The following is a 55,040-nucleotide window of genomic DNA, read 5'->3' on the forward strand; positions in this document are numbered from 1 at the left end:
AGGCGCATCCGCCAGGATGCGCCTTCGCCACGTCTCGGTCGGTTCCCGTTCGCGTCCCGCGCCTCAGAGATCGGCGAGCAGCGAGATCGGACGCTCGATGCAGCCCGCGACGAACGTGAGGAACGCGGCCGCTTCGGCGCCGTCGCACACCCGGTGGTCGAACGAGATCGTGAGCTCGGTCACCGTTCGCACGACGATCGCGCCGTCGACCACCCACGGCCGCTCGACCAGTCGTCCGATGCCGAGCATCGCGGCCTCGGGGTGGTTGATGATCGCGGCGGAGCCGTCGACGCCGAGCGTTCCGTAGTTGTTGAGCGTGAACGTGCCACCGGTGAGCGCGTCGGGCGGGAAGGCGCCCGTCGTCGCCTGGTCCGTGCGCGCCTGGATCGCGTCGCGCAGGTCGCGGAGCGACATCCGCTCGACGCCGTGCACGACGGGCACGAGGAGGCCCCGCGGGGTCTGCGCGGCGAGCCCGAGGTTGATCCCGGAGTGCAGGACGAGCTCGTTCCGATCGGCGTCGAAGCTGGCGTTCAACGACGGATGCCGCCGGAGCCCGGCGATCACGAACCGGGCGACGAGCGCGGTGATCCCGAACTTCTCGCCCGTCGCCGCGTTCAGCTGGCGCCGCGCGGCGAGGAGCTCGGTCGCGTCGACGTCCATCCAGACCGTGGCCTCGGGGATCTCGCGCCGAGAGCGCGTGAAGTGCGCGGCGGCGGCCCGCTGCATGCGGTCGAGCGGAACGCGCTGCTCGCCCGCGCGGGGCGCCGACGGCGTCGCGACGGCGTCGGGCAGGGACGGCATCGCGGTCGGCGTTCCGCGACCGGCTCGCGCCTCGTCGAGCTCGGTGATGAACGCCTCGACGTCCGCCCGCACCACGAGGCCGTCCGGTCCGGTGCCGAGCAGCTCGCTCGCGTCGAAGCCGTGCTCGCGGGCGAGCCGGCGGACGATGGGGGAGATGACGGGGGAGTGTCGCCCGTGTTCGAGCGTGTGCGCGGCATGCGCCTCGGCGAGGGCGGCCTCGTCGATGTCCTCCGGCGCGCCGGCTGACGGCGAGCCGGCCGCGCCGGCGGAGCCAGCGTCGGGCGCGGCCGACGTCTCCTGCGCGGCAGGCGCCTCGGGTGCGCGGTCGGCGTCGCGACGACGTCCGAATCGCGACGGTGCGGATGCCGATCGCGCGGTGGCCGCGCTCGCGCGCGTGCCGTAGCCGATGAGGACGGCCCCGGACTCCTCGGACGCCGTCTCGGTGGGCACCGCGATGCCGGGCTCCGCCGCGACCGGACCCGAGTCCGTCGAGACGATCTCGGCGGGCGCGCGCGCGCCTTCGGCCGAAGACGCAGCCTCTGCGGCATCCGTCGTCGCCTCGGACTGAACGTCGGCCCCGACCGGCGCGAGCCGCATGAGCACCTCGCCGGCGTGCAGCACCTGGCCGACCTCGCCGCCGAGGGACTCGACCACGCCGGCGAACGGCGTCGGCAGCTGCACGACCGACTTCGCCGACTCGAGCTCCACGACGGGCTGGTCGACGCTCACCTCGTCGCCGGGGGCGACGAGCCACGCGACGACCTCGGCCTCGGTCAGGCCCTCGCCGAGGTCGGGGAGGATGAACTCGCGGGCGCTCATGCGAGGTCCCATTCCCACGAGGCGATCGCTTCGAGCACGCGGTCGGGCGTCGGCAGGTAGTGCTCCTCGAGCTTCGGCGACGGGTACGGGATGTCGTAGCCGGTGATCCGGAGGATGGGTGCGGCGAGGTGGAAGAAGTTGCGCTCGGTCAGGCGTGCGGCGACCTCGGCGCCGTATCCGCCGAACTGGGCGGCCTCGTGGATGACGGCCGCGCGCGAGGTCTTGCGGAGCGAGGCCCCGACCGTCTCGTCGTCGAACGGCGAGAGGCTCCGGAGGTCGACGACCTCGATCGAGAGCCCTTCCGCCTCGGCAGCGGCCGCGGCATCCAGCGCCGTGCGCACCGTCGGCCCGTAGCCGATCAGGGTGACGTCGGTGCCCTCGCGGACGACCTCGGCCCGGTTCATGGGCGCGGTGCGCACGGGGAGCGCCAGCTCGGCCTTCGACCAGTAGCGGCTCTTCGGCTCCATGAAGACGACGGGGTCGTCGCTGTCGATGGCCTCGCGCAGCATCGAGTACGCGTCGGCCGGGTTCGAGGGCATCACGACGGTGAGGCCCGGCGTCGCGGCCCAGTACGCCTCCGAGGAGTCGGAGTGGTGCTCGACGCCGCCGATCGCGCCGGCGCACGGGATGCGGATGACCATCGGGAGGCTCACGCGGCCCTTGGTGCGGTTCCGCATCTTCGCGACGTGCGAGACGATCTGCTCGAAGGCTGGATAGCTGAACGCGTCGAACTGCATCTCGACGACCGGGCGGAGTCCGTACATCGCCATGCCGACGGCCGTGCCGACGATGCCCGACTCGGCGAGCGGGGAATCCCACACGCGATCCTCGCCGAACGCGGCCTGGAGGCCGTCGGTGACGCGGAAGACGCCGCCGAGCGGTCCGACGTCCTCGCCGTAGACGACCACGCGGTCGTCCTCGGCCATCGCGTCGCGGAGGGCGGCGTTCAGCGCGCCCGCCATGGTCAGGGGCTGGGGGGCGGATGCCGCGGCATCCGTCGCGGGTTCGGTGACGGGCGTGCTCATCGGGCGGCCACCTCCTCGCGGGCGTGCTCCGAGTGGGCGGCGAGTTCCGCCTCGAGTGCGGCGCGCTGCTCGGCGAGCGCCGTCCGCGGGGTCGCGTAGACGTGGTCGAACAGCTCGAGCGGGTCGAGCCGCGGCGACTCGCTCATCGCCTCGCGCGTGCGGGCGGCGAGCGCCTCGCCGGCCTCGGCGATCTCCGTGCGGACCTCATCGGAGAGTGCGCCCTCCGATACGAGGTACTTCTCGAGTCGCTCGATCGGGTCGCGCCGCTTCCAGTGCTCCACGTCGCGGGCGGCGCGGTAGCGGGTGGGGTCGTCGGAGTTCGTGTGCGACTCGATGCGGTACGTGAGTCCCTCGATCAGGGTGGGCCCGCCGCCGGAGCGCGCCCGGTCGACCGCGGCGGTCGCGACGGCGAACATGGCCGCGACGTCGTTGCCGTCGACGTGGTACCCGGGCATCCCGTAGCCGACGGCCTTGTCGGCGAGGGTCGTGGCATGCGTCTGGCGGGCGACCGGCGTGCTGATCGCGAACTGGTTGTTCTGCACGAGGAAGACGGTCGGGGTCTGCCACACGGCGGCGAAGTTGAACGCCTCGTGCGCGTCGCCCTCGCTGGTCGCGCCGTCGCCGAGGTAGGCGAGCGTCACGATCGGGTCGTTGCGGAGGCGGGCGGCGTGCGCCAGCCCGACGGCGTGCAGGGCCTGCGTGGCGAGCGGCGTGGCCATCGCGGCGGTGCGGTGCTCGTGCTGGTCCCAGCCGTTGTGCCAGTCGCCGCGGAACGACTGGAGGATCTCACCGGGCTCCAGGCCGCGGGTGAGCAGCGCGATGCTGTCGCGATACGTCGGGAAGAGCCAGTCGTCGGCGGAGATCGCCGACACGACGCCGATCTCGCAGGCCTCCTGGCCGAAGGCCGACGGGTAGGTCGCGAGCCGGCCCTGCTTGGTGAGCGCGGTCACCTGCACATCGAAGCGGCGCGCGACGACCATGCGCCGGTACAGGTCGAGCAGACGTTCGACGGGCGGCAGTTCGAACCCGCCGGTCTCACGACCGTGCAGTGCGTGCCCCGCATTGTCGAGGAGTCGGATCGGCTTCTCGGAGGGGAGGACGCGTGGCTCGTGATGCTCGACGTTGAGGCTCATGTGGCCATGGTGCGACAGTCTGCACGGCCCCCGCTCGGGGTACGAGACAACGGTGAACGATCGGCACGCGAACGGCCGAACTCGAACCGATCGTCCCGAACGAGGAGCGTCAGGCGCGCCAGATGTCCAGCGACTGCGCGGGCGGTCGACCGTCGATCTCCTCGAGGATCAGGTGCGAGCGCGTGGAGACCACGCCGGGCATGTCGTGGATGTCGCGCAGGATCGCCTGGCTGAGCTGCTCGTGGTCGGGCGCGCTCACGGTGAGGATGATGTCGATGTCACCCGAGACGGCCTGCACCTTCTCGACGAACGGCAGCGTGGCGAGCTTCGCGGCGATGGACTCCCACGACACGTCGCCGATCCGGACGACGACGAGCGCCGAGATGTTCAGGCCGATCGACTTGCGGTCGATCTGCGCGCCGAACCCGGTGATCACGCCGCGCTGCTGCAGTGCGAGGACGCGGTTGTGGGCTGCGGTGCGCGAGATGTGCACGCGTTCGGCGAGCGTGCGCACCGAGAGTCGGCCGTCGCGGCTGAGTTCCGCGACGATCCGACGGTCGATCGCGTCGAGCGGCTCGTCGTGGTGCGGTGCGTGCTGGGTCATCCTCGTCCTCGCAGGTCACCCTCAGCGTACCGGCTGCGACGTCGCAGCCGACGGAGCGATGCCCTCGTCGGGATGGCGCGGATGCCCGCCGGAACGAGGCGGCGGAGCACGGCGAGCGCGGTGAGCCATCCGTTCGCCGCCCGCTGCACCCGCGGGGTCCAGCTCATCCCGTACGCGGCGCGGAGGCTCGGCGGGAGCAGCGCCGCGGTGACCAGCCGGACCGGGGCCATGAGCGGGACGAGCAGCGCCGGAAGCCCCGTCCCCGCGAGGAGGTCGCGTGCCACCGAGCGCGCGTCGTCGCCGACCCCGAGGGTCGCGAGCCGGGAATCCCACCACGCCTCGAACTCGTCCCGCGTCGCGGGCCAGCCGGCCGGCCCGCCCTGGAGGCGAGCCGCGATGGGTGCGTATCCGCGGACGAGGGCGTTCGCGGTCGCCTCGTCGAGGCGCGACCCGGCCAGCCGCTCCTCGAGGTCGAGCGCCACGGCCAGGAGCGTCGCGGCCACCCAGCGCTGGGCGTCGGCATCGCGCGCATCGTAGGCGGGACGACCTGCCCGGGCGCCGTCGCCGCGGACCCGCGAGTGGCGCGCGTCGACGATCCGGGCGACATGGCGGATGTCGCGGTCGTCGCCGAACACGAGCGCGGTGAGGTACGCGTGCGTGCCGACGAGTCGGTCGAGCGGTCGGTCGCGGAATCGGCTGTGCCGCGCGACGCCCGCGGCCACCCGGGCGTCGGCGAGCTGCAGCAGGATGGCCGCCGCACCGCCCGCCATCAGCGTCGCATCGGCCGCGTGTCGACGGAGGACGACGAGTTCGGCGCATGGACCACGCTCGTCGCTCATCCCACCAGTCTCCACCGCACGGCGGTGCGATGCGCTCAGCCGTGCCGCGTAGACTCCCCGGGTGCGTCGGAATGCGGGTTCGCTGTCGGTCGCCGCGATCGTCCTCGGCGCGGCGGTCCTCGCGGGCTGCGCGGCGCCGGGCGCGTCGACGGCTCCCACGACGAGCGCCGCGGCGCCCTCCTCGTCGCCCACGCCCACGCCGACACCGCCCACTCCGGCCGAGTGGGCGACCGCGCGCGTGGCCGACATGACCGACCAGGAGCGTGCGGCATCCCTGCTCATGCTGCACGCGCCCGGCACGGATCCGACCGCGATGCGCGCCCTCGTCGACCAGGGCATCGCGGGCGTCATCCTGATGGGTGACAACATGCCGGGCTCCGAGGCCGAGCTCGCCGCACTGACGGGCGCCCTCCAGGCCGATCCGGATGCGGCGACCCTGATCGGCATCGACCAGGAGGGCGGCATCGTGAGCCGGATCGCCTGGGATCCCGCGCCGGCGCCGTACGAGCTCCGCGACCAGCCCGCGGCGGCGACGCGCGACGCGTTCGCCGCGCGTGCGGCCGCGCTCGAGGCATCCGGCGTGAACATCAACTTCGGCATCGTGGCGGATGTCACGGACGACCCGGCCTCGTTCATCTACGACCGCATCCTGGGGACGTCCCCGCAGGCCTCGGCCGAGCACGTCGCCGCGGCCGTCGAGGGCGAGCGCGGCACGGTCGCGAGCACCGTCAAGCACTTCCCCGGGCACGGCGCGGCCCCCGGGGACTCGCACGTGTCGGTGCCGTCCGCCCCGCTGACGCTCGAGCAGTGGCAGGCGGGCCCCGCCGTGCCGTTCGAGGCGGCCATCGACGCCGACGTCGAACTCGTGATGACGGGTCACCTGAGCTACCCGGCGGTCGACGCCGCGCCGGCCTCGCTCTCCCCGGAGTGGCACCGGATCCTGCGGGACGAACTCGGGTTCGAGGGCGTGCTCGTCACGGACGACATGCTGATGCTGCAGCACAACGGGCTTCCGGAGTACGCGGACCCGGGGGAGAACGCCATCCGCGCCGTCGCCGCCGGCAGCGACCTCCTCCTCTACGTGCTCCCGTCCGACCCGTCCGAGTTCGGGATCAGCGTCGACGGGCTCGCCGCCTCGATCGCCGGTGCGGTGGCCGACGGGCGGATCCCGCCCGAACGCCTGGAGGAGGCCGCGATCCGCGTCATGGAGCTCCGACGCGAACTCGTTTCGGGAACCGGGGAATAGATCGCTTCTGTCTATGCGTTTGCATCCTTCGTGGCCAACCGGCCCGTGAACGCAACGACTGGGAGAGACCCCGAATGACGACGACCGCGACGACCCTCGAGATCCCCGGCTACCGCGCCGGCACCTGGACGATCGACCCGACGCACAGCGAGGTGGGCTTCAGCATCCGCCACCTCATGATCAGCAAGGTCAAGGGCAAGTTCGAGCGCTTCGACGCCACGTTCATCACCGCCGAGGACCCGCTGGAGTCGCGCGTGACCGCGTCGGCCGAGGTCGCCTCGATCACCACCAACGAGCCCAACCGCGACGCACACCTCCGCACCGGCGACTTCTTCGCCGCGGAGCAGTACCCGACCATCGACTTCGTCTCGACCGGCGTCCGCGTCGAGGGCGGCGAGTTCAAGGTCGACGGCGAGCTCACCATGCGCGGCGTCACCAAGCCCGTCACGTTCGACTTCGACTTCGGCGGCTTCGGCGGCGACCCGTACGGCAACGTCAAGGGCGGCGCGACCGCGAAGGCCGTCATCAACCGCGAGGACTTCGGCCTCAGCTACAACGCGGCCCTCGAGACCGGCGGCGTGCTCCTCGGCGAGCAGGTCACGATCACGCTCGAGCTGCAGGCGGCGCTCGTCCAGGAGTGATCGCACCCGCCCGTCCGCGCAGCGCGGCCGGGCGAACACGACGCGAGGGGTCGTGCCGGCGGATGCCGGTGCGGCCCCTCGACCGCTTCCGCGCGGGCCGGCCAGGTCAGGGCGCCGTGGAGTCGATCCCCTGGAGGTCGACGCCCTGGAACCTCGCCCACGCGCGGACCGGCCGCTCGAAGCGCGCCGCGGCGTCGGCGGAACCCGACTCGAACCAGCGCAGCTCCACGCGCGGCTTCGCCGCCGTGCCCGTGCGCTTCCACGTGCCGACGACCCGGCCGTCGAGCACGAGCGTCGGCTGGAACACGCCGTTGCCGCCGGGGATGACGAGGTCGCCGAACCGCGGATCGCACACGGGGGAGCGGTCGGCGTAGCCGAGGTAGTACTCGTCGAACCCCGCGAGCGCGAGCGCGCCGCTCGGGCGGGATGCCGCGGCATCCGTCGCACCGGACTCGACGTACCGGTCGGGCCCGTCATCGGAAGGACGATCGGCGAACCGCTCGACCCGGTCGCCGGCGCCGTCCAGCGCGATGCGGGTGTCGCGCATCGTCAGCCCGCTCCACCAGGCGAAGTCGGCGAGCGTCACGGGGCCGTGACCGCGGACGTAGGCGCTGAAGAGCTCGGCGAGCGTCTGCTCGGGGGAGTCGGGCTCGTCGGCACCGGGCGGCGCCCATTCGTCGAGCAGTGCGAAGTGCTGCACCCGGCCGTCGACGGGTCCGCCGCACAGCACGCCGTCGAGCGCCAGCCACCAGATCAGGTGGTAGGTCCTCGGGCCGTTCGCCTCGATCCCCGCCGTGCTCCAGAGCGTCGACAGTTCGTCGCGCGTGGCCGTGGCGCCCCCGGCGAGCTCGTGCTCGACCGCATCGCGCGCCGACCGGTACTCGGCCTCGCCGAGCTCGAGCGCCTCGTGTCGCCGCCGAGCGTTGGCGAGGACGCGCGGCGACGTGAGCCTCAGCGTGGGTCGGAGCATCCGCGTCGGCAGGATGTGCAGCGTGCCGCGCATCGGCCAGGAGCGCACGACCCGACGGTCGGCGAGCGCCGCGTCGATCGCGCCGGGAGTCGGCCGCGCCATCCGCGACCCGATGACCCACTTCGCGGCGCCCAGGTCCTGCGCCTGGACCGCCCCCAGTCGCTCGACGACGCTCGCGGCGTCGTCGGCCGGGGTGCGGAATCCGTGCGAGTGGAGGCGCACCGCACGCGCGAGCTGGGAGGAACCGGTCGGCATGCGGCCAGTCTGCCGCGCACCGCCGACACGCGGCATCCGTCGCCCGAGGCTAGACTGGAGGGCTGTGCCGCTCGGCACGCCAACCCAACCCGCTCCCGGCCCCGGAGGTCACCGTGCTCGCCGTCCACGACCTCGAGATCCGCGTCGGTGCGCGCCTGCTCATGGAGGACGTCAGCTTCCGCGTCTCCTCGGGGGACAAGATCGGCCTCGTGGGCCGCAACGGCGCCGGCAAGACGACGCTCACCAAGACGCTCGCGGGCGAGACGCTGCCCACCGGCGGCCGCATCGACCGGTCGGGCGAGATCGGATACCTCCCGCAGGACCCGCGCTCGGGCGACCCCGAGATGCTCGCCCGCACGCGGATCCTCGACGCCCGCGGGCTCGGCTCGCTCGTCGTCGGCATGCGCGAGGCGTCCGAGCGGATGGGGTCGACCGACCCCGTCGTCGCCGAGAAGGCCATGAAGCGCTTCGGGACACTGACCGACCGGTTCACCGCGCTCGGCGGATACGCCGCCGAGGCCGAGGCGGCATCGATCGCGTCCAACCTGAACCTGCCCGACCGGATCCTCGACCAGCCGCTGAAGACGCTCTCGGGCGGCCAGCGGCGGCGCATCGAACTCGCGCGCATCCTGTTCTCCGACGCCGACACGATGATCCTCGACGAGCCGACGAACCACCTCGACGCCGACTCCGTCGTCTGGCTCCGCGAGTTCCTGAAGAACTACAAGGGTGGCGTCATCGTCATCAGCCACGACGTCGAACTCGTCGGCGAGGTCGTGAACCGCGTGTTCTACCTCGACGCGAACCGCTCGATCATCGACGTCTACAACATGGGCTGGAAGCACTACCTGCGCCAGCGGGCCGCCGACGAGGAACGCCGCAAGAAGGAGCGCGCGAACGCCGAGAAGAAGGCGTCCGCGCTGCAGCAGCAGGCCGCGCGATTCGGCGCGAAGGCGTCGAAGGCCGCGGCCGCCCACCAGATGGTCGCCCGCGCGGAGAAGCTCCTCTCCGGGCTCGAGGAGGTCCGCAGCGTCGACCGCGTCGCGAAGCTGCGATTCCCGACGCCCGCGCCCTGCGGGCGCACCCCGCTGACCGCCGCCGACCTCTCGAAGAGCTACGGCTCGCTCGAGATCTTCACGGCCGTCGACCTCGCGATCGACCGGGGCTCGAAGGTGGTCATCATCGGCCTGAACGGCGCCGGCAAGACCACGCTGCTCCGCATCCTCGCGGGCGTCGACCGCCCCGACACCGGCGTCGTCGAGGCCGGGCACGGACTGCGCATCGGCTACTACGCGCAGGAGCACGAGACGCTCGACGTCTCGCGGACCGTGCTGCAGAACATGGTGAGCGCCTCGCCGAACCTCACCGAGACCGAGGCGCGCAAGGTCCTCGGCTCGTTCCTGTTCACCGGCGACGACGTGCACAAGCCCGCAGGCGTGCTCTCCGGCGGCGAGAAGACCCGACTCGCCCTGGCCACGATCGTCGTCTCGGGCGCGAACGTCCTGCTCCTCGACGAGCCCACGAACAACCTCGACCCCGCCAGCCGTGAGGAGATCCTCGACGCGCTCGCGCACTTCGAGGGCGCCGTCGTCCTCGTCTCCCACGACCCCGGCGCGGTCGAGTCGCTGAACCCCGAGCGCGTGCTCATCATGCCCGACGGCGTCGAGGACCACTGGAGCCGGGAGTACCAGGAGCTCATCGAGCTGGCATAGCGGGTCGACGCCGCAGACGCACCGGCCACGTTCCGCTCCGGGTCAGTCGGAGATGGCGTAGGCGGTGACCGGGTCCCGCTTCCCCTTGATGCGCAGGTCCGTCAGCGCCCTCGCGGGCAGGTCCCGGCGTCCGTCGAGCGCCCGATAGGTCTCGGCGCTCATGAGGATGGGGGCGCCGGCATCCTTGGTCCTGTCCTCCAGTCGAGCGGCGAGATTGACGGCATCGCCCATGACGGTGTACTCGATCCGCTCTCTGCCGCCGATGTTGCCGGCGATGACGGGCCCGCTCGCGATGCCGATGCCCGCCTCGAGGTTCGGGAGCCCGTCGACGGTCGCGTCCCGGTTGAAGGCCGCCAGCGCCCGACGCATCCCGAGCGCCGTCCTCACCGCGCGGTCCGCGTGATCGCCCATGGGATTCAACGGGGTGCCGAAGACCGCCATGATGGAGTCTCCTCCGAAGCGCGTGACCACGCCCCCGTGATCGACGACGACCGACACCATGGCCGTCATGTACCGGTTGATCACGTCGACCAGTCGCGCGGGCGGCATCCGCTCGCTGAGCGTCGTGAAGTCACGGATGTCCGAGAAGACCACCGAGCAGTCGACGAGCGTGCCACCGAGCCCGGTCCCCGTCTCCACGGCGGCCTGAGCGACCTCGGCACTGACGTAGAGGCCGAACAGCTCCCGGAGGCGCTCGCCCTGCCGCAACCCGTCCGTCATGAAGTTGAATCGCTCGCCGAGGTATCCGAGCTCGTCGTTGGTGGTCACCGCGACCGTCGTGTCGAGCTCGTTGTCCTCCACGCGACCCATCGCCGTCTCCAGGGCCTCCAGCGGCCCCACGATGGCGCGCGCGACGAGGACCGCGGTGATCAGGCCGGCGGCCAACCCGACCACGAGGATGAACAGCTGCACGACGATGAGGTTGTCCAGGATCGCCTGCGGATTCCCGGCCTCGAGCACGGCTCGCGTGCGCACCTGCGACAGGACCACGAGCAGCGTCGGCGTGAGCCCGCCGATCAGGATGAAGGCCAGGAGCAGGCGCCTCCGCACCAGGAGCCGGAACGCGGGGATGCTGCTCAGGTCCCCATCGGGGAAGAAGGTCGGAACCTGTTGCCGCCAGATCAGGTCGGTGCCGAAGTAGACGATGGTCGTCGCGACGGCGCCGCCGATGGCGATGCCGACGAAGTTCCCCGGATCGTCGTAGAGGATCGCGAAGAACACGGCCACGAGCAGGCTGCTGACGGCGACCAGCGAGGCTCCGATCAGCGGCCACGTCAGCACCAGGCGCGCGACCTTCGGCGGCATCTCGGATGCGGGCGTGCCGGCCTCGATCAGGCCCAGCCACTTCCGGATCGGTCGCCCGAGCCAGATGACCATCGCGAGCGCACCGCCGAGGATGACCAGCCCGACCACCGCGAAGGTCACGATGCCCTCGGTCTGGAGCGAGCGCACCGCGTCGTCGTCGACCGGCATCGGATCGATCAGCGCGAAGTAGAGGAAGACGATCAGCGCACCGACCACGCTCGCGCCCGTGAAGAGCAGCGCGACCCTGCGGGAGATCTCCCCTGACGACGGTCCCGACGTTCGCATCGACGGGTCGACCTCTCGCACGCGCTTCAGTCCCCGGCCGCAGCGGACGCGTCGACGCAGACGACCCCGGTGTTGCCGTCCTGGTCGGCGATCACGGTGAGCGACGGCGCGTCGCTGTCGTCGACGATGGTCCCACCCGCGGCGACGGCGGCGGCGATCCGCTGCTCGGCCACCTCCGGCGCGACGTAGACCTCGACGTGGAACCGCTGACGCGAGGTCGCGTGCCCGTCGGCGTCCCCGAACCACAGGTTCGGCACCCGCCCCGTGGCGTCCCGGATCTCGTCGCTGGGGGAGCCATGGCCCTGCGCCGCCGCGTCTCCCGTCAACAGCACGGCCCACACCGGGGCGATGGTCGCGGAGCGCGCCGTGTCGAGTCCGAGTTCGATGACGCTGACCGAGGTCGGGTCGGCGGCGATCCCGTGGTCGGCGGCGATCTCGGTGATCCGCCGCGCGAGGTCGACGTCCAGCCGGGTCACCCATTCGACGACGTGTTCGGTGCCCTCGTCGTCGCGGTAGACGGCGTCCGCGCTCACCAGCTTGAGATCGACGTGCCCACTGCCGATCGACACGCTCGGATGGTGCCCGAGCGCGTCTCCCGCCTCGCCGACCGCCTGGACGAACCGCACGCCGGCGCCGAAGTCGTCGACCAGGTAGCGGGCGTGGAGCCCCTGGGCGAGCTTGCGCCACTCGGTCAGGTCGGCCTCGGCGATCTGGTCGCCCTTCAACATGTCCATGCCCGCAGTCCCCTCCGAACTCCTGCGCACAGCCTCCTCCCGTCGATGTCCGGAACGGACGCGGCCCGCGTCGTGGTGCGAGATCAGTCTCCGAGTGCTGCGGATGGGCCGCAACCCACGGCGGCCACCTCGGTGGTCAGTCGTCCGGCGGGCGCCGCAGTCGCTTGACGTCGGTGCGCCGCTTCTTCGCCTTCAGGCGCCGCTCCTCGGAACCGCGACTCGGACGGGTCGGTCGCCGCGACGGTGACGGCGGCCGCAGGGCCTCGGCCACCACGGCGGCCAGCCGAGCGCGGGCGGCGTTCCTGTTGTGCAGTTGCGCGCGGTGCTCGGAGGCCGTGACGGTCAGCACGCCGTCGACGACGCGGCCGCTCAGACGCTCCAGGAGTCGCTCCCGCTGCACGGGGGTGAGGGCGCCCGAGCCGGCCACGTCCCACACGAGTTCCGCCCGGGAGTCGGTGGTGTTCACGCCCTGCCCACCGGGACCGGACGACCGCGAGAAGCGCCACGTCAGCTCGGCCTCGGGGATCGTCAGCCGTGAGTCGACCCGAAGGCCGGGGCGGTGGGCAGCGGGCATGGACCCATCATCCCCGTTCCGTGCCGGGAGGGGGAGTGACGCGCGGCCGACCTCCTCCGCGTAGGCTCGAGGGAGGGTGACTTCGATCGGAGGACGCGTGGCCGGACATCGGATCTTCGGGATGAGCTTCGGCAGCATCCACCCGCTCTACGTGCAGAAGGTCGAGCGGAAGGGCCGGTCCCGGGCGGAGCTCGATCAGGTCATCACCTGGCTCACGGGGTACGACGACGCGGGCCTCGCCGAGGCGATCGCGGACGGGCGCACCCTCGAGGCGTTCTTCGCGGATGCCCCCGCCCTCAACCCGAACGCCGCGCTCATCACGGGCGTGATCTGCGGCGTCCGCGTCGAGGAGATCGAGGACCCGCTCATGCAGAAGATCCGCTACATGGACAAGCTGGTGGACGAGGTCGCCCGCGGGAAGACGATGACGTCGATCCTGCGCGGCGCCCGAGCGGCCGACGCCCGGGCATAGCCCGGGTGCGTGCCCGAACGGTCGACGTCGCCCTCGTCACAGCGGAGCTGCGCTCAGCGCCTCGTCTCGTATCTGGTCAGGACCACGCCGCCGGGGAACGTCCGCGTCTCGACCAGGTCCAGGTTCACCCGGTCGTCGAGCGCGGTGAAGAACGGCGTGCCGCCGCCCAGCAGGACCGGATGGGTGACGATGGCATACTCGTCGATCAGGCCCGACCGCATCGTCGCCGCGGCGATCCCTGCGCCGCCGACCCTCATCGGCCCACCGTCCTCGCCCTTGAGCCGGGCGATCTCCGCGACCGCGTCGCCGGTCACCAGGCGGGCGTTGCCGTCGACCTCGGCGATCGTCGAGGAGAACACGAGCTTCGGCGTGTCCCGCCAGTTCCGCGCGAATTCGATCTCCGCCGGAGTCGCGCCCGGCTGCTGATCGCCGGTGGGCCAGTAGCCGTTCATGGTCTCCCACAGGCGGCGCCCGTACAGGAACAGGCTGATCGCCTTCTCCTCGTCGAGCCACCACTGGAACAGCTCGTCGCTCGGCTCGCTCCAGTCGTGGTCTCCGCCGGGCGTGGCGATGTAGCCGTCCAGGGAGACGTTCATGCCGTAGTGCAGTCGTCGCATCGAGCCCGTCCTCCGTCGGTGTGCCGAGCATGCCTAGGCTCGCACACGAGACCGGCGTCCGTCACCGAGGTCGGTCGCGCCGTGCACGAAGAGCGTCCGGATGCCTCCCGGAGGTGCCCTAGCGGCGATCGAGGATCTCGTCCTCGACGTCGGAGTCCGACCGTCGTCGATCCGCCTTCGCCGGGCGCGACCGCCGCTCGACCGGTTGACTCGACCGGCCGGTCCGTGGGGCGGCGGAGGATGGCCGATCGTGGGCCACGCGACCGCCGTCCGGAGGCGACGAATCGCCGCCCGCGGCATCCGACTCGAGCACCTTGCGCTCCTGGTTCGCGAACCAGGCCAGCGCGATGAACGCGAGCAGCGCGAACACGAACCACTGCAGCGCGTACGACAGGTGCGGGCCCTCGTCGCGGACCGGGCGGGGGAGCGCCACCGGCGGCTCGCCCGCAGTGGCGCCGGACTGGATGAGGATGCCGTAGGCGCCCGTGTAGGCGGGAGCGTCGACCCGTTCGGCGAGCTCGTCGAGGTCGATCGTCGCCAGTTCGGCGCCCGACGACGTCCGGCCGGCGATCCGCCCCTCGCCGGCCTTGAGGCGCGCGGTGATCTCCACCTCGCCCGCGGGCGGTGGCGCGACGACCGACGGCCGGCCGTCGGAGTCCTGCGGGATCCAGCCGCGATCGACCATGAACACCGTGCCGTCCGTGAGCAGGAACGGCGTGATCACCTCGAAGCCGGTGCTGCCGCCGAAGGGTCGGTTGCGGACCACGACCTCCTCGGACGCGAGGTACTCGCCCGTGGCGGCGACGACCTGCCACCGCTGGTCGATGTCGAAGTCGTCGCGCCCGGGGAGCGCCTCGGCGAGCGGCACCGGCTGGGCGTCGTAGTTCGCGTCGATGCGCGCGACCTCGGCGAGCGCCTCGGCGCGACGGTTGAGCTGCCAGGTGCCGAGTGCCGAGCAGGCGATCGCGAACACGATGACGAGCGCGAGGTAGCCCGCCCAGCGGGGCGATGCGAGGAACCGCCAGCGGCTCACGCGCCCTCACCGCCCGGGACGGCGTCACGGCGGAGCGGCGCCGCGGGCGCGGCATCCGTCGCCTCGAACGCCTCGACCCGCACGGGGAACGAGCGCGACGCGAGGAACTCGCGCAGGTACTCGACGTGCTCGTCGCACGCGAGCCACGTCTTCACGCGGTCCTCGGCGTGGATCTTCGGGTTGCGCCAGTCGATGCGCCATGTCGCAGGCTCGCGGCACCCCGCGCGGGAGCAGCCGCCCTGCGGGGCGGCCGAGGAGAGGCCGATCACCGGTCGCCCTCCCGATCGTCGCCGGGGTGGTCGGTGGCGGCGTCGGCCGCGGGAGCGGCGTCATCACCGGCGGCGGGCCCGGGAGCGTCCGCGGCGTCCGTCGTCGTCCAGTCGGTACCGCCGTCGGCACGGGGCAACGGCACGAGCCCGCCCGGGCTCTCGACGTCGGAGCGCCGCGTCGTCGCCACGTTCGCGACGACGACCGCGAAGTACGGCAGGAACACCGCGCCGAGCGCGAAGACGAGCAGCCACCAGCCCTGGACGAAGAGCAGCGCGATGATGCAGACGACACGGATCGACATCATGACCGTGTACTTGATCATGCGCGAACGGCGTTCCTCCTCAGGCGACGGAGGCAGCGACGTGATCGACTGCAGGGGTGGGTGCTTCATGGTGGTCGCCGTGGACTGCGGCGCTCCTCACCTCAAGCCTACGTCCGCTCCGGTCGACGGATGCCGCGTACTCGGCAAGCTCTATGCTGGGACGGGTCGCGCGGCCCCCGTCGCGGACCCATCGGCCCACCCGCGTCGGATTCGGCGCGCTCGCCCGCACAACCCCCGAGAGAGACGGAGTCCCGCCATGACCACGAGCCGCACGGTGCTGGTGACCGGAGGCAACCGGGGGATCGGCTACGCGATCGCCGAGGAGTTCGTGGCGCAGGGTCACCGCGTCGCCGTGACCGCCCGCTCCGGAGAGGGCCCCGCGGGCACGCTCACGGTCCGCGCCGACGTGACCGACGCCGAGTCGATCGACCGGGCCTTCGGTGAGATCGAGGCCGAGCTCGGCGCGGTCGACGTCGTGGTCGCGAACGCGGGCATCACGCGCGACACGCTCCTCATGCGCATGAGCGAGGAGGAGTTCACGAGCGTCGTCGACACGAACCTGACGGGGGCGTTCCGCGTCGTCAAGCGCGCGTCGAAGGGCATGCTGAAGGCCCGCTTCGGCCGCATCGTGCTCATCTCGAGCGTCGTCGGGCTCTACGGCGGCGCCGGGCAGGTCAACTACTCGTCGTCCAAGGCCGCGCTGGTCGGCATGGCGCGTTCGATCACGCGCGAGCTCGGCGCGCGGGGAATCACCGCGAACGTCGTGGCGCCGGGCTTCATCGAGACCGACATGACCGACGCGCTCCCGGAGGCGCAGCAGGCCGAGTACCGCAAGAGCATCCCGGCCGGCCGGTTCGCGACCCCGTCCGAGGTCGCGAAGGTCGTCGCATGGGTCGCGGGCGACGACGCCGGCTACATCTCCGGCGCCGTCATCCCGGTCGACGGCGGCCTCGGCATGGGGCACTGAGCGAGGCGGATGCCACGTCCCCGGCGCCGATCGCGCCGTGACCGTCAGCGATCGATCCGGATCGCGTCGTAGGTGGTCGTCGGCGTCGGCGGCGTGCCGAACCGCGCGTTGGGCAGGTAGAGGCCGTTCCCGAACGAGTCCACTGTCGTGGGCACGTCGAAGTCGGTGCTCGTGAGCGTGTCGACCACCTCCCCGGCGGTGCCGGACGGGTCGAGCCGGATCTCCGCCACCTGGTTGAGCTGGTTCTGCACCACGTAGAGCGTGCGGCCCATCACGAGCATCCCGTCGCCGTTGGGCAGGCTCGCCCCGCCCAGGTCGACGGCGGTCGCGTCTCCGGTCGCCGGGTCCACCTGGTAGAGCGTCGCGGTCGAGCTCTGGATCACGAGCAGCGCCTTCCCGTCGGGCGCGGCGACGATGCCGTTGGCGTTGAAGAAGCCCTGCTGCACCCACTCGCCACCGAGCGGAACGGTCTCGACCTCGGAGGGCTCCGGCAGCGCTCCGCCGGGGCCGAGCGGGAGCCGGTAGAGCTCAGCGGCGAAACTGTTGGTGAACCACGCGGCATCCCGGGTCACGATGACGTCGTTGATGAATCCCGAGCCGTCTGCGAGCTGGTAGGACGCGAGCACCGCGCCGGTGGCCGGGTCGATCACGCGCGCATCGCCGGCATCGCCGCCAGAGACGAAGAGGCGGCCCATGGCGTCGAGGTCGAGGCCGACGGACGGGGTGCCCGGACCCTCGCTGACCACCTCGCCCTCGCCGCTCCGCAGGTCGGCGGCGTAGATGTCGCCGTCGGCGAGGGAGCCGAAGTAGGCGGTGCCGCCCGGCGCGATCGCGATGCCCTCCGGTTGGAATCCGTCCGGCAGTTCGATGACCGATTCGACCGCACCACCGCCGGCCGACGACGGGGGGATCGCGGCGGCCGGCGACGCGACCGAGGCGACGAGGAGCGCGGCGAACGCGCCCACGGCGGACGAACGTGCGACGATGCGGCTGTCCATGACGTCAGGCTAGGCCCGACCGGTGCTGACCGCGACGGGTTCGCACGCGACTCCCAGCCGCGAGCGACGAACGGGATCAGCCGCGCAGTCCCGCGAGTGCGAGCACGCCGCTGAGGTCCACCCGGTCGATCGCGACATCCGCCTGAGCCCGCACGACCGGCTTCGCGCAGAACGCGACGCCGAGCGCGGCGCGTTCGAGCATCCGCAGGTCGTTCGCCCCGTCGCCGACCGCGATCGTGCGCGTGAGCGGCGTGCCGGAGGCTGCCGACCACTCCTCGAGCGCGCGCCGCTTCGCCTCCGCGTCGACGATGTCGCCGAGCACCCGACCGGTGAGCCGGTCGCCCTCGACCTCGAGTCGGTTCGCGCGGCAGAAGTCGAGCCCGAGACGCTCGGCGAGCGGGTCGAGCAGCTCGTGGAATCCCCCGGAGACCACGCCGATGCGACCGCCGGCGGCGTGCACCCCGCTGATGAGTTCCTCCACGCCCGCCGTGGGCGTGAGCCGCGCGCGCGCCGCGAGCACGTCGGTGACCGGCAGGCCGGCGAGGGTCGCGACCCGCTCGCGCAGGCTCGCGGCGAAGTCGAGTTCGCCGCGCATCGCGCGCTCGGTCACGGCCGCCACGTGCTCGAGGCTTCCCGCGGCTTCGGCGAGCAGCTCGATGGCCTCCTCGCGGATCAGGGTCGAATCGGCGTCGAGCACGACGAGGAGGCCGCCGGAGCGGCCGGTGGTGCCGTGGCTCACGCGTGCTTCCGCACGTGGGACCCCTTGCCCACGACGGTGATGCCGCTGTCGGTGACGACGAAGCCGCGCGCGCGGTCCTCGGCTCGGTCGACGCCGATGTGCGCACCGGCCTCGACGACGACCTCCTTGTCGAGGATGGCACGTCGCACCGTCGCCCCGGCCTCGATGCGGGCACGGTCGAACAGGATCGAGTCGGACACGTTCGCGCCCGAGCCGACGATCGCCCACGGACCGAGGACGCTGCGCTCGACGTGCGCGCCCGAGATGACCGAGCCGAGCGAGACGATCGAGTCGATCACGGTGCCGAGCGAGCCGCGCGCATCGCGCGTGAACTTCGCGGGAGGCGAGTTGACCTGCTGGCTGAAGATCGGCCACTCCTGGTTGTACAGGTTGAAGACGGGCAGCACCGAGATGAGGTCCTGGTGGGCTTCGAAGAAGGAGTCGATCGTCCCCACGTCGCGCCAGTAGTAGCGGTCCCGGTCGGTCGAGCCGGGCACCTCGTTGCCCTTGAGGTCGTAGACGCCCGCCTTGCCCTGGGACACGAAGGCGGGGATGATGTCGCCGCCCATGTCGTGGCTGGAGTCGGTCCGCTCGCCGTCCTGCAGCACGGCGTCGATCAGCGCGTCGGCGTTGAACACGTAGTTGCCCATCGAGGCGAACACCTCGCCCGGCGAGTCGGGCAGCCCGTCGGGGTCGCTCGGCTTCTCGAGGAAGCGGTGGATGCGATCCGGCGAATTCGCGTCGACCTCGATGACGCCGAACTGGTTGGCGAGCGAGATCGGCTGGCGGATGGCGGCGACCGTCGCCTCGGCGCCCGAGTCGATGTGCGCCTGGATCATCTGGCTGAAGTCCATGCGGTAGACGTGGTCGGCGCCGACGACGACGATGATGTCGGGCTGCTCGTCGTAGATCAGGTTGAGGCTCTGCAGGATCGCGTCGGCCGACCCCGAGAACCACCGCTTGCCGAGGCGCTGCTGCGCCGGCACGGATGCCACGTAGGAGCCCAGCATGCCGTCGAGGCGCCAGGTCTGCGAGACGTGCCGGTCGAGGCTGTGCGACTTGTACTGGGTGAGCACCACGATCTGCTGAAGTCCCGAATTGATCAGGTTCGACAGCGCGAAGTCGATCAGGCGGTACTGGCCCGCGAACGGCACCGCGGGCTTGGCGCGGTCCTCGGTCAAGGGCATGAGGCGCTTGCCTTCGCCGCCCGCGAGCACGATTCCGAAGATCTTCCGCGTAGCCATGTGCCCAGCGTAGTCAGCAGGACGCCGCCGACGACAGGTGGTTGACGGCGCGTGACCGCAACTCTTGACGGCGTGCGACCGGTTCGGACTAACGTGGCCGCATGCGAGTCGACCTGCTCACGCGCGAATACCCGCCCGAGATCTACGGTGGAGCCGGCGTGCACGTCGCCGAGCTCGTCCGCGCGCTCCGCCGCGACATCGACGTGCGGGTGCGGTGCTTCGGCGCTCCGCGCGAGGAGCCCGGGACGACGGCGTACCCGACGCCGGCGGAGTTCGCGGGCGCGAACGCCGCGCTGTCGACCATGGGGGTCGACCTCCTGATGGCGCAGGATGCCTCGGGCGCCGACCTCGTTCACTCGCACACCTGGTACGCGAACTTCGCGGGCTTCACCGCCAAGGCGCTGCACGGCATCCCGCATGTCGTCACCGCCCACAGCCTCGAGCCGCTCCGCCCGTGGAAGGCCGAACAGCTCGGCGGGGGCTACCGCGTCTCGAGCTGGGTCGAGCGCGCCTCGTTCGAGGACGCGGACGCCGTGATCGCCGTGAGCGACGGGATGCGGCGCGACATCCTGCGCTCGTACCCCGACATCGACCCGGCGAAGGTCTCGGTCGTGTACAACGGCATCGACCTCGCCGACTGGCGCCCCAACGACGACCCCGACCTGGCGCGATCGCTCGGGCTCGACCCCGACCGCCCGTCGATCGTGTTCGTCGGCCGGATCACGCGGCAGAAGGGCCTGCCGTACCTGCTGCGCGCGGCGCGATCCCTGCCCGACGACGTGCAGCTCGTGCTGTGCGCCGGGGCGCCCGACACCCCGGAGATCATGGCCGAGGTCTCTGGGCTCGTCGACGAACTCGCCGAGACGCGCCAGGGCGTGGTCTGGATCGACCGGCACCTGCCGAGGAACGAGCTCACGGCGCTCCTCACCGCGGCGACCTGCTTCGTCTGCCCCTCGGTGTACGAGCCGCTCGGCATCGTGAACCTCGAGGCGATGGCGTGCGGCGCCGCGGTCGTCGGCACGGCGACGGGCGGCATCCCCGAGGTCGTCGACGACGGCGTCACGGGCGTGCTCGTGCCCATCGAGCAGCACGACGACGGCACCGGCACGCCGCTCGATCCCGACCGGTTCGTCGCCGATCTCGCCGCTGCGCTCGAACGCGTGGTCGCCGATCCCGACCGCGCGCGCGAGATGGGCGCGGCGGGCCGACGGCGCGCGGAGCAGCACTTCGCGTGGGACGCGATCGCGGCCGAGACGCGGGCGCTCTACGAGCGCGTCCTGGCGGGCCGCTGAGGGGTGCCGCGTGCGCGGGTCCGTCCGCCGGGTCCCACTAGGCTGGAGACCATGGCGTCTACGGTTCTGCAGTTCCAGCATGTGTCGGTGATTCGCGATGGCAACACGATCCTCGACGACATCGACTGGAACGTGGCCTCGGACGAGCGCTGGGTGGTCCTCGGGCCGAACGGCGCGGGCAAGACCACGCTGCTCCAGATCGCCGCGGCCGCGATGCACCCCACGCGCGGCTCGGTGGAGGTGCTGCAGGAGGCGCTCGGCAAGGTCGACGTGTTCGAGCTTCGCCCGATGATCGGGTTCGCCTCGACGGCGATGGCCCGGCTCATCCCGCGGAACGAGAGCGTGCTCGACACCGTGCTCACCGCGGCGTACTCGGTCACCGGCCGATGGAACGAGGAGTACGAGTCGATCGACGACCGTCGTGCGCAGCGCGTGCTCAAGGAATGGGGCCTCGACGGCTTCGCGGAGCGCCGCTTCGGCAGCCTCTCCGACGGTGAGCAGAAGCGGGTGCAGATCGCGCGTTCGGTCATGACCGATCCCGAGCTGCTGCTGCTCGACGAGCCGGCGGCGAGCCTCGACCTCGGCGCTCGCGAGGAGCTCGTCGCACTCCTCGGCGGCTATGCGTCCTCGAAGTCGTCGCCCGCGATCGTCATGGTGACCCACCACGTCGAGGAGATCCCGGAGGGCTTCACGCACGCCCTGCTCCTCGCCGACGGCGGGATCCGCTCGGCGGGACCGATCGCCGAGGCGCTCACGTCCGAGACGCTCAGCGACACCTTCGGCATGCCGATCGAGCTCAGCGAGCGCGACGGCCGCTACACGGCACGCGCCGCACGGTGACGCACCGAGAGGCCCGTCTCTGCTAGAATCATGTTTTGGCCAAAGGCCGACGTACTTCCCTGCCCTCGAGGCGGGATGACCCCAACATCCGATCAAGCAAGGATTCTCATGAAGACCGACATCCACCCCGAGTACAACGCCGTCGTCTTCCGCGACCTCGCCTCGGGCGAGACGTTCCTCACCCGCTCGACGGTCACGAGCGACAAGACCATCGAGCTCGACGGCGAGACCTACCCGGTGATCGACGTCGAGATCTCGTCGGCCTCGCACCCGTTCTACACGGGCAAGCAGCGCATCATGGACTCGGCGGGTCGCGTCGAGAAGTTCAACAAGCGCTTCAAGGGCTTCGGCGCGTAAGACGCTCCACGACAGGGGCGGGCGACTCCGGTCACCCGCCCCTTCGTCATGCCCGGGTGAGCTCCGCGGCCCAATCGAGCGCGTCGAGCTGCGCCTGATGCGCGGTGATGCGCCCGGCATCGAGCGCCTCGCCCGCGGCGAGCAGTGCCGCGGCCTCGTGGGGCGTGCCCGTGCCTTCGTCGATCACCGAGCGCGCGCGGTCGACGAGCTCGCGGATCGAGATGCGCTCGTGCAGGAACTGCGCGGCGAGCTCGCGGAGCGCGAGCCGCAGCGTGGTCGGGTCCCGCGGGTCGGGCACGGCGGTCCCGAGTTCGGAGAGCGCACGTCCGAGTGCCTCCCGGAGGTCCCACGGCGAGTCCGCGTCGGACATGCCGGCGAGCTCGTGCAGCGCGGGAGAGTCGAGCCCGGCGACGGTGGCCTCGACGGCCGCGTCGACGAGGAAGCCGGGCGGGCTGTCGCCCAGGATCCAGAGGGCGCTCGACTCGACGAGCGCGTCGGTCGCTGGGCGTTCGGGGAGTCGTTCCGCCATGGCTCAAGACTCCCACCTCGGGCGCTGCGGCGCGACGGACTTCCGGCCCGGATTCAGCGGAGCGGCCAGGCCCCGGACGTGGTGAACTCGGGCTCGCCGTTCATCCGCCGCCACTCCTGGTAGCTCTCGGCCTGCTCGCGCGACCAGTCGACCTGGCTGGCGTGGAGCTCGGCGATCGTCGTCGCCGCGACCTCGGGGAACGAACGGGCGATGGCCTGGGCGACCCGGCCCGCCGCGATCGCGTCGGCGCCCGCGTCGTGCGCCGCGGTGAGTTCGACCCCGTAGTGCTCGCAGGCCGCCGTGAGCGTCCGCTTGCCGCGCCGGAAGCGGTCGACGGCCTTGTCGATCACGAGCGGGTCGATCACGAAGCCCGGGCCCCGGAACGCATCGTGCGCGTAGCGCTCGGCCTCGCGGTGCAGCACGGACAGGTCGTATGCGGCGTTGTAGGCGACGATCGGGTAACCGCGGCCCGCGGCATCCCGCAGCGCATCGATGATCTCGGCGACCGCCTGCGCGGCGGGCCGCCCCTCGAGTCGCGCCCGCTCGGTCGTCACGCCGTGGATGAGCGTGGCCGCCGTCGGGATCTCGACACCGGGGTCGACGAGCCACTGGCGCTGCTCGAGCACGGCCCCGTCGGCCCCGATCACGCCGACGTGGGCGGTGACGATGCGGCACGTGTCGATGTCGATGCCGGTGGTCTCGAGGTCGAACACCGCGAGGGTGTCGGCCCAGGATGCGACGGGGGAGGGCTCCATGCCGGTCACGGTATCGGCGGCCTCCGACAGTGCCCAGGTGACGCGCCGTAGGATGCTGGGGATGATCGCCTCACCGTACGCCGTCGACCTCGCGCGGATCCCCGTCCGCGAGCACCGTGCCCTCGTCCGGGGCAGCGAGACCGCATGGTGGGAGTACGGACCGGAGGACGGCCCCGTCATCGTCGCGGTGCACGGCTTCCGCGGAGACCACCACGGCCTCGAGCCGATCGTGGCGAAGCTCCCCGGATACCGCGTGATCATCCCCGACCTGCCCGGGTTCGGCGCGTCGTCGACGTTCGCCGACCGACCGCACGACATCGATGCGTACGCCGACTGGCTCGTCGCCTTCGTCGACGAGACGGGCGTGGCGGATGCCGCGCCGCACGCCGGCGAATGGACCCTGCTCGGCCACTCGTTCGGCTCGATCGTCACGAGCGCCGCGGTGGCATCCGGCCTCGCGCCCGACCGTCTCATCCTGCTCAACCCGATCGGGGCGCCCGCGCTCGAGGGGCCCCGCGCGATCATGACGAGGCTCGCCGTCGGCTACTACCGGGCCGCCGCGGCCCTCCCCGAACGCGCCGGCTTCGCACTGCTCCGCAACGGCGCGATCGTGCGGGTCATGAGCGTCACGATGGCCAAGACCCGCGATCCGGAGCTGCGACGCTTCATCCACGACCAGCACGACCGGTACTTCTCCGCGTTCGACGACCGCGACGCCGTCCTCCAGGCGTTCGAGGCGTCCGTCGGTCACGACGTGCGCGAGTACGCACCCGCGATCTCCACTCCCACCCTGCTCGTCGTCGCAGAGGAGGACGACGTCACGCCGCTCGAGGCCCAGTACCGGCTGCGGCCGCTCTTCGAGGACGCGACGCTCGCCGTCATCCCCGACGTCGGCCACCTGATCCACTACGAGACGCCCGGCGAGGCGGCGGGACACATCCGTGTGTTCGTCGAGGGGGAGCGGGCGTGAGGCTCGTCGTCGACTGCCGGTACGTCCGGATCGACCACCACGACGGCATCAGCCGGTTCACGGCGGGCATCGTCGCCGAACTCGCCGAGCGGCATCCGCTCACCATGCTGATCAGCGACCACCGGCAGCTCGACAAGCTGCCCCCGCTGCCGTGGGAGATCGTGAGCGGGCCGACGAGCGTGCGCGAGCCGTGGGTCGCCCGCCAGGTGCGCAAGCTCCGGCCCGACGTCGTCTTCTCGCCCATGCAGACCATGGGTTCGTGGGGGCGCGACTACGGCCTGGTGCTGACGCTGCACGACCTGATCTACTACGAGAACCGCACCCCGCCGCGCGACCTGCCGGCCTTCGTGCGGGTGCTGTGGCGGCTGTACCACCTGATGTGGTGGCCGCAGCGGATGCTCCTGAACCGCGCGGACGCGGTCGTGACGGTGTCCGAGACGAGCGCAGGCCTCATCCGGAAGCACCGCCTCACGAAGCGACCGCTCACGGTCGTCCAGAACGCCGCCGACGAGATCGGCACGCCACGGCTGCCGCGCGCCCGTCCCGAGGGCGGCCGGCTGGTCTACATGGGCTCGTTCATGTCGTACAAGGGCGTCGAGACGCTCGTGCGCGCGGTGTCGCAGCTGCCCGACCACGAACTGCACCTCATGAGCCGCGTCTCCGACGAGCAGCGGCGGAGGCTGACCCGCATGGCGCCCGAGGCGCGACTCGTGTTCCACGACGGAGCGACCGACGAGGAGTACGCGCGAGTGCTCTCCGGGGCGACGGCGCTCGTCACGGCGTCGAAGGCCGAGGGCTTCGGCATCCCGCTCGTCGAGGCGATGCGGCTCGGCACGCCCGTCGTCGTGAGCGACATCCCGATCTTCCGCGAGATCGGCGGCGAGGCGGCGACCTACTTCGCCGTCGACGATGCGGATGCCGCGGCTCGCGCGATCGCCTCGCTCGACGCGCCCGGGGAGTGGGAACGGCGGTCCGAGGCATCCGTCGACGTCGCGCGCCGGTTCACCTGGGGCGCCTCCGCCGAGCGGTTGCTCGGCGTGCTCGTCGAGGTCGGCGGCACGAACGGGCGGGCCGCGCACTCGCGGCGGCGGCGCTGAGTCCGCAGGCGCCGGCCGATCGTCGACCCGAACGCGCCCGTCGACGCGATCGCGTGGTCCGACGGCCTCAGGCGAGCGCCGCGGCCATCGCGGTGAGCGTCTCGGTCGCTCCCGCGTCGAGCTTCACCGTGGCCCGGCTGTCGCCCTTCGTGATGCCGCGGTTCACGACCACGATCGGCACCCGGCGGCGCCGCGCGATCTCGAGCAGGCGCACGCCGGAGTTCACGACGAGCGACGAGCCCGCCACGAGCATCACGTCGGCGCGCTGGATGAGCGCGGCGGCCTGCCGGTACACGGGCGTCGGCACGAACTCGCCGAAGAACACCACGTCGGGCTTCAGGGTGCCGCCGCACACCGTGCACGCCGGGATCACCATCGACTCGACGTCGTCGACCTCGACGTCGCCGTCGGGCGCGGGGCGGATCGCGACGTCCAGGTCGATGTGCGGGTTCAGCTCGGTCAGCCGGTCCGCGACGGACTGGCGTGCGAACACCTGACCGCACGACAGGCACACCACCCGGTCGGAGGCGCCGTGCAACTCCACCACGTGCGAGCTCCCCGCTCGTCGATGCAGGCCGTCGACGTTCTGGGTGACCACACCGGAGACGACCCCCGACTCCTCGAGCCGGGCGAGGGCGCGATGCCCGTCGTTCGGCTGGGCGGTGCCGAAGGTGCGCCAGCCGAGGTGGCTGCCCGCCCAGTAGCGCTTCCGGGCCGTCTCGGACGCGACGAACGTCTGCGCCGTCATGGGCGTGCGCACCGGCGCGCCCTCGCCCCGGTAGTCCGGGATCCCCGAGTCGGTGCTCACGCCCGCACCCGTGAGGACCGCCACGCGGGACCCGCGCATCAGGCGGATCGCCTCGTCGAGCAGCACGTCGGACGGCGCCGGAGCCTCGATCCCAGTGACCACGCGCGTCTCCCTTCGACGGTGCTGCGATTCTAGACGTGCGGCTTTTCCGGGATGTTTCCGGATGACGCCCGCCGACCCGGGAGGACCCATGCGCATCGAACACGTCACCGACGCGACATCCGACGCCGTCGCCGACTACGCCAAGCTCACCGACGTCGCCCTGCGCAGCATCACCGAGCCCGAGCGGGGCGTGTTCATCGCCGAGTCCGCCAAGGTCATCCGCCGCGCCATCGCCGCCGGATGCACGCCGCGATCCGTGCTCATGGAGGAGAAGTGGCTCGCCGACCTCGAACCCCACCTCGCGCCGTTCGACATCCCCGTGCACCTCGCCGACCCCGCCGGACTCGAGGCGATCACCGGGTACCGCGTGCACCGCGGCGCGCTGGCGGCGTTCGAGCGGCCCGCACTGGCGGACCCGGGCGACCTCCTCGCCGGCGCGCGACGCGTCGTCATCCTCGAGGACATCGTCGACCACACCAACGTCGGCGCGATCATCCGCGGGTGCGCAGCGCTCGACGTCGATGCGGTACTCGTGACCCCGCGTTGCGCCGATCCGCTGTACCGCCGGAGCATCCGGGTCAGCATGGGCACGGTGTTCCAGGTGCCGTGGGCTCGGCTCGAAGCGTGGCCGGAGGACATGACGCTGCTGAAGTCGGCGGGATTCGAGGTCGCGGCGCTCGCGCTCGCCGACGACGCGGTGTCGTTGGACGAATTCGCGTCGCAGCTCCCCGAGCGCCTCGCCCTGATCTTCGGGACCGAGGGCGACGGGCTCATGCGGCGCACCGTGGAGGCCGCCGACCATGTCGTCATGATCCCGATGGGGCGGAACGTCGACTCGCTCAATGTCGCAGCGGCGACTGCGGTGGCGCTCTGGGCGACGCGGCCGCGCTGACGACGGTGGATTCGGGAGCCCGCCGCGCTCAGCGCTGGGCGAGCGAGAAGTTCGTCACCTCGCACGGCCGGCCCGGGGGCTCGTCGCACGGCAGGACCAGTCGCCAGGAGAACGAGTAGGCGTAGTCGTTTCCATCGACGCCGGTGAGGTCAGCCTTCCCCCTGAAGTGGTCGATCGCCGCCGATCGGAGTCCGCCCTCGAACAGGTCCGAGGCGTTCGCCTTGATCTCCGCGCTCCCGGTGGCGAACAGCTCCAGCCGATCGTCCGTGTCGAGGCAGGCACCCACGCCGAAGCTGTCCTCGGGCTCGTCCAGCCACCAGAGCTCGATGTGCTGGTCGCCCTCGTCGAGATTCGCGATGACGCCCTTCGGGCTGTCGATCAGGTTCGGCGTCCACGTCTCGAATCCCGCCGGGCGCTCCAGTGCCCACTCCGGGAACGGATCGACCATGCCGCCCTCGAACCAGTCGACGATCGCGACCTCGCGAGCCACCTGCTCATCGGTGCAGAATGCCTCACGACTGGTGTTGATGAAGACGACCAGGCCGTTGTCGAGATCCGGTCCGGTGAAGGCGAACGGGTCCTCGAACACCTCCGGCGGCCCGGCCGCGGCCGCGGGCGATGCGGTCACCCCGACGAGCAGCACTGCGCCGAGTGCGGCGGTCAGTGAACGGTTGATGGACATGGCGGGTCCCCCTGACCGGATTTCGCGAGCCGGTCACGGACCGCGAGGCATCCTCTGCTTCGAGGGTGCGCTGCAGGACGAACCGGCGCAATGCAACGCACTGAACATGGCGGCGCACACGTAGCCCGAGCGGGCGCCGATCGCGCTCCGCGTACGTCTCCGGACCTAGGCGCAGGATGCGGTTCGCCGCACGTCCGGGACTACCATGGACCATGGCCGCGAACGGATGGCCAGAGCCGGCGGCACCCTGGCACGGAGAGATCAGGTTCTGCCGCGCCCCCGACGGGACGCGCTTGGCGTTCCGGGTGTCCGGTGCCGGTCCGCCCCTCGTCACGGTCGGAGCATTCGCCTCTCATCTGGAACTCGATCATCAGCATCCTGTCCTCAGCGCGGTGCTGGGGTCGCTGCATCAGGAGTTCACGGTGCTGCGGTACGACGAGCGCGGCCATGGGCTCTCCGAGTGCGACCTCGGCGACGATGACCTCGTGACCCGCGTCCGCGATCTGGAATCGGTGGTGGATGCCGCGGGACTGGGGCACTTCGCGATCTTCGCAGCCCACATGGGAGGCCCGGTCGGGATCGCCTTCAGCGCGCTGCACCCGGAGCGGGTGACTCAGCTGATCCTCATGTCGACGTTCGCCAGGGGCCCCGCGCTCCTTCACCGGTCCGTCCGTGAGACGTTCCTCTTCGCCAAGCTGATCCAGGAGGGCTGGGGGCGGCAGTCCCGCAGCCGGCGGGTGCTCAGCACCGGCATCCTTCCCGGGGCGAGCGACGCGGCACTGGCCTGGCTGGATGACGCACAGCCACTCTTGGGCTCGAAGGACGCTCTCGCCGCGTCGTACTGGAACCAGAGCACGGCCGACGCAACTGGATACTTGGACCGCGTCGTGACGCCGACGCTCGTCATCCACGCCCACGACGACCTGCTGGTCGAATTCGCCGAGGCCCGCCGTGTCGCCGAGGTCATCCCGAACGCGCGCCTGGTGTCGTTCGCCGACGGGGGCAACGTCATGCCCGAGCATTCGTCCAACTGGCAGGCGGCGGTTCAGGACATCGCATCGCTCGTGTCGGAGCAGCCGGGTCCCGATCCGTCCATCCTTGCAAGCCTCGCCGAACTCACTCCGCGCGAGGTCCAGATCCTGCAGTTCCTCTCGTCGGGGAGGTCCAACGCTCAGATCGCGGCGGGCGAGAGCCTCAGCGTTCGAACCGTGGAACGACACGTCTCGAACATCTACCGGAAGCTGCACCTGACAGGGCCCACCTCGCGGACCAGGGCCGCGGTCATGTATGTGCGCCAGAGGGGGACGACCCACTCGATCCGTTGAGTCCGCCACCGAAGGCGGCCGTGGCGCTCTACGCGATCGCATAGGTCGGCTGGGTATCCTGCAACGGATGTCTCGCACGCTCGACCCGGCCCGGCCCGCGCCGCCGCGACCCACGAAGCCCTCGCCCGCGGTGTACCGACGGCGGCGGATCGTCGCGGTCGGCATCCTCGCCGTCCTCCTGGGGCTGCTCGTCTCCGGCGGGGTCTACACGTCGACGGCGCTCGGCGCGCCGATCCCCGTGGCGGAGCCCGCGATCGACGACCCGGCGCCCGTCGCTGCTCCGGCGCAGCCCGTGGCGCAGCCCGGGTTCGGCACGTGGGCGGTCGGCGCCGTCGGATTCGACCGACTGATGGCCGCCGGGGGCGAGGGCACCCCGATGCCGATGGCCAGCATCGCGAAGGTCATCACGGCGCTCGTCGTGCTCGAGGAGCACCCGATCCCCGAGGGCGAGGCCGGCCCGCAGATCGCGTACACCGACGCCGACGTCGACATCTACTGGGACATGGTCGCGCAGAACGGGTCGGTCGCGCCCGTCGTCGCAGGCTCCGAGCTCTCGCTGAAGGAGAGCCTCGAGGCGATGATGCTGCCGTCGGGCAACAACTACAGCATCTCGCTCGCGAACTGGGCGTTCGGCTCGGTCGACGCGTACCTCGAGCGGGCATCCGCCTGGCTCGCCGACAACGGGCTCACCGAGACGCGCGTGGTCGACACGAGCGGGCTCTCGCTCGACGACGTCAGCACCGCGGCCGACCTCGTCCGGCTCGGCGAGATCGCGCTCGAGAACCCGACGCTCGCCGAGATCGTCGCGACCCGGTCGGTCGCCATCCCTGAACTCGGCACGATCGAGAACTCGAACCGGCTGCTCGGCACGCACGGGATCGACGGCATCAAGACGGGCACGACGGATGACGCGGCGAACCTGCTCTTCTCCGCCGACCTCGCGGTCGGCGAGACCTCCGTCACGCTGGTCGGCGTGGTCCTCGGCGGTGCCACGCATGCGCTCGTGCGCGAGGCCGTCGCCGGGCTCGTGGACTCGATCGGGCCCGGGTTCCGCGAGGTCGTCGCGCTCGAGGCCGGTCGGCCGCTCGCCGCGTACGCGACGCCGTGGGGCGATACGGCCGAGGCGGTCGCGACGGAGGGGGCGACCGTCGTCGTCTGGTCCGACACGCCGGTCGACGTCGCCGTCGAGGCCGATTCGCTGCGCCTCGTCGGCGACGGCGCGGAGGTCGGGGTCGCGACGGTCACGGCCGGCTCGCAGGTGATCGAGGTGCCGCTGGCGGTCGACGGTGCACTCGAGGACCCGGGCGCCTGGTGGCGGCTGGCGAACCCCGGCGCGCTCGACGAGGGCGTCGTGGCGGAACCGCCCGCCGCCGGCTGACCGATCCGTCCCGCCTCAGTCGCCCGGCGTCGACTCCGGTCTCGAGGCGTAGGGGCCCGCCGCCGGCCGCTTCGGCGTGACGAGGTCGCCGGAGGACTGGTGCCGGATGCGGCGGACGACCCAGGGCACGAGGTACTCGCGCGCCCAGGAGAGGTCCTCGGTGCGCGCCTCGCGCCACGAGCGCTCGGGCAGCGGCTCGGGCTTCATCGGCTCGAGGTCGTTCCGGACGTTGAGCGCCTGCAGCACCATCCGGGCCACGGTGTGGTGTCCCAGCGCGTTCAGGTGCAGGCGGTCGCGGTCCCACATCCGCTGGTCCTGGATCTCGGCGAGCGCCCACTGGTCGGCGACGAGGCAGTCGTGCTTCTGCGCGATCGCGCGGAGGTTCTCGTTGTAGATCGCGACCTTGCCGCGGATGCCCCGGAACACGGGGGAGAAGCCGACGTCGACGCCCGTGAAGATCACGATCGTCGCCCGGTCGCGCGCGAGGCGCTCGACCGCGTACTCGAAGCGGGCCGAGATCTCGTCGGGGTCGGTCCGCGGACGGATGACGTCGTTGCCGCCCGCCGAGATCGTGATCAGGTCGGGGCGCAGCTCGAGGGCGGGCTCGATCTGCTCGTCGATGATCTGCTGGATCAGCCGGCCGCGGATCGCCAGGTTCGCATAGGCGAAGTCGTCTGCCCCCTGCGAGAGCACCTCGGCGACGCGGTCGGCCCAACCGCGGTGGCCGCCCGGCACGCCGGGCTCCGGGTCGCCGATGCCCTCCGTGAACGAGTCGCCGATCGCGACATATCTCGACCATGGATGCTGCTGCGTGACCATCCCTCCATTCTGCACGTGTGCCGGCCGGCGATCGCTCGGGCGCTCATCCACGCGCACGTCGTTCGGGCGTCGCCCCGTCGACGGTGGGCCGACCGGGTGAGCGCCGCGATCGGTCGAGAGCGTAGAGCACCGGCCTGGGCGCGACTCGGTGGTCGGCGAACGTGCGCAGCACGAAGCTCCGGAAACTGCGTCGGGTGACGAGTGCGGGAACGATGTCACGGTAGTGGTCCCACCGGCAATGGTTCACGAGCGTGAAGCTCGCCCCGTCGACCGGCTCCAGGACGGTCGAGTTGTCGAGGGCGGTCTCGTCCTGGAACCAGCCCGCCGTGTACTGCCAGGCGTGCAGGTTGCCGGCGACGTCGTCGGCGGTGAAGTAGTTGAACAGGAACACTCCGGGCCGCTCGTGGTCCACCGGGTTGATCCGGCGCACGTTCCTCGCGGCGAACGTCAACCGGGTCGGGGACTCCTCGTCGAGCGCGGCGACGGCGGGGTGGCCGGCGAGCGCAGCGGCGTCATCGACGGAGCCGGTCTCCACCAACAGCACGGCGTCGTACACGGACTGATCCGTGTACTGCCCCTCGAAGCCGCGACTGGTGCCGGGCGGCACCAGTGTCGCGCGGAACACGTCGGCGCGTCGCACGCGATCGTCGGTGGAGAACAGCGCCCGCAGCTGATGCAATCGGCCCAGGGCGGCCCGACGTCGCCTCGATGGCAGTGCGGGAGGTATCGGCCATCGGCCGGAGCTCAACCCGACGAACAGGAAGCCGTTCGCGGAGGGCTCGACCAGGCGGGCAGTCGTCCAGGATGTGGGGATCTCAGCAGTCATCGTCGGCACCTCTCCGTCTTCGGTAGGGCTCAAGCGTGGATGCGCGGGCGGACTCGCTGCAACAGCGTTGAAATTCCCGGAGCGGTCACATCCCCTGAACGGGAGGGGTCGAGCGCACGGTACGGTGGACGCGATGAATAAATCGAGGGGGCGCCCGGTTCGGGGCGGTCCGAGTCGTCGCGAGCGCATCCTGAGCGAAGCGCGCACCGCGTTCCTCGACCGGGGGTACCGCGGGACGACGATGCGGGCGATCGCCTCCGCGTCCGATGTCGACGTCGCTCTCGTCAGCTACTACTTCGGCTCGAAGCGCGACCTGTTCGCCGCTGCGCTCGCGCTCGAACTCCGACCTGCGCGCGTCGTACGAGGCGTGGCGGGTGACGACCCGGCTCGGCTCGCCGATCGTCTCCTCCGAGCGGTGCTGCTGACGTGGGAGAACCCGGCGTTGAGTTCGTCGATGCGGACGTTCATCGAATCCGCGATGGGGGATCCCGAGCTCCTGCGCTCGTTCCGCGAGTACATCGAACACGAGGTCGTGGATGCCCTGGCCGAGCACCTTCCGGACGATCGCGCCCGCGCACGAGCCCACGCCGCGGTGCAGGTCATCATCGGGCTGATCTTCAGCCGATACATCCTGAGGCTCGAACCGTTCGCGCGAGTCCCACCTCGCGAGGCGTATCGGATCCTGCGCCCGGTACTGGCGGCCGCGTTCGCCTGACGGCCCGCCGACGCGACATCCGTGTCGGTCGACTCGACTACAGTGCTGCAGAGTGAGCAACGCGACCCCCTCCGGCAGCCACCTGCCCGGCACCTCGGCCGCCGAACACCTCTCACCCTCGTTTCCGGCCCGTGCACCCTGGGGCACCGCGTCGAAGCTGCGTGCCTGGCAGGCCGAGGCGCTCGAGCAGTACTTCGCGTCCGAGCCGCGCGACTTCCTCGCCGCAGCGACGCCCGGAGCAGGCAAGACGACGTTCGCGCTCCGCCTCGCGGCGGAGCTCCGGGCCCGTCGCACCATCGACCGCATCACCGTCGTCGCCCCCACCGACCACCTGAAGCGCCAGTGGGCGGATGCCGCGGCGCGCGTCGGCATCAGGCTCGACCCCGGCTTCCGGAACGCGCACGGGCGCTCGGCCCGGCACTACCACGGCGTCGCCGTGACGTACGCGCAGGTCGCGGTGCGGCCGGCGCTGCACCGCGAGCTGACCCTCTCGGGGCGCTCGCTCGTGATCCTCGACGAGGTGCACCACGGCGGCGACACGCTCTCGTGGGGCGATGCGATCCGCGAGGCGTTCGAGCCCGCGACGCGCCGACTCTCGCTCACGGGCACGCCGTTCCGGAGCGACACCGCGCCGATCCCGTTCGTCGACTACGTTCCCGACGAGGACGGGATCCGCGTCTCGCGGACCGACTACGACTACGGGTACGGCCGGGCCCTCCGGGACGGCGTCGTGCGCCCCGTGCTCTTCATGGTCTACGCGGGCAGCATGCGCTGGCGCACGAAGGCCGGCGACGAGATGGAGGCGCGCCTCGGCGAGGACGCCACGAAGGACATCCACTCGGCGGCATGGCGGACCGCGCTCGAGCCGTCGGGCGAGTGGATCCCGTCCGTGCTCCAGGCCGCCGACCGGCGGCTCACGGAGGTGCGGCACGCGATCCCCGACGCCGGCGGCCTCGTCATCGCGACCGACCAGTCGACGGCCCGCGCGTACGCCGAGATCCTCGAGGGCGTGTGCGGCGAGCGGGTCACCGTGGTGCTCTCCGACGAGAAGGAGGCCTCCGGCCGTATCGAGGAGTTCTCCGAGGGCACGAGCCGCTGGATGGTCGCGGTGCGCATGGTGTCCGAGGGCGTCGACGTGCCCCGCCTCGCCGTGGGCGTGTACGCGACGAGCTCGTCCACCCCGCTGTTCTTCGCACAGGCGATCGGGCGCTTCGTCCGGGCGAGACGGCGCGGGGAGACCGCGTCGGTGTTCCTGCCGAACGTACCCGTGCTGATGGCCCTCGCGGGTGAACTCGAGCGCCAGCGCGACCACGCGCTCGACCGGCGCAGCGGCGACGGCGACGACGATCCGGGTCTCGAGGACGGCCTGCTCGAGTCGGCCAACCGCGAGGACTCGGCCTCGGACGAGCTCCAGGACGAGTTCACCTGGCAGGCGCTCGGTTCCGATGCCGCGTTCGACCGCGTCGTCTACGACGGCACCGACTTCGGCACGTTCGCCGAGCCGGGCAGCGACGAGGAGCTCGACTTCATCGGCCTCCCCGGCATCCTCGAACCCGAACAGGTCAGCGAGCTCCTGCGCCACCGCCAGGCCCGTCAGGCGCGCCGCGCATCCGACCGCCGCAAGCACGCGCTCGCCGCGGGGGAGTCGGCGGAGGCCGACGGCGAGGAGCGTGCCGAGCCCGTGGCGCTGTACCGCACGCTGAAGGAGCAGCGGTCGCTGCTCAACAGCCTCGTGGGCCTCTACGCCCGCCAGACGGGGCAGGCGCACTCGCTCGTGCACGCCGAGCTCCGACGCGCGTGCGGCGGCCCCGAGGTCGCCCAGGCGACCGTGACGCAGCTGCAGTCGCGCATCGAGCTGCTGCGGCGCCGGCTGTCCGGGCGCTGAGCCCGCGCCGCGGCATCCGCGGGCATCCGCCCGGACCGTCGATCCTCGGCGGCCTCCTGCGACCAAGGCCCCGAGGGGCCGTCGCGAGCACCGCGTAGCATGGCGCCATGGACCGCCGCACGCGCGTGCTGGTCATCGCGATCGTCGTCGCCTTCATCGCCTTCCTCGACGGTGCGGTGATCAACATCGCGCTGCCGGCGATCGAGGCCGAGCTGGGTGGCGGGCTGACGCTCCAGCAGTGGGCGGTCGACGCCTACCTCCTCACGCTGGGCTCGCTCATCCTGCTCGCCGGATCGCTCTCCGACTCGTTTGGGCGGCTCCGGGTCCTCCGCATCGGGTTGTACGGCTTCGGCGTCACGTCCGTCGTGTGCGCGATCGCGATGGACGGCGCGGTGCTCGTCGCGGCGCGTGCGCTGCAGGGCGCGGCCGGTGCGCTGCTCGTGCCGAGCTCGCTCGCCCTCATCATCGCCAACTTCCCGTCCGCCGAGCAGGGCCGGGCGATCGGCCGCTGGACGGCGTGGACGACGAGCGCCTTCCTGATCGGGCCGATCCTCGGCGGCGCCTTCGTCGACCTCGTGTCCTGGCGGCTCGTGTTCGCGATCAACGTGCTGCCGATCGCCGCCGCCCTGATCATGATGCGTCCGCTGGGTCGCGACGAGCCCAACCCGGACCGGGCTCGCGTCGACTGGCTCGGCGCGACCCTCGGCGTCGTCGGCCTCGGCGGCATGGTCTTCGCGCTCATCGAGCAGGGCCGGCTCGGATGGGCCGACCCGCTCGTGTTCGTTCCCGCGCTGGTGGGCGTCGTCGCACTCGTCGCGTTCCTGCTGTGGGAGCGGCGCGCACCGGCGCCGATGCTGCCGCTGTCACTGTTCCGGGCCCGCAACTTCGCGGCCGGCAACCTCGCGACCTGGTTCATCTACGCGGCATTGACGCTGGGCCTGTTCGCCCTGCCGATCTTCCTGCAGGAGGCCGGCGGATTCCCGGCGACGCTCGCCGGCCTCGCCACGCTGCCGCCGATGGTGCTGCTCGTGCTGCTCGGCTCGTGGTTCGGCACGCTCGGCGGGAAGTTCGGTCCGCGGTTCTTCATGTCGGCGGGACCGGTCGTCGTCGGTGTCGGCTACCTGCTGACGGTGGTCGTCGACGTGCCCGTGCAGTACTGGTGGCAGGTCTTCCCCGGCATGGTGGTGGTCGGGCTCGGGATGGCGATGACCGTCGCCCCGTTGACGTCGGCGATCCTCGGGGCCGTGGACCCGACGCGCGCCGGCATCGGGTCCGCCGTGAACAACGCCGTCGCCCGCATCGCGGGACTCGTCGCGGTGGCGTCCATCGGCGTCATCGTCGCGGGCGCGCTGGACGTCGAGGGCTACCGCCGTACGGCGATGGCGATCGCGGCCATGCTCTTCGTCGGCGGCCTCGTGTCGTGGATCGGCATCCGCAACCCGAGCGGGCCGGATCAGCCGAGCGCGTCGGCCGACGCGGCCAGCTCGGAGGAGCGACCGAGGTCCTGAGCGTCCGCCGCGGCGTCGAGCGCAGCCATCAGGTCGGCCGTCAGGTCGTCCGCGTGCTCGAGCCCGATCGAGAGCCGCACGACGCCGCCGTCGGGCTTGGCGTGCGCGGCAACGGGTCGGTGCGTGAGCGAGGCGGGGTGCTGGACGAGCGAGTCGACGCCGCCGAGCGAGACCGCATGGGTCACCAGCCGGCACGCCTCGGTGAAGCGGCAGGCCGCGTCGTACCCGCCCGCGAGCTCGATGGCGATGATCGAGCCGGCACCGGCGAGCTGACGGCCGAGGAGGCCCTGCGGGTCCTGACCGGGCAGGCCGGGGTAGCGGACCCGGGCGACGGCCGGGTGCGCCTGGAGGCGCCGGGCGAGTTCGCCGGCCGTCTCCTGCTGCGCGCGCACTCGGATCGGCAGGGTGCGGATGCCGCGGTGCAGGAGGTAGGCACCCATCGGGTGCAGGAGGCCGCCGGTCAGCGCGCGGACCCGCCTGAGTCGCTCGACCCACTCGATCGGGCCGGCGACGACACCGCCCATCGCATCCCCGTGCCCGCCCAGGTACTTCGTCGCGCTGTGCAGCACGAGGGTCGCGCCGTGCTCGAGCGGACGCTGCAGCACGGGGGTCGCGAAGGTGTTGTCGACGAGGAGCGGCACGCTGCCCCCGGCATCCGCCACCCGTCGGAGGTCGAGCAGTTCGAGCGTCGGGTTCGCCGGGGTCTCGACGATCACGAGGCCGGTGTCGGGACGGATGGCCGCGGCGATGCCGTCGACGTCGGTCCAGGTGACGCTCGTGCCGAGGAGCCCGCTCTCCAGGACGTGGTCGCTGCCGCCGTAGAGCGGCCGGACGGCGACGACGTGCGGGGTGCCGGCGCTCGTCGCGGCGATGAGCGTCGCGGCGAGCGCGGCCATGCCGCTCGCGAACGCGACCGAGCCGTCGGCGCCCTCGAGGTCGGCGAGCGCGGTCTCGAACCGGGCGACGCCGGGGTGCCAGAGACGCTGGTACACCGCGGAGCGGCCCTCGGTGAGGCATCCGCCGGTCGCGAGCTCCTCGTAGGACAATCCGCCGTTCTCGACGTCGCCGAGCGGATTGGTCGTGGAAAGATCGATGGAGGGAACGTGGGAACCCGCCTCGTGCACCCCTTCCATTCCAGCGTGGACGGCACGGGTCTCGAGGTTCGACGACGGTGTCAGCATGCGAGCAGGCTACAGAATCTGTCACCATTTCGGGTGTCTTGCGAAGATGCTTGCGAATCAGCGAGAATCAGCGAAGAATATGCACGCTTGACCCGGAGGGCCTGGACCATGGCGCAGAAAGCGGAACTCGACCGGGTCGATCGGGCCCTCCTCACGGCCCTGTCGAAGAATGCGCGGGCCTCGGGCGCTGCGCTCGCCGCTGAGGTCGGCGTCGCGGAGTCCACGGTGTCGCTGCGACTCCGGCGCCTGCAGAGCCTCGGCACCGTGCGCGGGTACCGCGTCGACGTCGACCTCGTCTCGCTCGGCGTGTCGCTGCAGGCGCTCATCGCGATCCGGCTGGTCAAGCACGACCGCAGCGAGATCGACGCCTTCCGCAACGCGGTACCGCACCTGCCGGGCGTGATCGGCGTGTTCCACATGGCCGGCGCAGAGGACTACCTCCTCCACGTCGCGGCCCGCGACGCGGAGGAACTGCGCGAGTTCGTGCTCGCCCACCTCACCGGACACCCGGCGGTCGCCCACACCGAGACGAACCTCATCTTCGAGCACGCCGAGGGCGACGGCTGGCAGAAGCTCGTCGGCTGAAGGACGCGCGCTCGGCCGGGCGGCGCTCGTTCGGCGATCCGAAATGCTGCCAATCCGGTCGCACGGCATGACGCCGCGGCATCCGCGCCGATAGCCTTTCGGACGGCCCCACCGGGCCGACCTACGCGACGACGCAGGCGCCCGAGACCGCCGACGCACCGCGGCACGGGAGTCTGCGAACCGATGGAGCAGACACCACCATGACCGCCGACGACGCAGCGCGCGACCCCCACGTCGAGCCGCGGAGCACCGCAGCCGACCGCGATCGATGGCGGCGGTACCTCGCGGACGAACGGGCGGAGGCCGCCGTCTACCGGGAGCTCGCCGCGCGACGCGACGGCGAGGAACGCGAGATCCTGCTCGCGCTGGCCGCGGCCGAGGGACGCCACGAGGCGCACTGGCTCCGCCTGCTCGGCGGCGACGAGACCGGCATCCCGCGGGCCGACATCCGCACCAGGATGCTCGGCGGCCTCGCACGGCGCTTCGGGTCCATCTTCGTGCTCGCGCTCGCGCAGCGGGCCGAGGCGCGGTCGCCGTACTCGACCGATCCGCACGCGACCGCCGCGATGGCCGCCGACGAGCGCATCCACGGCGAAGTCGTTCGCGGCCTCGCCGCGCGCGGCCGCCGTCGCCTCGCGGGCACGTTCCGCGCCGCCGTGTTCGGCGCGAACGACGGCCTCGTGTCGAACCTCGCACTCGTGCTCGGCATCGGCGCCACCGGCGTCCCCGCGCCGGTCGTGCTCTTCACGGGCATCGCCGGGCTCCTCGCGGGAGCCCTGTCCATGGGCGCGGGGGAGTACGTCTCGGTCCGCTCGCAGCGCGAGCTGCTCGAGGCATCCGCCCCCGACCCGGGTGCGCGCGACGCACTCGGCGACCTCGACCTCGATGCGAACGAGCTGGCGCTCGTGTACCGCGCACGCGGAATGGCGCCCGACGAGGCGGTCGACCAGGCCGCGCTCGTGCTCGCGCGCGTGCAGGCCGCCGAGCGTCAGCCGGCGCCGACCGACGCGATCGGCACGCTCGAGCACGACGACGAGGCGGTCGGCACCGGCATGAGCGCGGCGATCTCGAGCTTCCTGTTCTTCGCGTCGGGCGCGCTGATCCCGGTGCTGCCCTGGCTCTTCGGGATGTCGGGCCTCGCCGCGACCGTCACCGCGACCGTGCTCGTGAGCCTCGCGCTGCTGCTGACCGGCGCGACCGTCGGCCTGCTCTCGGGGGCGCCGCCGCTGAAGCGCGCGCTCCGTCAGCTCGCGATCGGCCTCGGGGCGGCTGCGGTCACGTACCTGCTCGGCCTCGCATTCGGGACCACGATCGGCTGACCGCGGCGGGTCGGTCGGCGGGTCAGTCGGCGGGTCAGTCGGCCGGGGCCGTGACGAAGTCGATGAGCTCCTCGACCCGCCCCAGCAGCGCCGGCTCGAGGTCGCCGTAGCCGCGCACCCGCCCGAGGATGCGCTGCCACGCACGCGCGATGTCGGCCTGCTCCTCATGCGGCCAGCCGAACGCCGCGCACACCCCGTGCTTCCACGACGTACCCCGCGGGATGACCGGCCAGGACTCCCGGCCGACGCGCGCCGGCCTGACGGCCTGCCAGATGTCGACGAACGGGTGGCCGACGACGAGCACGTGACCGCGGTGGCGGCCGCGCATGACGGCATCCGCGATCCGCTGCTCCTTCGACCCGGCGACGAGGTGGTCGACGAGCACGCCGACACGGCGACCGGGTCCCGGCTCGAACTCGTCGAGCACGTCGTCCAGCACGTCGACGCCCTCGAGGTACTCGACGACGACGCCCTCGACCCGCAGGTCGGCACCCCAGATCTTCTCCACGAGCTCGGCATCGTGCCGGCCCTCGACGAAGATGCGGCTCGGCAGGGCGACCTTCGCCGGGCGCCCCGGCTCGACCGCGAACGAGCCCGACGCCGTGCGGATGCGGCCCTGCGGCGCGTGGGCCTTCGGTGCGACGAGTCGGACCGGCTCGCCGTCGACCAGGAAGCCGTGCCCCAGCGGGAACATGCGCGTGCGACCGTGGCGGTCCTCCAGCGTCACCGTCTGCTTCTCGACGGAGACCACGGCCCCGCAGTATCCGTCGGCGGCGAGCTCGACGACCAGGTCGCGGGTCGCCGGGACCTCCGGGATCGTGCGCCGCCCGGCGGCGCGCCAGTCGCCGGCGAGGACGTCCTGGCCGTAGCGGTCGGGTCCGAGGCGGTCGTTCGAGGCTGGGGCCACCGGATGAGGCTAGCGAATCGATCGCGACGCCCGGCGTCGACACGACGGGGACGGACCTCAGGCGCGGGCCGGCGTCCGGCGCACGAGCCCCGCGGTCCAGGCCGCGCCGGCGAAGGCGATGGCCGCAGCGAGCGCGAACGCCCACGGGATGCCGAACGGCGCGGCGACGAGGCCCAGTGCGATGGGCCCGAGGCCGAGGCCCAGGTCGAGCGCGGCACTGGCCGTGCCCGATGCGACGCCCCGTTCCGACGGCGACGCCGTGGCGAAGACGGCGGCGAAGAAGGCGGGGGTCGTGAAGGTGATGCCGACGCCCATGAACACGACGCCCACGAGCAGCCCCACCCAGTCCTGCCATGCGGCTGCGATCACGAGCCCGATGCCGATGAGCACGAGCGACGCCGCGGCGAGCGGCAGCGATGGGAGGCGATCGGGGACGCGGGCGAAGGCGATGCGGCACACGACCACGACGGCGCCGTAGGCGAAGAGGGCGATGCTCGGCGAGGCGAGGTCGATGCGCTCGGCCCAGAGCGTCGCGAACGCGATGAAGCCGCCCACGGCGGCGAGCGAGCTGAGGAAGCCGATCGAGATCGGGACCGCCGGACGGTGGACGATCCGCAACCGACCCCCGAGTTCGGGCGGGGCGGTCCTCGTCTCGCCGACGAGGAACGCGAACCCCACCGCGAGCACGGCGAGGCCGGCGCCCCCGAGCCACACGGCGCGGAACCCCGCGGCATCCAGCAGCACCTGTCCGACCAGCGGTCCGAACGCGAGGCCGAGATAGAGGCCGAGCGAGTTGTACGAGAGCGCCTCGCCCATGCGCGAGGCGGGCGCCAGGTCGGCGAGCGCGGCGAACACCGACACGAAGAAGGCCGCCTCGGCGACCCCGGCGAGCAGCCGGAGCCCGATGATGACGCCGAGGTCCTGGGTCACCGTCAGCAGGAGCAGGGCGCCGGCCGCGAGGAGCGCCCCGCCGACGAGCATCGGCCGACGGCCGAAGCGATCGGAGGCCCTGCCCGCGAATGGTCGCAGCACGAGCGCGGAGACCGCGAAGACCCCGACCGCGAGCCCCGCGGACGCCTCGTCGCCCCCGACGGGCCCGGTGACGTAGAGCGGGAGGGCGAAGAGGGCGAGCCCGGTCGCCGTGAAGTACGCCAACTCGGCGACGGCGAGGGCGATGAACCCTCGGGTGAAGAGCGGTTCGCGCGTCGATCCGGCCATGCGGCCACCTCCTCGCGTCGCGTTCGCGTCGCGCGTCGGGCCACCGCCAGCGTATCGCCGACCGGCCTGTCGCCGCACGGTCGGAACGCTGCGCTACCGTGACCCTCAGCGCACTGGGCGGCCCCGGTCGCCGGTCGATGCGGCGGCGCCACGCGGGACCGCCTCGTCGGCGAAGGGAGCGAGCCATGCCGACCGATCGCAGGGCGAGCCTGAAGCGGCTCCTCGGTTCCGGCGAGCGTTCGCTGGAGTCGCTCGCCCTGGCCGCGGGCGCCGCCTCGTTCGCCGCAGTGGGGCTGATCGCGATCCCGGTCTTCGGCCTGGGCGGCGCGCCGATCTCGGGTCCCGGCTCGATCGGCCAGTACGCCGCCGTCGCGAGCGGTGTCGTCGCGATCGTCGCCTTCGCCCTCGGGAGCGCCATCGTCGCCGGGCGCGAGGGCGTCGGCCGGATGCGGGCGCTCGACGTGCTCGACGTCGTCGCGCTCGCCATCGCGCACGGCGTCATCGCCCTGCTCACGTGGACCCTGCTGGCCGACATCCTCGAACGCGCGTTCATCGGCGCGCCGGTGTTCGCCGTTCCGCTGCTCGTCATCGCGGGATCCGCGGGTGCCGTCACCGCCTACGTCGTGTTCTCGTCGGCGACGCACATGGACCTCCTGCTGCTCGCGATCGTCCTGGCGGTGTTCCTCGTCGAGGGCATGCTCGCGAGCATGCTGACCGCCTCCGACCCGCACTGGTGGGCGGAGCACCTGAGTGCGCTCGGCATGACGGACGACCTGTCGGCCCGTGCGTTCAACCTGACGCTCATCGTCGCCGGGTTCCTCGTGACGACGCTCGCCCGTGCCGCGACGACGACCGTCACCACGCCGCACACGCACGGTCGGCGCAACGTGCGCGTCTGCCTCGTGCTCATCGGGGTGCTGCTCGCATGCGTCGGGATCTTCCCCGTCGACACCCACTTCTGGATCCACACGATCGCGGCATCGGGGATGGCGGTGACGTTTTTCGTGCTGGTCATCGCGCTGCGCCGCTGGATCCCGGGAACGTCGCGGTCGTTCCTGGTCGTCGGCTGGTCGTTCATGGCCGTCATCGTCCTGCTGGCCGTGTACTTCATCGTCGGCCTGTACACGCTGACCGCGGTCGAGCTCGTGGCGGGGATCCTCGTCTTCACGTGGCTGATCCTGTTCATCCGCAACGTCGCCGCCCTCGGGGCGGACGCCCGCCGCAGCGGGATGCCCGGGGCCGGGCCGGAGGTGCGGCTCCAGCCTCGATGACGTCCGGTCCCGGGGTCAGCGGAAGTCGCGGGACCGGTTGGTGGTCGAGACGGTCAGCGGCTCGAACCGATCCGCGACGAGGTTGACCACGCCCTCGCGCGAGCGCTCCAGGATGCCGCGGACCACCATCGCCGGCGCCTCGCGCGCGATCCGGCGGTACCGCGACCACACGCCGACGCTCGCGATCACGTTGAGCGTGCCCGACTCGTCCTCGAGGTTCATGAACGTGATGCCGCTCGCGGTCGCCGGCCGCTGCCGGTGCGTGACGACCCCGCCGACCTCGATGCGGCGCCCCGACTCGGCGCCACCCAGCCGATCGATGCGCACGACGCCGCGCGCGTCGAGGCGGTCGCGCACGTGCCGGATCGGATGGTCGTCGGGCGAGATGCCCGTCGCCCACAGGTCGTAGACGACCTGCTCGGCGTCGTTCAGCAGGGGCAGCAACGGCGGCTGCACCACGACGACCGCACCGGGCAGGTAGTCGGCACGGTCCTGCGCGGCCTCGCCCGCGAGCCACAGCGCCTGCCGCGGCCGCAGGTCGAAGCACTCGAACGCCCCCGCCGCGGCGAGCGCCTCGAGCTGCGTCGCATCGAGGTCGGCGCGCCGGGAGAGGTCGGCCATGTCGCGGTACGGGCCGTGCGCGTCGCGCTCGGCGACGATCCGCTCCGCGACCTTCGCCCCGATCGAGGTGACGTCGGCGAGCCCGAGGCGCACCGCGAACGCACCGTCGCGGCGATGCTCGGCCGAGCGGTCGGGCGCGTCGCGATCGAACGGCCCGACCGGCGGCTGGGCGGCCCGGGCGCAGTCCGGCCTGCCGGTGGGGCGACGGATGCCGCGCGCCCCCGCCGCGGCATCCGTCGCCGGTTCATCGGCGCCCGTCGCACCGCCGGGCCCGACCGCCTCGAGCCCCGCGTGCACGCCCGAGCGCGCCAGGTCGGGCCGGAGCAGCTCGACCCCGTGCCGTCGCGCGTCGGCGGTGAGCGTGTGCGGCGAGTAGAAGCCCATGGGCTGGGCGCGCAGCAGCGCCGCGAGGAACGCGGCCGGGTAGTGCAGCTTCAGCCACGAGCTCGCGTAGACGAGCAGTCCGAAGCTGATGGCGTGGCTCTCGGCGAAGCCGAAGTTCGCGAACGCCTCGATCTTCTCGTAGATCGCGTCGGCGGTCTCGCGGTCGATGTCGTTGCGCTCCATGCCCGCGTAGAGCTTCGTGCGCAGCCGCTCGATCTTCTCGACGCCGCGCTTGGAGCCCATCGCGCGGCGCAGCAGGTCGGCGTCGGCGGCGTCGCAGTCGCCGACCGCGACGGCCATCTGCATGAGCTGCTCCTGGAAGAGCGGCACCCCGAGCGTGCGCCGGAGCACGGGCTCGAGCTTGGGGTGCAGGTAGGCCACCTGCTCCTCGCCCGTGCGGCGGCGGATGTACGGGTGCACCGCGCCGCCCTGCACGGGCCCCGGACGGATGAGCGCGATCTCGACGACGAGGTCGTAGAAGCAGCGTGGCTGCAGGCGGGGGAGCGTGCCCATCTGGGCGCGCGACTCGACCTGGAACACCCCGATGGAATCGGCGCGGCACAGCATGTCGTAGACCGCGGGCTCCTCCTTCGGGATCGTCGCGAGCTCCCACTCCTCGCCGGTGTGCGCGCGCACGAGGTCGAACGTGTACTGCAGCGCGGCGAGCATGCCGAGCCCGAGCAGGTCGAACTTCACGAGGCCCATCCAGGCGCAGTCGTCCTTGTCCCACTGCAGGACGGTGCGGTTCTCCATGCGGGCGTGCTCGATGGGGCACACCTCGCCGACGGGCCGGTCGGTGAGCACCATGCCGCCCGAGTGGATGCCGAGGTGCCGCGGGAAGGTCAGCAGCTGCTCGGCGAGCTCGACCACCGACTCGGGGATGTCGTGCTCGTCGGTCTCGACGACCGACCCCCACCGCTCGACCTGGCGCGACCACGCGTCCTGCTGCCCGGTCGAGTACCCGAGCGCCTTGGCCATGTCGCGCACCGCGCCCTTCGGGCGGTAGCTGATCACGTTCGCGACCTGCGCGGCGTTGTGCCGGCCGTACCTGCCGTAGACGTACTGGATGATCTCCTCGCGCCGGTCGGAGTCGAAGTCGACGTCGATGTCGGGCTCCTCGTCGCGCAGCGACGACAGGAACCGCTCGAACGGCAGGTCGTAGTAGATCGAGTCGACCCCGGTGATGTCGAGCACGTAGCAGACCGCCGAGTTCGCCGCCGATCCGCGGCCCTGGCAGAGGATGCCGCGGCGGCGCGCCTCCTGCACGAGGTCGTGCACGATGAGGAAGTACCCCGGGAAGTCCTTCTCCTCGATCACGTCGAGCTCCTTCGCGAGCCGCTCGCGCACGTGGTCGGGCACGCCCGGGTAGCGCCGCTCGGCGCCCCGCCAGGCGAGCTCCCGCAGCCACGACATCGGCGTGTGCCCCTCCGGCACCTCCTGCCGGGGGAGCCGCGGCCGCGCGCTGCGCAGCCGGAACGACAGGTCGTGCGCGAGCGTCACCGAGCGCTCGACGGCGCCGGGGTGGCGATCGAAGCGGGCGAGCATCTCTGCGCCCGACCGGAGGTGCAGTCCGTCGGTCGCGGGCAACCAGCCGTCGAGCTCGTCGAGGCTGCGCCGCGCCCGCACCGCCGCGAGCGCGGAGGCGAGCCGGTGCTCGCGGGGCGTCGCGTAGTGCACCGCGTTCGTCGCGAGCACGGGCACGCGCGCCCGAGCGGCGAGCGCGGCGAGCGCGTCGTTGCGGACCTGGTCGAGGGGATCGCCGTGGTCGGTCAGTTCGACGACCACGTGGTCGCGGCCGAACAGCGCGACGAGCCGGTCGAGCTCGCGCCACGCGGCATCCGCCCCGCCCTCGCCCGCGAGCGCGCGGCGCACCGCGCCCTTGCGGCACCCGGTGGAGACGACCCAGTGCCCGTCGGCGCGTGCTGCCAGGTCGTCGAGCTCGTAGACGGGTCGGCCCTTCTCGCCGCCCGCGAGCTGGCCCGCGGTGATCGCCGACGCGAGCCGGTGGTAGCCCTCCTCGCGGGCGGCGAGCACGAGCAGGTGGTCGCCCTCGGGGTCGGCCGCGCCCATCTGCGGCTCGCTGAGCCCGAACGAGAGCTCGGCGCCGTACACGGTCTCGAGCTCGGGGTACGCCTCGGCGGCCTCGGCGAACCGCACGATGCCGTAGAAGCCGTCGTGGTCGGTGATCGCGAGCCCCGTGAGCCCCAGCCGGTGCGCCTCCTCGACGAGCCTCTCGGGTCCCGACGCGCCGTCGAGGAAGCTGAACGTCGAGTGCGCGTGCAGCTCGGCGTACGGCACGGACGGGCCGGCCGGCCGGTCGTCCGCCGGCTCGTCGGTCCCCGGCGGGCGGTACGGATGCCGCTTCCGGCTCCAGGCCGGGCTGTCGCCGCCGTCGCCCAGGACCTTCGAGCGACCTGCCGATCCGCCACCCGGCCGTTGCCGGTCGGAGAGCCGACGCTCGAGCTCGGACCACGGGATCTCGGGGTTGTTCCAGCCCATCAGTCGTACCTCGCCTCGGCCCACCAGCCGTCCGCGTCGCGGACCAGCAGCCACGCGCAGCCGTCGTGGTCGACCACCTGGAACCGGTGCACCCGGCGGGCGCGGTCGGCGTCCCACCAGCGCTCCACGACCGGCCACGGCCCCGCCCATGCCCGCACGGGCGCCGGCCGCCCGCCGCCGACCGCGAACGAGGCCGGCGGCGCCGAGATCGCCCCGCGCGCATCGACCGCCACGGGTACGGCCTCGGCGTCGACGAGCGCGACCGGCAGCCGCTCGCGGAACACGCTCGCGGGCGCGAGCGCCGGCAGGCTCCCCGGCCAGGGCGCCTCCGCCGCGACCCGCTCGGAGGCGCGATCGCCCCACGGCACGAGCACCTGACGGTCGGCGAGCATGCGCCCGCCGCCGATCGCGGCCGTGACCACGCCCTCGTGCCCGAGCATGCTCTGCACGCGCGTGAGCCCGTGGTGCACGCGCTCGTCGGGTCCGCCGCCCCAGAGTCCCTCCTCGTGGTTGCCGGTCGAGTCGACCCGTTCGGGCACGATCCGCAGGCGCACGATCGCGGACTCGAGCCCCGTCTCGGCCGTGCCGGACCCCTGCAGCTGCCACCGCACGCGGTCGACCACGTCGGCAGGCGTGAACCAGTGCGGGTGCAGCCAGCTGCGGCTCGAGTGGCCGCCGCGCTCGTCGTCGAGTTCGACCCGGATGCCCGTGCACACGAGCCGCACGGCCCGCATCCGCTCGATGAACTCCTCGGCCCGCACGCGGAACGCGAACGCGAGCTGGTCGACGCGTTCGAGCGGGGGCTCGAAGTGCTGCTCCACCTCGAAGTCGGGCGGGGGAGTCCGCGGCGCCACGCGCGACTGCTCGCGCCCGGCGGCGCGATCGTGCGCGAACGCGCCGGCCGCGCCGAAGCGCCGCCGGACATCCTCGTCGGGCAGTGCCGCGAACTCGCCGAGCGTGCGCACGCCGAGCCGGTGGAGCAGGGTCGTGGTGCGAGCGTCGGCCACGAGCGAGACCGGCAGCGGCGCCAGGAACCTCGCCGACTCGCCGGGAGGCACCGCGAGCACCGCGCCCGGCGCGGCGGGGACGCCCGCAGCATCCGCGACGCCTGGAGTACGCACGGCACCCGCGGCGCGCGCCGCCTGCTCGGCGGCGAACGGCCCGTCGGCGACGCCCACGCGCGCGCCCGTGATCCCGAGCCCCGCTGCGGCCTCGAGGAGCGCCCGCGCCGCGGCATCCTCACCGCCGTAGTACCTGACCGGACCGCGGGCCCGCATCGCCAGCGTGCCGGGCCGCAGCACCTGCACGCCGGGGACGATCGCCTCGACGCCCCGCACGACCGGCTCGAACGCGCGGTGGTCGAGCGCGGCGTCGTACTCCAGCACCGCGAGCGCGGTCGAGCGGTACTGCGCCTCGCGCAGCCGCAGCCCCCGCGTCACGCCGTCGCGCCGGGCCGCGGGCGAGCAGGAGTGCACGAGCCCACTCTCGGTGAGCGCGACCGGCAGCGCGGGGTCGATGCCGTGCTCGCGGCACGCCGCGAGCACGGGCCAGTCGGGGCACCAGAGCACGATGGTGCGCACGGCCGTGGTCACGAGGCCCTCGCCGTGAACTCGGGCCGATGCACGTTGTCGTGCGCGGATGCCGCGGACGGCGCGCCCGCCTCGTCGATCGCGGCGAACCCGAGGTCGCCCGCCGGCAGCCGCAGGCGCCGCCGGGCACCGCGACCGACCTCGCCGCGCCCGGTGACCCGCACCACGACCTCGCGCTCGGCGAGGTGCCCGTGCCCGAGACCGAGGCCGGTCCAGTCGCTTCGCTCGAGCTCGAGCCGGGCGTCGCTGCCCGGCCAGCCGCCGTCGACGAGCAGCAGTGCGCCGCGCTGGCGCAGCCGGGCCGCGAACCGCGATGCCTCGGCCGGGGCGAGCCGCCCCGCCGGCCGCACGGCGACCACGGGGATCACGTCGGCGAGCGCCGCGGCGACCGTCAGCCACTGCCGGCCGGGATCGGGCACGAGCACGAGTCGCTCGAGGTCGATGCCGAACCGCGCCGCCGCCTCGACGCCGAACTCGGGGATGCCGGAGACCGCGACCCAGCGGCCGCTCCGCGACGGCCCGGCGAGCGCGGCCATGAGCAGCGTGATCGACCCCTCGACCTGCACGACCGCGCCCTCGCGCAGCGCGCCGCCCGGGAGCACGCTCGCGAGCGCAGGATGGGTGGGAACGGCGCGCGCGTCGAGCCTCGTTGCCTGCATGCCGCGGATGCGCGCCTGCAGTTCCTCGACCCGCTCGAGCCGTGCGGCGGGGGCCGGCTCGGAGGCGATCGCGCCGTCGGGCGCGGGTCGGGGAGCGATCATCGTCACCCCTCAATATTCGAACACATGTTCGAATGAGGCAAGTCGCGGATGCCACCCGTCCACGCCCCCGAGCGGGGGTGGTCGGCGGCGGCGGCACGCCGGATCCTTCGGGAGGATGTTCCGGCAGCTCGCCGGCGTGTGCCGGCGCGACGCGCCGCGCGGCCCGCGGAACTTCCTCCCGTTCGCGGCGCGACCGGTCGAGCGCGTGCGCTTAAACGCGAAAAGGCCGGATCCGAAGATCCGGCCTTCTCGACAACGCGTGCGCGAGGGGGGACTTGAACCCCCACGCCCGTTAGGGCACTAGCACCTCAAGCTAGCGCGTCTGCCATTTCCGCCACCCGCGCGTTGTCCTGGCCTCCGATCGCTCAGCGGCCGTAGAAGACATTAGCACGGTTTGCGAGGGCCTCAGACCACTCGGCGGCGGGCGACGACCGCGCCTGGAGGTCGAGGCGGGTCGGACGCGGAACGCCGGATTTCCGAGGCATCCGTCGCCGCTCGCGATGCCGAGCCTCGCGATAGCGTGGACCGCATGGCCGAGACGCTCCCGAGGACCACCGAGCCCCAGCCCGAGCTCGACGAGACCGCGATCATCGCGCGCGACCTCATCCGGTTCGACACCACGAACCACGGCGAGGGCCGTTCGAACGGCGAGCGCGAGGCCGCCGAGTACGTCGAGGCGCACCTGCGCACCATGGGCCTCGACCCGGTCGTGCACGAGTCCGCGCCGCGTCGCGCCAACGTCGTCGCGCGCGTGCCGGGCGCGAACCCCGACAAGCCCGCGCTCGTCCTCCACGGCCACCTCGACGTGGTGCCCGCCGACCCCCGGAACTGGAGCGTCGACCCGTTCGCCGGCGAGGTCCGCGACGGCATGCTGTGGGGCCGTGGCGCCGTGGACATGAAGGACATGGACGCCATGATCCTCACCGCGGTCGGCGACATCCTCGCCGAGGGGCGCCTGCCCGAGCGGGAGCTGATCCTGGGCTTCTTCGCCGACGAGGAAGCCGGGGGACTGTACGGCGCGAGCTGGCTCGTCGACGAGCACCCCGAGCTCTTCGCCGGCGCGACCGAGGCGATCAGCGAGGTCGGCGGGTACTCGATCACGGTCGGCGGAAAGCGCGCGTACCTCCTGCAGACCGGCGAGAAGTCGCTCGTGTGGGTGCGGCTCGTCGCGCACGGCACGGCCGCGCACGGCTCGAGGCTCGTCCGCGACAACGCGGTCACGAAGCTCGCCGAGGCGATCGCGCGCATCGGCCGACGCGAATGGCCCATCCGGCTGACGGGCACGACCCGCGAGCTGCTCGCGGCGATCGCCGGCGCACTGGGCGTCGACCCCGAGCAGGTCTCGCCCGACGAGCTGGCGCTCGCGACGGGGTCGGCCTCGGGGTTCATCACGGCGACGCTCCGCACGACGTCGAACCCGACGCTGCTGCAGGCCGGCTACAAGCACAACGTCATCCCCGACCGGGCCGAGGCGCTCGTCGACATCCGCACCCTGCCGGGGGAGGAGGACGCGGTCCTCGCCGAGCTCGGGGACCTCCTCGGGCCCGACGTCGAGCTCGAGATCGTGCACCGCGACGTCGGCCTCGAGGCGCCGACCCACGGGCCGCTCGTCGACGCGGTCACGCACGCCCTGAACGCGCACGACCCCGAGGCGGCCGTCTTCCCCTACCTGCTCAGCGGCGGCACCGACAACAAGGCGCTGTCGCGCCTCGGCGTCTCGGGCTACGGCTTCGCGCCGCTCCGGCTGCCGGACGGCCTCGACTTCCCTGCGATGTTCCACGGCGTGGACGAGCGCGTGCCGCTCGACGCACTAGTCTTCGGTAGGCAGGTCCTGAAGGACCTCCTCCTGGCGTACTGACGCCCACTCGTTCGACGACCACGACGGTCCCGTGCCCTTCGCGCGTCGAGGGGCGGAAGGCGATGCCCCCTTGTTCGAAGCCCTGATCCTCGGCCTCGTGCAGGGACTCACCGAGTTCCTGCCGATCTCCTCGAGCGCGCACCTGCGCATCCTCGGCGAGTTCCTGCCCAATGCGGCGGACCCGGGGGCGGCCTTCACCGCGATCACGCAGCTCGGCACCGAGGCCGCCGTCGTCGTGTTCTTCTGGCGCGACATCGTGCGGATCGTCCGCCAGTGGTTCGGCGCGCTGTTCGGCCGCGTCCCGCGCAACGACCCGGATGCGCGGATGGGCTGGCTGATCATCATCGGCTCGATCCCGATCGTCGTGCTCGGGCTGCTGTTCCAGGACCAGATCGAGACGGTCTTCCGCTCGCTGTACGTCGTCGCGACGATGCTCATCGTGTTCGGCATCGTCCTCGGCCTGGCCGACTGGGCGGGCGCGAAGCGCCGCAAGCTCGACGACCTCACCTACCCGCACGGCGTCTTCTTCGGGCTCGCCCAGTCGCTCGCGCTCATCCCGGGCGTCTCGCGCTCGGGGGGAACGATCACGATGGGCCTCCTGCTCGGCTACGAGCGAGCGGCCGCGGCGCGCTACGCGTTCCTCCTCGCGATCCCGGCGGTGTTCGGCTCGGGCTTCTACCAGCTCTTCAAGAGCTGGGGCGAGCCGGCCGTGTACGGCCCGCTCGAGACGGCCGCCGCGACCGTCGTGGCGTTCGTGGTCGCGATCCTGGTGATCGCGTTCTTCATGAAGTGGATCTCGCGGCACAGCTTCCTGCCGTTCGTGATCTACCGCATCGCGCTCGGCGCGACGGTGTTCGTGCTGCTCGGCACGGGCGTCCTCGAGCCGCTCTGATCGGCGCGCGGCAGAGGAACTCGGGCGCGACCGCTGCGACCCCGCCGGCCCGGGCGGTCGATCAGGCGGGCGGATGCCGCGTCAGGCGCCGTCCCGGGGACGCCACGGGCCGCCGCCCGGCTGGTCGCCGCGACGGCGGAGGTAGCGCTCGAACTCCTGCGCGATGGCCTCGCCGGACGCCTCGGGCGCGTCGACCGCGTCGCGGGCCTGCTCCAGCTGGGTGATGTACCCGGCCATCTCCTCGTCGTCCGCGGCGAGGGCGTCGACGCTCGACTCCCACTCCTTCGCCTCGTCCTCGAGCGAGCCGCGGGGGATGCTGAGCCCCGTGAGCTCCTCGACCTTGCCGAGCAGCGCGAGCACGGCCTTCGGCGACGGGGCGTTGTGCACGTAGTGCGGCACCGACGCCCAGAGCGAAACCGTGGGGATGCCGACGCGCTCGGCCTGGTCGGCGATGACGCTGAGGATGCCGACCGGTCCCTCGTAGGTCGAGCGGTCGACGCCCAGCGCGGCGCGCACCTCCGGGTTCTCGCTCGATGCGAAGACGGAGAGGGGTCGCGTGTGCGGGGCGTCGGCGAGCATCGCCCCGAGGAGCACGATGCCCTCGATGTCGGCGGTGAGCGCGGCGTCGATGAGCTCGGCGGCGAAGCCCTTCCAGGTTCGCGCGGGTTCCGCGCCGAGGAGGACGTGCAGCCGGTCGGCCCCGGGCCCCGTGACGACCTCGTCGTCGTCGGGGCGGGCTTCGCCGCTCGGGCCGAGGATCGCGGCGCCGGGCCAGCTCAGCCGCCGCGTGCCGTCGGGCGCGGACTCGATCGTGGGGCGCGTGAACTGGTAGTCGAAGTAGAGTTCGGGGTCGACCGCGGCGATCTCGACGAGGCCGAGCCGCTCCGCCAGGAGCCGGGCGGCTCCGGTGGCCGCCTCACCGGCGTCGTTCCATCCTTCGAATGCCACGACGAGGAGTCGTCCGCCCTCGAACCCGGTCGGCTGCTGCACTCGGTCCGCCCCGCTTCCCGAGTCCGGAACGTCCGGACCCATGTCCACAATAGGCCGTGCCGATAGAATCGCCCGTTGTGACCAAGCGCCTTCCCGCCGCCGTCCTCTGGGACATGGACGGCACCCTCGTCGATACCGAGCCGTACTGGATGCGGGCCGAGATCGAACTCGTCCACGAGTTCGGCCGGACCTGGACGCACGAGGACGCGTTGCAGATGGTCGGCATGGGCCTCTGGGACGCCGCGGAGGTGTTCCGGCGCGCCGGCGTCGACCTCCCGGCCGACGCGATCGTCGAGCGGCTCACCGAGCGCGTGCGCGAGCAGCTCGCCCAGCACGGCGTCCCCTGGCAGCCCGGGGCGAAGGCGCTCCTGAAGCAGCTCCGCGACGCCGGGATCCCGACCGCGCTCGTGACCATGTCGATCCGCTCGATGGCAGAGGACGTCGTCGGCGCGATCCCGTTCGCCGCGTTCGACGAGCTCGTGACGGGCGACGAGGTCGCCGCGCCGAAGCCGCACCCCGAGCCGTACCTGGCCGCCGCCGGTCGACTCGGCGTCGACATCGCCGAGTGCATCGCGATCGAGGACTCGCCGACGGGTCTCGCGGCGGCGACCGCGGCGGGCGCCGTGGTGATCGGCGTGCCCCACATGCTCTCCCTCGACGAGGCGCCCTCCGATGTCGTGTGGGACACGCTCGACGGCCGGACGCTCGACGACCTGGTCGAGGTCCTCACGACCAAGCAGGCGCGCGCGTGAGCCGCGGCGAGGCGAGCGGGCCGTTCCGCGTCGGCGACCGCGTGCAGCTGACCGGCCCGAAGGGCCGCATGCACACGATCACGCTCGAGCCCGGCAAGGTCTTCCACTCGCACAAGGGCACGATCGCCCACGACGAGATCATCGGCCTGCCCGACGGTTCGGTCGTCGCGAACGCGGTCGGGGTCGAGTACCTCGCGCTCCGACCCCTGCTCAGCGACTTCGTCATGTCGATGCCGCGTGGCGCGGCCATCGTCTACCCGAAGGACGCCGTGCAGATCCTCGCGCAGGCCGACATCTTCCCGGGGTCGACGGTCGTCGAGGCGGGCGTGGGCTCCGGCGCGCTGTCGCTGTGGCTGCTCCGCGCGATCGGCCCGGAGGGCCGGCTCATGTCGTTCGAGCGGCGCGAGGAGTTCGCCGATGTCGCGCGAGGCAACGTCGCGACGTTCCACGGCGAGGATCCGGCCAACTGGTCGATCACCCTCGGCGACCTGGCCGAGGCGCTCCCGCAGCAGGCCGGACCTGCCTCCGTCGACCGCGTGGTGCTCGACATGCTCGCGCCGTGGGAGTGCATCGACGTCGTCTCGACGGCGCTGAAGCCCGGCGGCGTCGTGCTCTGCTACGTCGCGACCGCCACGCAGCTCTCCCGGGTCGCCGAGGCGATCCGTGCGACGGGCTGGTACACCGAGCCGGTCGCGAACGAGACGATGGTGCGCGGATGGCACGTGCAGGGGCTCGCGGTGCGACCCGACCACCGCATGATCGCGCACACCGGGTTCCTGCTCACGGCGCGCCGGCTCGCGCCCGACACGATCCTCCCGGAGCTCAAGCGCCGACCGTCGAAGACCGAGTTCAGCGACGAGGACGTCGAGGCGTGGACGCCCGGCGCCCTCGGCGAACGCAACGTCAGCGACAAGGTCCTCCGCAAGCGGGCCAGGGCGGCGGATGCCGCGGCGCGCAGTTCGCGCGGCGATACCGGCGCGGCCCCCACCATCGACCCCGCCGACGCCGACTAGGCTGTCTGCGCCCGTTCCACCCGAGACGAAACGAGGATCCGTGCGCCTCCCGCTCGCACTCACCGCCACCGCGACCGCCGTCGCCCTCGCCCTGACCGGCTGCGCCTCGGCGCCCGCGCCGCAGGCCGAGCCCGGCGGGTCGTCCGACCTCGTCGAGGTCCGCGGCGACTTCGGCGAGACGCCGCGCGTCGACTTCCCGACCCCGCTCGTGCCCGACACGACGCAGTGCACCGAACTCATCGAGGGCACGGGCGACTACCTGGTCGACGGCCAGCAGGCGCTCGTCGGGCTCGCGGTCTACAACGGGACGACGGGCGAGGAGATCCAGGCGCCCCAGGGCTTCGGCGGCCAGGACCCGCTGCCGGTCGTGCTCGGGGCGAACACGCTGACGGGCCTGCGCACCGGGCTGAGCTGCGCGCGCGAGGGGTCGCGCGTCGCCGTCGTCATCCCGCCGGCCGACGGCTTCGGCGACGCGGGCAACGCGGGGCTCGGGATCGGCGCCGACGACAGCATCGTCGTCATCTTCGACGTGCAGGAGGCGTTCCTGCCCAGGGCGAACGGATCCCCGCGCATCACGCGCGACGGCTTCCCCGCCGTCGTGACCGCGCCCGACGGCCGGCCCGGCATCACCGTGCCGGACGACGAGCCGTTCGACACGACCGAGGTCGAGGTGCTGAAGCAGGGTTCCGGCGAGACCGTCGAGGACGGCGACCGGGTCGTCGTGCACTACACGGGCGTGCTCTGGGACGACAACGAGGTGTTCGACTCGAGCTGGGAGAGCGGTGCACCCGCGTCGTTCGTCGTGAGCGAGGGTT

53 protein-coding genes and 1 tRNA gene (1 of these 54 running past the window's edge) are annotated in these 55,040 nt (G+C 72.3%); 24 read left to right on the forward strand and 30 right to left on the reverse strand.

What is annotated here, in order from left to right; translation table 11 throughout:
- Positions 1–63 precede the first annotated feature (63 nt).
- From ACFVHK_RS09545 to ACFVHK_RS09565, 5 genes are all read right to left on the reverse strand, one after another.
- Complete coding sequence (locus ACFVHK_RS09545; RefSeq protein ID WP_376928614.1) at positions 64–1,620, reverse strand: dihydrolipoamide acetyltransferase family protein; 1,557 nt, start codon at positions 1,618–1,620, stop codon at positions 64–66.
- Positions 1,617–2,645: an alpha-ketoacid dehydrogenase subunit beta gene (locus tag ACFVHK_RS09550; protein WP_376928615.1), complete on the reverse strand. Its 1,029-nt coding sequence runs from the start codon at positions 2,643–2,645 to the stop codon at positions 1,617–1,619. The genes ACFVHK_RS09545 and ACFVHK_RS09550 overlap by 4 nt, the downstream gene beginning before the upstream one ends.
- The gene (pdhA, locus tag ACFVHK_RS09555) at positions 2,642–3,778 is read right to left on the reverse strand and encodes a pyruvate dehydrogenase (acetyl-transferring) E1 component subunit alpha (RefSeq protein WP_376928616.1); all 1,137 of its coding nucleotides are present in this window, start codon (positions 3,776–3,778) and stop codon (positions 2,642–2,644) included. Before pdhA ends, ACFVHK_RS09550 begins: the two co-directional genes overlap by 4 nt.
- A 109-nt stretch (positions 3,779–3,887) precedes the next feature.
- The gene (locus ACFVHK_RS09560; protein ID WP_129235303.1) at positions 3,888–4,382 is read right to left on the reverse strand and encodes an Lrp/AsnC family transcriptional regulator; all 495 of its coding nucleotides are present in this window, start codon (positions 4,380–4,382) and stop codon (positions 3,888–3,890) included.
- Complete coding sequence (locus ACFVHK_RS09565; protein ID WP_376928617.1) at positions 4,379–5,221, reverse strand: oxygenase MpaB family protein; 843 nt, start codon at positions 5,219–5,221, stop codon at positions 4,379–4,381. Before ACFVHK_RS09565 ends, ACFVHK_RS09560 begins: the two co-directional genes overlap by 4 nt.
- Before the next feature lie 61 nt (positions 5,222–5,282).
- Between ACFVHK_RS09565 and ACFVHK_RS09570 the strand changes: the two genes are divergently transcribed.
- Positions 5,283–6,467 carry a glycoside hydrolase family 3 N-terminal domain-containing protein gene (locus ACFVHK_RS09570; RefSeq protein ID WP_376928618.1) on the forward strand — a complete coding sequence of 395 codons (1,185 nt, stop codon included), beginning with the start codon at positions 5,283–5,285 and terminating at the stop codon, positions 6,465–6,467.
- A gap of 74 nt (positions 6,468–6,541) precedes the next feature.
- The gene (locus ACFVHK_RS09575) at positions 6,542–7,108 is read left to right on the forward strand and encodes a YceI family protein (protein WP_376928619.1); all 567 of its coding nucleotides are present in this window, start codon (positions 6,542–6,544) and stop codon (positions 7,106–7,108) included.
- Between the two features lie 106 nt (positions 7,109–7,214).
- Here the strand turns inward: ACFVHK_RS09575 and ACFVHK_RS09580 are convergent, their stop codons facing one another.
- On the reverse strand, positions 7,215–8,333 hold the full coding sequence (locus tag ACFVHK_RS09580) for a winged helix DNA-binding domain-containing protein (RefSeq protein ID WP_376928620.1): 1,119 nt from the start codon (positions 8,331–8,333) through the stop codon (positions 7,215–7,217).
- Between the two features lie 113 nt (positions 8,334–8,446).
- On the opposite strand from ACFVHK_RS09580, the gene ACFVHK_RS09585 reads away from it, so the two are divergent.
- Positions 8,447–10,045: an ABC-F family ATP-binding cassette domain-containing protein gene (locus ACFVHK_RS09585; RefSeq protein ID WP_376928621.1), complete on the forward strand. Its 1,599-nt coding sequence runs from the start codon at positions 8,447–8,449 to the stop codon at positions 10,043–10,045.
- A 42-nt stretch (positions 10,046–10,087) separates the two neighbouring features.
- Here the strand turns inward: ACFVHK_RS09585 and ACFVHK_RS09590 are convergent, their stop codons facing one another.
- The 3 genes from ACFVHK_RS09590 to arfB all read right to left on the reverse strand — a co-directional run bounded on the left by ACFVHK_RS09590 (position 10,088) and on the right by arfB (position 12,943).
- Complete coding sequence (locus ACFVHK_RS09590) at positions 10,088–11,635, reverse strand: adenylate/guanylate cyclase domain-containing protein (RefSeq protein ID WP_376928622.1); 1,548 nt, start codon at positions 11,633–11,635, stop codon at positions 10,088–10,090.
- Positions 11,636–11,661: 26 nt separating this feature from the next.
- Positions 11,662–12,369: a 4a-hydroxytetrahydrobiopterin dehydratase gene (locus ACFVHK_RS09595; RefSeq protein WP_376928623.1), complete on the reverse strand. Its 708-nt coding sequence runs from the start codon at positions 12,367–12,369 to the stop codon at positions 11,662–11,664.
- Positions 12,370–12,505: 136 nt separating this feature from the next.
- Positions 12,506–12,943 (reverse strand): alternative ribosome rescue aminoacyl-tRNA hydrolase ArfB, encoded by a 438-nt coding sequence (gene arfB, locus ACFVHK_RS09600; protein ID WP_376928624.1) that lies wholly within the window; start codon positions 12,941–12,943, stop codon positions 12,506–12,508.
- Between the two features lie 121 nt (positions 12,944–13,064).
- On the opposite strand from arfB, the gene ACFVHK_RS09605 reads away from it, so the two are divergent.
- Positions 13,065–13,415: a DUF2200 domain-containing protein gene (locus ACFVHK_RS09605; RefSeq protein ID WP_376928625.1), complete on the forward strand. Its 351-nt coding sequence runs from the start codon at positions 13,065–13,067 to the stop codon at positions 13,413–13,415.
- 53 nt (positions 13,416–13,468) lie between these two features.
- On the opposite strand, the gene ACFVHK_RS09610 is transcribed toward ACFVHK_RS09605, so the two are convergent.
- From ACFVHK_RS09610 to ACFVHK_RS09625, 4 genes are all read right to left on the reverse strand, one after another.
- Positions 13,469–14,032 (reverse strand): dihydrofolate reductase family protein, encoded by a 564-nt coding sequence (locus tag ACFVHK_RS09610; protein WP_376928626.1) that lies wholly within the window; start codon positions 14,030–14,032, stop codon positions 13,469–13,471.
- A gap of 118 nt (positions 14,033–14,150) precedes the next feature.
- Positions 14,151–15,065 (reverse strand): SURF1 family cytochrome oxidase biogenesis protein, encoded by a 915-nt coding sequence (locus ACFVHK_RS09615; protein WP_376928627.1) that lies wholly within the window; start codon positions 15,063–15,065, stop codon positions 14,151–14,153.
- A complete protein-coding gene (locus ACFVHK_RS09620) occupies positions 15,062–15,334 on the reverse strand; it encodes a hypothetical protein (RefSeq protein WP_376928628.1) in 273 nt (90 codons plus the stop codon). Before ACFVHK_RS09620 ends, ACFVHK_RS09615 begins: the two co-directional genes overlap by 4 nt.
- Positions 15,331–15,726 (reverse strand): DUF3099 domain-containing protein, encoded by a 396-nt coding sequence (locus ACFVHK_RS09625; protein WP_376928629.1) that lies wholly within the window; start codon positions 15,724–15,726, stop codon positions 15,331–15,333. The genes ACFVHK_RS09620 and ACFVHK_RS09625 overlap by 4 nt, the downstream gene beginning before the upstream one ends.
- A 187-nt stretch (positions 15,727–15,913) precedes the next feature.
- Between ACFVHK_RS09625 and ACFVHK_RS09630 the strand changes: the two genes are divergently transcribed.
- Entirely contained in the window at positions 15,914–16,624 is a 711-nt protein-coding gene (locus ACFVHK_RS09630) for a beta-ketoacyl-ACP reductase (protein ID WP_376928630.1), read from the forward strand.
- 44 nt (positions 16,625–16,668) lie between these two features.
- Here the strand turns inward: ACFVHK_RS09630 and ACFVHK_RS09635 are convergent, their stop codons facing one another.
- From ACFVHK_RS09635 to glgC, 3 genes are all read right to left on the reverse strand, one after another.
- On the reverse strand, positions 16,669–17,622 hold the full coding sequence (locus tag ACFVHK_RS09635; protein WP_376928631.1) for an SMP-30/gluconolactonase/LRE family protein: 954 nt from the start codon (positions 17,620–17,622) through the stop codon (positions 16,669–16,671).
- Between the two features lie 76 nt (positions 17,623–17,698).
- A complete protein-coding gene (gene serB, locus ACFVHK_RS09640) occupies positions 17,699–18,361 on the reverse strand; it encodes a phosphoserine phosphatase SerB (protein WP_376928632.1) in 663 nt (220 codons plus the stop codon).
- Positions 18,358–19,605 carry a glucose-1-phosphate adenylyltransferase gene (glgC, locus tag ACFVHK_RS09645; RefSeq protein WP_129233279.1) on the reverse strand — a complete coding sequence of 416 codons (1,248 nt, stop codon included), beginning with the start codon at positions 19,603–19,605 and terminating at the stop codon, positions 18,358–18,360. Before glgC ends, serB begins: the two co-directional genes overlap by 4 nt.
- Before the next feature lie 101 nt (positions 19,606–19,706).
- On the opposite strand from glgC, the gene glgA reads away from it, so the two are divergent.
- The 3 genes from glgA (at position 19,707) to ACFVHK_RS09660 (ending at position 22,094) form a co-directional block, all read left to right on the forward strand.
- A complete protein-coding gene (glgA, locus tag ACFVHK_RS09650; protein WP_376928633.1) occupies positions 19,707–20,897 on the forward strand; it encodes a glycogen synthase in 1,191 nt (396 codons plus the stop codon).
- Between the two features lie 51 nt (positions 20,898–20,948).
- The gene (locus ACFVHK_RS09655; RefSeq protein ID WP_129233277.1) at positions 20,949–21,737 is read left to right on the forward strand and encodes an ABC transporter ATP-binding protein; all 789 of its coding nucleotides are present in this window, start codon (positions 20,949–20,951) and stop codon (positions 21,735–21,737) included.
- A gap of 108 nt (positions 21,738–21,845) precedes the next feature.
- A complete protein-coding gene (locus tag ACFVHK_RS09660) occupies positions 21,846–22,094 on the forward strand; it encodes a type B 50S ribosomal protein L31 (RefSeq protein ID WP_129233276.1) in 249 nt (82 codons plus the stop codon).
- 46 nt (positions 22,095–22,140) lie between these two features.
- Here the strand turns inward: ACFVHK_RS09660 and ACFVHK_RS09665 are convergent, their stop codons facing one another.
- Together ACFVHK_RS09665 and ACFVHK_RS09670 are read right to left on the reverse strand one after the other, a co-directional pair.
- The gene (locus ACFVHK_RS09665) at positions 22,141–22,623 is read right to left on the reverse strand and encodes a hypothetical protein (RefSeq protein WP_376928634.1); all 483 of its coding nucleotides are present in this window, start codon (positions 22,621–22,623) and stop codon (positions 22,141–22,143) included.
- A gap of 53 nt (positions 22,624–22,676) precedes the next feature.
- Positions 22,677–23,378 (reverse strand): exonuclease domain-containing protein, encoded by a 702-nt coding sequence (locus ACFVHK_RS09670; RefSeq protein WP_376928635.1) that lies wholly within the window; start codon positions 23,376–23,378, stop codon positions 22,677–22,679.
- Positions 23,379–23,439: 61 nt separating this feature from the next.
- Between ACFVHK_RS09670 and ACFVHK_RS09675 the strand changes: the two genes are divergently transcribed.
- Both ACFVHK_RS09675 and ACFVHK_RS09680 read left to right on the forward strand, forming a co-directional pair.
- On the forward strand, positions 23,440–24,348 hold the full coding sequence (locus ACFVHK_RS09675; protein WP_376928636.1) for an alpha/beta fold hydrolase: 909 nt from the start codon (positions 23,440–23,442) through the stop codon (positions 24,346–24,348).
- A complete protein-coding gene (locus ACFVHK_RS09680) occupies positions 24,345–25,445 on the forward strand; it encodes a glycosyltransferase family 4 protein (protein ID WP_376928637.1) in 1,101 nt (366 codons plus the stop codon). Before ACFVHK_RS09675 ends, ACFVHK_RS09680 begins: the two co-directional genes overlap by 4 nt.
- A gap of 67 nt (positions 25,446–25,512) precedes the next feature.
- On the opposite strand, the gene ACFVHK_RS09685 is transcribed toward ACFVHK_RS09680, so the two are convergent.
- Complete coding sequence (locus tag ACFVHK_RS09685; RefSeq protein ID WP_376928880.1) at positions 25,513–26,292, reverse strand: Sir2 family NAD-dependent protein deacetylase; 780 nt, start codon at positions 26,290–26,292, stop codon at positions 25,513–25,515.
- Between the two features lie 151 nt (positions 26,293–26,443).
- Between ACFVHK_RS09685 and ACFVHK_RS09690 the strand changes: the two genes are divergently transcribed.
- Positions 26,444–27,247, forward strand: coding sequence for a TrmH family RNA methyltransferase (locus ACFVHK_RS09690; RefSeq protein ID WP_376928638.1), 804 nt, complete (start codon positions 26,444–26,446; stop codon positions 27,245–27,247).
- A gap of 28 nt (positions 27,248–27,275) precedes the next feature.
- Here the strand turns inward: ACFVHK_RS09690 and ACFVHK_RS09695 are convergent, their stop codons facing one another.
- Positions 27,276–27,929, reverse strand: coding sequence for a hypothetical protein (locus tag ACFVHK_RS09695; protein WP_376928639.1), 654 nt, complete (start codon positions 27,927–27,929; stop codon positions 27,276–27,278).
- A gap of 212 nt (positions 27,930–28,141) precedes the next feature.
- Here ACFVHK_RS09695 and ACFVHK_RS09700 point away from each other — a divergent pair, with 212 nt between their 5' ends.
- Positions 28,142–29,254: an alpha/beta fold hydrolase gene (locus ACFVHK_RS09700; RefSeq protein WP_376928640.1), complete on the forward strand. Its 1,113-nt coding sequence runs from the start codon at positions 28,142–28,144 to the stop codon at positions 29,252–29,254.
- Between the two features lie 67 nt (positions 29,255–29,321).
- Positions 29,322–30,632 (forward strand): D-alanyl-D-alanine carboxypeptidase family protein, encoded by a 1,311-nt coding sequence (locus tag ACFVHK_RS09705; RefSeq protein WP_376928641.1) that lies wholly within the window; start codon positions 29,322–29,324, stop codon positions 30,630–30,632.
- Positions 30,633–30,647: 15 nt separating this feature from the next.
- Here the strand turns inward: ACFVHK_RS09705 and ACFVHK_RS09710 are convergent, their stop codons facing one another.
- The gene (locus ACFVHK_RS09710) at positions 30,648–31,451 is read right to left on the reverse strand and encodes an SGNH/GDSL hydrolase family protein (RefSeq protein WP_376928642.1); all 804 of its coding nucleotides are present in this window, start codon (positions 31,449–31,451) and stop codon (positions 30,648–30,650) included.
- A 43-nt stretch (positions 31,452–31,494) separates the two neighbouring features.
- Positions 31,495–32,277 carry a hypothetical protein gene (locus ACFVHK_RS09715; RefSeq protein ID WP_376928643.1) on the reverse strand — a complete coding sequence of 261 codons (783 nt, stop codon included), beginning with the start codon at positions 32,275–32,277 and terminating at the stop codon, positions 31,495–31,497.
- 133 nt (positions 32,278–32,410) lie between these two features.
- Between ACFVHK_RS09715 and ACFVHK_RS09720 the strand changes: the two genes are divergently transcribed.
- The 3 genes from ACFVHK_RS09720 (at position 32,411) to ACFVHK_RS09730 (ending at position 36,385) form a co-directional block, all read left to right on the forward strand.
- On the forward strand, positions 32,411–32,992 hold the full coding sequence (locus tag ACFVHK_RS09720; protein ID WP_129233608.1) for a TetR/AcrR family transcriptional regulator: 582 nt from the start codon (positions 32,411–32,413) through the stop codon (positions 32,990–32,992).
- A 52-nt stretch (positions 32,993–33,044) separates the two neighbouring features.
- The gene (locus ACFVHK_RS09725; RefSeq protein WP_376928644.1) at positions 33,045–34,877 is read left to right on the forward strand and encodes a DEAD/DEAH box helicase; all 1,833 of its coding nucleotides are present in this window, start codon (positions 33,045–33,047) and stop codon (positions 34,875–34,877) included.
- A 107-nt stretch (positions 34,878–34,984) separates the two neighbouring features.
- On the forward strand, positions 34,985–36,385 hold the full coding sequence (locus tag ACFVHK_RS09730; RefSeq protein ID WP_376928645.1) for an MFS transporter: 1,401 nt from the start codon (positions 34,985–34,987) through the stop codon (positions 36,383–36,385).
- Here the strand turns inward: ACFVHK_RS09730 and ACFVHK_RS09735 are convergent.
- Complete coding sequence (locus ACFVHK_RS09735; RefSeq protein WP_376928646.1) at positions 36,331–37,566, reverse strand: trans-sulfuration enzyme family protein; 1,236 nt, start codon at positions 37,564–37,566, stop codon at positions 36,331–36,333. The two genes, ACFVHK_RS09730 and ACFVHK_RS09735, sit on opposite strands and share 55 nt — an antisense overlap.
- Before the next feature lie 108 nt (positions 37,567–37,674).
- Between ACFVHK_RS09735 and ACFVHK_RS09740 the strand changes: the two genes are divergently transcribed.
- Positions 37,675–38,151, forward strand: coding sequence for an Lrp/AsnC family transcriptional regulator (locus ACFVHK_RS09740; RefSeq protein ID WP_129233612.1), 477 nt, complete (start codon positions 37,675–37,677; stop codon positions 38,149–38,151).
- Between the two features lie 200 nt (positions 38,152–38,351).
- Positions 38,352–39,470 carry a VIT1/CCC1 transporter family protein gene (locus ACFVHK_RS09745; RefSeq protein ID WP_376928647.1) on the forward strand — a complete coding sequence of 373 codons (1,119 nt, stop codon included), beginning with the start codon at positions 38,352–38,354 and terminating at the stop codon, positions 39,468–39,470.
- Between the two features lie 34 nt (positions 39,471–39,504).
- On the opposite strand, the gene ACFVHK_RS09750 is transcribed toward ACFVHK_RS09745, so the two are convergent.
- Both ACFVHK_RS09750 and ACFVHK_RS09755 read right to left on the reverse strand, forming a co-directional pair.
- Positions 39,505–40,377 carry a DUF3097 domain-containing protein gene (locus tag ACFVHK_RS09750; RefSeq protein WP_376928648.1) on the reverse strand — a complete coding sequence of 291 codons (873 nt, stop codon included), beginning with the start codon at positions 40,375–40,377 and terminating at the stop codon, positions 39,505–39,507.
- 57 nt (positions 40,378–40,434) lie between these two features.
- A complete protein-coding gene (locus ACFVHK_RS09755; RefSeq protein ID WP_376928649.1) occupies positions 40,435–41,673 on the reverse strand; it encodes an MFS transporter in 1,239 nt (412 codons plus the stop codon).
- A gap of 107 nt (positions 41,674–41,780) precedes the next feature.
- Between ACFVHK_RS09755 and ACFVHK_RS09760 the strand changes: the two genes are divergently transcribed.
- Positions 41,781–42,866, forward strand: a complete 1,086-nt coding sequence (locus ACFVHK_RS09760; RefSeq protein WP_376928650.1) for a DUF998 domain-containing protein — start codon at positions 41,781–41,783, stop codon at positions 42,864–42,866.
- Positions 42,867–42,881: 15 nt separating this feature from the next.
- Here the strand turns inward: ACFVHK_RS09760 and ACFVHK_RS09765 are convergent, their stop codons facing one another.
- The 4 genes from ACFVHK_RS09765 to ACFVHK_RS09780 all read right to left on the reverse strand — a co-directional run bounded on the left by ACFVHK_RS09765 (position 42,882) and on the right by ACFVHK_RS09780 (position 49,064).
- Positions 42,882–46,370 (reverse strand): error-prone DNA polymerase, encoded by a 3,489-nt coding sequence (locus tag ACFVHK_RS09765; RefSeq protein ID WP_376928651.1) that lies wholly within the window; start codon positions 46,368–46,370, stop codon positions 42,882–42,884.
- Complete coding sequence (locus ACFVHK_RS09770; RefSeq protein ID WP_376928652.1) at positions 46,370–47,962, reverse strand: DNA polymerase Y family protein; 1,593 nt, start codon at positions 47,960–47,962, stop codon at positions 46,370–46,372. The genes ACFVHK_RS09765 and ACFVHK_RS09770 overlap by 1 nt, the downstream gene beginning before the upstream one ends.
- The gene (locus ACFVHK_RS09775; protein ID WP_376928653.1) at positions 47,959–48,720 is read right to left on the reverse strand and encodes a hypothetical protein; all 762 of its coding nucleotides are present in this window, start codon (positions 48,718–48,720) and stop codon (positions 47,959–47,961) included. Before ACFVHK_RS09775 ends, ACFVHK_RS09770 begins: the two co-directional genes overlap by 4 nt.
- Positions 48,721–48,980: 260 nt before the next feature.
- Positions 48,981–49,064: transfer RNA gene (locus ACFVHK_RS09780), tRNA-Leu, on the reverse strand.
- Between the two features lie 185 nt (positions 49,065–49,249).
- On the opposite strand from ACFVHK_RS09780, the gene ACFVHK_RS09785 reads away from it, so the two are divergent.
- Both ACFVHK_RS09785 and ACFVHK_RS09790 read left to right on the forward strand, forming a co-directional pair.
- A complete protein-coding gene (locus ACFVHK_RS09785; protein WP_376928654.1) occupies positions 49,250–50,578 on the forward strand; it encodes a M20/M25/M40 family metallo-hydrolase in 1,329 nt (442 codons plus the stop codon).
- A gap of 70 nt (positions 50,579–50,648) precedes the next feature.
- Positions 50,649–51,470 (forward strand): undecaprenyl-diphosphate phosphatase, encoded by an 822-nt coding sequence (locus ACFVHK_RS09790; RefSeq protein WP_129235568.1) that lies wholly within the window; start codon positions 50,649–50,651, stop codon positions 51,468–51,470.
- An 81-nt stretch (positions 51,471–51,551) separates the two neighbouring features.
- Here ACFVHK_RS09790 and ACFVHK_RS09795 read toward each other — a convergent pair whose 3' ends face one another.
- Positions 51,552–52,460: a PAC2 family protein gene (locus ACFVHK_RS09795; RefSeq protein WP_376928655.1), complete on the reverse strand. Its 909-nt coding sequence runs from the start codon at positions 52,458–52,460 to the stop codon at positions 51,552–51,554.
- Between the two features lie 77 nt (positions 52,461–52,537).
- Between ACFVHK_RS09795 and ACFVHK_RS09800 the strand changes: the two genes are divergently transcribed.
- The 3 genes in view from ACFVHK_RS09800 to ACFVHK_RS09810 are tightly spaced (at most 40 nt apart) and all read left to right on the forward strand, a layout consistent with a single transcriptional unit that may run on beyond the window.
- Complete coding sequence (locus ACFVHK_RS09800) at positions 52,538–53,212, forward strand: HAD family hydrolase (protein WP_376928656.1); 675 nt, start codon at positions 52,538–52,540, stop codon at positions 53,210–53,212.
- Positions 53,209–54,225 carry a tRNA (adenine-N1)-methyltransferase gene (locus ACFVHK_RS09805; protein ID WP_376928657.1) on the forward strand — a complete coding sequence of 339 codons (1,017 nt, stop codon included), beginning with the start codon at positions 53,209–53,211 and terminating at the stop codon, positions 54,223–54,225. The genes ACFVHK_RS09800 and ACFVHK_RS09805 overlap by 4 nt, the downstream gene beginning before the upstream one ends.
- A 40-nt stretch (positions 54,226–54,265) precedes the next feature.
- Positions 54,266–55,040 carry the 5' portion of an FKBP-type peptidyl-prolyl cis-trans isomerase gene (locus ACFVHK_RS09810; protein ID WP_376928658.1) on the forward strand. 170 nt of this gene lie beyond the right edge of the window, so the window shows 775 of its 945 coding nt (coding positions 1–775); the start codon lies at positions 54,266–54,268; its stop codon lies beyond the right edge, outside the window.

The organism is Agromyces binzhouensis, from assembly GCF_042672355.1.
In the GTDB taxonomy this organism is placed as follows: Bacteria; Actinomycetota; Actinomycetes; order Actinomycetales; family Microbacteriaceae; genus Agromyces; species Agromyces binzhouensis.

Excerpts from the sequence above, each read along its gene's own strand:
- ACFVHK_RS09545 (WP_376928614.1), bottom strand. The coding sequence starts at position 1,620 with ATGAGCGCCCGCGAGTTCATCCTCCCCGACCTCGGCGAGGGCCTGACC.
- ACFVHK_RS09550 (WP_376928615.1), bottom strand. The coding sequence starts at position 2,645 with ATGAGCACGCCCGTCACCGAACCCGCGACGGATGCCGCGGCATCCGCC.
- pdhA (WP_376928616.1), bottom strand. The coding sequence starts at position 3,778 with ATGAGCCTCAACGTCGAGCATCACGAGCCACGCGTCCTCCCCTCCGAG.
- ACFVHK_RS09560 (WP_129235303.1), bottom strand. The coding sequence starts at position 4,382 with ATGACCCAGCACGCACCGCACCACGACGAGCCGCTCGACGCGATCGAC.
- ACFVHK_RS09565 (WP_376928617.1), bottom strand. The coding sequence starts at position 5,221 with ATGAGCGACGAGCGTGGTCCATGCGCCGAACTCGTCGTCCTCCGTCGA.
- ACFVHK_RS09575 (WP_376928619.1), top strand. The coding sequence starts at position 6,542 with ATGACGACGACCGCGACGACCCTCGAGATCCCCGGCTACCGCGCCGGC.
- ACFVHK_RS09580 (WP_376928620.1), bottom strand. The coding sequence starts at position 8,333 with ATGCCGACCGGTTCCTCCCAGCTCGCGCGTGCGGTGCGCCTCCACTCG.
- ACFVHK_RS09590 (WP_376928622.1), bottom strand. The coding sequence starts at position 11,635 with ATGCGAACGTCGGGACCGTCGTCAGGGGAGATCTCCCGCAGGGTCGCG.
- ACFVHK_RS09595 (WP_376928623.1), bottom strand. The coding sequence starts at position 12,369 with ATGGACATGTTGAAGGGCGACCAGATCGCCGAGGCCGACCTGACCGAG.
- arfB (WP_376928624.1), bottom strand. The coding sequence starts at position 12,943 with ATGCCCGCTGCCCACCGCCCCGGCCTTCGGGTCGACTCACGGCTGACG.
- ACFVHK_RS09605 (WP_376928625.1), top strand. The coding sequence starts at position 13,065 with ATGAGCTTCGGCAGCATCCACCCGCTCTACGTGCAGAAGGTCGAGCGG.
- ACFVHK_RS09610 (WP_376928626.1), bottom strand. The coding sequence starts at position 14,032 with ATGCGACGACTGCACTACGGCATGAACGTCTCCCTGGACGGCTACATC.
- ACFVHK_RS09625 (WP_376928629.1), bottom strand. The coding sequence starts at position 15,726 with ATGAAGCACCCACCCCTGCAGTCGATCACGTCGCTGCCTCCGTCGCCT.
- ACFVHK_RS09630 (WP_376928630.1), top strand. The coding sequence starts at position 15,914 with ATGACCACGAGCCGCACGGTGCTGGTGACCGGAGGCAACCGGGGGATC.
- ACFVHK_RS09635 (WP_376928631.1), bottom strand. The coding sequence starts at position 17,622 with ATGGACAGCCGCATCGTCGCACGTTCGTCCGCCGTGGGCGCGTTCGCC.
- glgC (WP_129233279.1), bottom strand. The coding sequence starts at position 19,605 with ATGGCTACGCGGAAGATCTTCGGAATCGTGCTCGCGGGCGGCGAAGGC.
- glgA (WP_376928633.1), top strand. The coding sequence starts at position 19,707 with ATGCGAGTCGACCTGCTCACGCGCGAATACCCGCCCGAGATCTACGGT.
- ACFVHK_RS09655 (WP_129233277.1), top strand. The coding sequence starts at position 20,949 with ATGGCGTCTACGGTTCTGCAGTTCCAGCATGTGTCGGTGATTCGCGAT.
- ACFVHK_RS09660 (WP_129233276.1), top strand. The coding sequence starts at position 21,846 with ATGAAGACCGACATCCACCCCGAGTACAACGCCGTCGTCTTCCGCGAC.
- ACFVHK_RS09665 (WP_376928634.1), bottom strand. The coding sequence starts at position 22,623 with ATGGCGGAACGACTCCCCGAACGCCCAGCGACCGACGCGCTCGTCGAG.
- ACFVHK_RS09670 (WP_376928635.1), bottom strand. The coding sequence starts at position 23,378 with ATGGAGCCCTCCCCCGTCGCATCCTGGGCCGACACCCTCGCGGTGTTC.
- ACFVHK_RS09675 (WP_376928636.1), top strand. The coding sequence starts at position 23,440 with ATGATCGCCTCACCGTACGCCGTCGACCTCGCGCGGATCCCCGTCCGC.
- ACFVHK_RS09685 (WP_376928880.1), bottom strand. The coding sequence starts at position 26,292 with ATGCGCGGGTCCCGCGTGGCGGTCCTCACGGGTGCGGGCGTGAGCACC.
- ACFVHK_RS09690 (WP_376928638.1), top strand. The coding sequence starts at position 26,444 with ATGCGCATCGAACACGTCACCGACGCGACATCCGACGCCGTCGCCGAC.
- ACFVHK_RS09695 (WP_376928639.1), bottom strand. The coding sequence starts at position 27,929 with ATGTCCATCAACCGTTCACTGACCGCCGCACTCGGCGCAGTGCTGCTC.
- ACFVHK_RS09700 (WP_376928640.1), top strand. The coding sequence starts at position 28,142 with ATGGCCGCGAACGGATGGCCAGAGCCGGCGGCACCCTGGCACGGAGAG.
- ACFVHK_RS09705 (WP_376928641.1), top strand. The coding sequence starts at position 29,322 with ATGTCTCGCACGCTCGACCCGGCCCGGCCCGCGCCGCCGCGACCCACG.
- ACFVHK_RS09710 (WP_376928642.1), bottom strand. The coding sequence starts at position 31,451 with ATGGTCACGCAGCAGCATCCATGGTCGAGATATGTCGCGATCGGCGAC.
- ACFVHK_RS09715 (WP_376928643.1), bottom strand. The coding sequence starts at position 32,277 with ATGACTGCTGAGATCCCCACATCCTGGACGACTGCCCGCCTGGTCGAG.
- ACFVHK_RS09720 (WP_129233608.1), top strand. The coding sequence starts at position 32,411 with ATGAATAAATCGAGGGGGCGCCCGGTTCGGGGCGGTCCGAGTCGTCGC.
- ACFVHK_RS09730 (WP_376928645.1), top strand. The coding sequence starts at position 34,985 with ATGGACCGCCGCACGCGCGTGCTGGTCATCGCGATCGTCGTCGCCTTC.
- ACFVHK_RS09735 (WP_376928646.1), bottom strand. The coding sequence starts at position 37,566 with ATGCTGACACCGTCGTCGAACCTCGAGACCCGTGCCGTCCACGCTGGA.
- ACFVHK_RS09740 (WP_129233612.1), top strand. The coding sequence starts at position 37,675 with ATGGCGCAGAAAGCGGAACTCGACCGGGTCGATCGGGCCCTCCTCACG.
- ACFVHK_RS09745 (WP_376928647.1), top strand. The coding sequence starts at position 38,352 with ATGACCGCCGACGACGCAGCGCGCGACCCCCACGTCGAGCCGCGGAGC.
- ACFVHK_RS09760 (WP_376928650.1), top strand. The coding sequence starts at position 41,781 with ATGCCGACCGATCGCAGGGCGAGCCTGAAGCGGCTCCTCGGTTCCGGC.
- ACFVHK_RS09765 (WP_376928651.1), bottom strand. The coding sequence starts at position 46,370 with ATGGGCTGGAACAACCCCGAGATCCCGTGGTCCGAGCTCGAGCGTCGG.
- ACFVHK_RS09775 (WP_376928653.1), bottom strand. The coding sequence starts at position 48,720 with ATGATCGCTCCCCGACCCGCGCCCGACGGCGCGATCGCCTCCGAGCCG.
- ACFVHK_RS09785 (WP_376928654.1), top strand. The coding sequence starts at position 49,250 with ATGGCCGAGACGCTCCCGAGGACCACCGAGCCCCAGCCCGAGCTCGAC.